Source organism: Epilithonimonas hispanica, from assembly GCF_003385395.1.
GTDB lineage: Bacteria > Bacteroidota > Bacteroidia > Flavobacteriales > Weeksellaceae > Epilithonimonas > Epilithonimonas hispanica.
Window position 1 is genome coordinate 1 of the sequence record NZ_QNUG01000017.1, and the last position, 57,671, is coordinate 57,671.

General features: G+C 35.1%; 51 protein-coding genes (1 of these 51 running past the window's edge). 19 read left to right on the top strand and 32 right to left on the bottom strand.

Annotated features, from left to right (window positions below):
- Positions 1-155: 155 nt before the first annotated feature.
- The 18 genes from DRF58_RS09465 to DRF58_RS09550 form a co-directional block, all read right to left on the bottom strand.
- Positions 156-2,009 (bottom strand): CocE/NonD family hydrolase, encoded by a 1,854-nt coding sequence (locus tag DRF58_RS09465; protein ID WP_116034945.1) that lies wholly within the window; start codon positions 2,007-2,009, stop codon positions 156-158.
- A 246-nt stretch (positions 2,010-2,255) separates the two neighbouring features.
- Complete coding sequence (locus DRF58_RS09470; RefSeq protein WP_116034947.1) at positions 2,256-3,638, bottom strand: NADH-quinone oxidoreductase subunit N; 1,383 nt, start codon at positions 3,636-3,638, stop codon at positions 2,256-2,258.
- A 94-nt stretch (positions 3,639-3,732) separates the two neighbouring features.
- Positions 3,733-5,226, bottom strand: a complete 1,494-nt coding sequence (locus DRF58_RS09475; protein WP_116034949.1) for a complex I subunit 4 family protein — start codon at positions 5,224-5,226, stop codon at positions 3,733-3,735.
- A gap of 2 nt (positions 5,227-5,228) precedes the next feature.
- Entirely contained in the window at positions 5,229-7,142 is a 1,914-nt protein-coding gene (gene nuoL / locus DRF58_RS09480) for an NADH-quinone oxidoreductase subunit L (RefSeq protein ID WP_116034950.1), read from the bottom strand.
- An 8-nt stretch (positions 7,143-7,150) separates the two neighbouring features.
- Positions 7,151-7,483, bottom strand: a complete 333-nt coding sequence (nuoK, locus tag DRF58_RS09485; RefSeq protein ID WP_116034952.1) for an NADH-quinone oxidoreductase subunit NuoK — start codon at positions 7,481-7,483, stop codon at positions 7,151-7,153.
- A 4-nt stretch (positions 7,484-7,487) separates the two neighbouring features.
- Positions 7,488-7,985: an NADH-quinone oxidoreductase subunit J family protein gene (locus DRF58_RS09490; protein ID WP_116034954.1), complete on the bottom strand. Its 498-nt coding sequence runs from the start codon at positions 7,983-7,985 to the stop codon at positions 7,488-7,490.
- Complete coding sequence (locus tag DRF58_RS09495) at positions 7,985-8,542, bottom strand: NuoI/complex I 23 kDa subunit family protein (RefSeq protein ID WP_116034956.1); 558 nt, start codon at positions 8,540-8,542, stop codon at positions 7,985-7,987. Before DRF58_RS09495 ends, DRF58_RS09490 begins: the two co-directional genes overlap by 1 nt.
- A 77-nt stretch (positions 8,543-8,619) precedes the next feature.
- Positions 8,620-9,684 carry an NADH-quinone oxidoreductase subunit NuoH gene (gene nuoH, locus DRF58_RS09500; RefSeq protein WP_116034958.1) on the bottom strand — a complete coding sequence of 355 codons (1,065 nt, stop codon included), beginning with the start codon at positions 9,682-9,684 and terminating at the stop codon, positions 8,620-8,622.
- A gap of 57 nt (positions 9,685-9,741) precedes the next feature.
- Positions 9,742-10,761, bottom strand: coding sequence for a 2Fe-2S iron-sulfur cluster-binding protein (locus tag DRF58_RS09505; protein ID WP_116034959.1), 1,020 nt, complete (start codon positions 10,759-10,761; stop codon positions 9,742-9,744).
- Between the two features lie 101 nt (positions 10,762-10,862).
- A complete protein-coding gene (locus DRF58_RS09510; RefSeq protein WP_116034961.1) occupies positions 10,863-11,711 on the bottom strand; it encodes a hypothetical protein in 849 nt (282 codons plus the stop codon).
- A gap of 44 nt (positions 11,712-11,755) precedes the next feature.
- On the bottom strand, positions 11,756-13,111 hold the full coding sequence (gene nuoF / locus DRF58_RS09515; protein ID WP_116034963.1) for an NADH-quinone oxidoreductase subunit NuoF: 1,356 nt from the start codon (positions 13,109-13,111) through the stop codon (positions 11,756-11,758).
- Between the two features lie 10 nt (positions 13,112-13,121).
- On the bottom strand, positions 13,122-13,631 hold the full coding sequence (locus DRF58_RS09520; protein WP_116034965.1) for an NADH-quinone oxidoreductase subunit NuoE family protein: 510 nt from the start codon (positions 13,629-13,631) through the stop codon (positions 13,122-13,124).
- A 138-nt stretch (positions 13,632-13,769) separates the two neighbouring features.
- Positions 13,770-14,993 (bottom strand): NADH-quinone oxidoreductase subunit D, encoded by a 1,224-nt coding sequence (locus tag DRF58_RS09525; protein WP_116035056.1) that lies wholly within the window; start codon positions 14,991-14,993, stop codon positions 13,770-13,772.
- Between the two features lie 58 nt (positions 14,994-15,051).
- Positions 15,052-15,546, bottom strand: a complete 495-nt coding sequence (locus DRF58_RS09530) for an NADH-quinone oxidoreductase subunit C (RefSeq protein ID WP_116034966.1) — start codon at positions 15,544-15,546, stop codon at positions 15,052-15,054.
- Between the two features lie 6 nt (positions 15,547-15,552).
- Positions 15,553-16,113: an NADH-quinone oxidoreductase subunit B gene (locus tag DRF58_RS09535; RefSeq protein ID WP_116035057.1), complete on the bottom strand. Its 561-nt coding sequence runs from the start codon at positions 16,111-16,113 to the stop codon at positions 15,553-15,555.
- A gap of 71 nt (positions 16,114-16,184) precedes the next feature.
- Positions 16,185-16,556, bottom strand: coding sequence for an NADH-quinone oxidoreductase subunit A (locus DRF58_RS09540; protein WP_116034968.1), 372 nt, complete (start codon positions 16,554-16,556; stop codon positions 16,185-16,187).
- Positions 16,557-16,676: 120 nt separating this feature from the next.
- Positions 16,677-16,862 (bottom strand): hypothetical protein, encoded by a 186-nt coding sequence (locus DRF58_RS09545; protein ID WP_116034970.1) that lies wholly within the window; start codon positions 16,860-16,862, stop codon positions 16,677-16,679.
- Positions 16,863-16,929: 67 nt separating this feature from the next.
- Positions 16,930-18,054, bottom strand: a complete 1,125-nt coding sequence (locus DRF58_RS09550; RefSeq protein ID WP_116034972.1) for a GNAT family N-acetyltransferase — start codon at positions 18,052-18,054, stop codon at positions 16,930-16,932.
- 111 nt (positions 18,055-18,165) lie between these two features.
- Here DRF58_RS09550 and DRF58_RS09555 point away from each other — a divergent pair, with 111 nt between their 5' ends.
- Positions 18,166-18,876 (top strand): zinc metallopeptidase, encoded by a 711-nt coding sequence (locus DRF58_RS09555; RefSeq protein WP_116034974.1) that lies wholly within the window; start codon positions 18,166-18,168, stop codon positions 18,874-18,876.
- Positions 18,877-18,879: 3 nt separating this feature from the next.
- Here DRF58_RS09555 and DRF58_RS09560 read toward each other — a convergent pair whose 3' ends face one another.
- On the bottom strand, positions 18,880-19,476 hold the full coding sequence (locus DRF58_RS09560; RefSeq protein WP_116034976.1) for an IMPACT family protein: 597 nt from the start codon (positions 19,474-19,476) through the stop codon (positions 18,880-18,882).
- Positions 19,477-19,678: 202 nt separating this feature from the next.
- Here DRF58_RS09560 and DRF58_RS09565 point away from each other — a divergent pair, with 202 nt between their 5' ends.
- Positions 19,679-20,758, top strand: a complete 1,080-nt coding sequence (locus tag DRF58_RS09565; protein ID WP_116034978.1) for a 3-oxoacyl-ACP synthase III family protein — start codon at positions 19,679-19,681, stop codon at positions 20,756-20,758.
- An 81-nt stretch (positions 20,759-20,839) separates the two neighbouring features.
- Positions 20,840-22,045, top strand: a complete 1,206-nt coding sequence (locus tag DRF58_RS09570; protein WP_116034979.1) for a metallophosphoesterase — start codon at positions 20,840-20,842, stop codon at positions 22,043-22,045.
- A 175-nt stretch (positions 22,046-22,220) separates the two neighbouring features.
- Here the strand turns inward: DRF58_RS09570 and DRF58_RS09575 are convergent, their stop codons facing one another.
- Both DRF58_RS09575 and DRF58_RS09580 read right to left on the bottom strand, forming a co-directional pair.
- Entirely contained in the window at positions 22,221-22,928 is a 708-nt protein-coding gene (locus tag DRF58_RS09575) for a polysaccharide deacetylase family protein (RefSeq protein ID WP_123902387.1), read from the bottom strand.
- A gap of 128 nt (positions 22,929-23,056) precedes the next feature.
- Positions 23,057-24,013: an NAD-dependent epimerase/dehydratase family protein gene (locus DRF58_RS09580; RefSeq protein WP_116034983.1), complete on the bottom strand. Its 957-nt coding sequence runs from the start codon at positions 24,011-24,013 to the stop codon at positions 23,057-23,059.
- A gap of 94 nt (positions 24,014-24,107) precedes the next feature.
- Here DRF58_RS09580 and DRF58_RS09585 point away from each other — a divergent pair, with 94 nt between their 5' ends.
- The gene (locus DRF58_RS09585; protein ID WP_116034985.1) at positions 24,108-24,938 is read left to right on the top strand and encodes a sulfurtransferase; all 831 of its coding nucleotides are present in this window, start codon (positions 24,108-24,110) and stop codon (positions 24,936-24,938) included.
- Between the two features lie 56 nt (positions 24,939-24,994).
- Here DRF58_RS09585 and DRF58_RS09590 read toward each other — a convergent pair whose 3' ends face one another.
- On the bottom strand, positions 24,995-28,237 hold the full coding sequence (locus tag DRF58_RS09590; RefSeq protein WP_379883783.1) for a hypothetical protein: 3,243 nt from the start codon (positions 28,235-28,237) through the stop codon (positions 24,995-24,997).
- Between the two features lie 155 nt (positions 28,238-28,392).
- Between DRF58_RS09590 and DRF58_RS09595 the strand changes: the two genes are divergently transcribed.
- Both DRF58_RS09595 and DRF58_RS09600 read left to right on the top strand, forming a co-directional pair.
- Complete coding sequence (locus DRF58_RS09595) at positions 28,393-29,151, top strand: T9SS type A sorting domain-containing protein (protein WP_116034986.1); 759 nt, start codon at positions 28,393-28,395, stop codon at positions 29,149-29,151.
- 302 nt (positions 29,152-29,453) lie between these two features.
- Positions 29,454-30,218: a T9SS type A sorting domain-containing protein gene (locus DRF58_RS09600; RefSeq protein WP_116034988.1), complete on the top strand. Its 765-nt coding sequence runs from the start codon at positions 29,454-29,456 to the stop codon at positions 30,216-30,218.
- A gap of 55 nt (positions 30,219-30,273) precedes the next feature.
- On the opposite strand, the gene DRF58_RS09605 is transcribed toward DRF58_RS09600, so the two are convergent.
- The 3 genes from DRF58_RS09605 to DRF58_RS09615 form a co-directional block, all read right to left on the bottom strand.
- Positions 30,274-33,090 carry a TonB-dependent receptor gene (locus DRF58_RS09605; protein ID WP_185144543.1) on the bottom strand — a complete coding sequence of 939 codons (2,817 nt, stop codon included), beginning with the start codon at positions 33,088-33,090 and terminating at the stop codon, positions 30,274-30,276.
- A 65-nt stretch (positions 33,091-33,155) separates the two neighbouring features.
- Positions 33,156-34,514, bottom strand: coding sequence for an orotidine-5'-phosphate decarboxylase (gene pyrF / locus DRF58_RS09610; RefSeq protein ID WP_116034990.1), 1,359 nt, complete (start codon positions 34,512-34,514; stop codon positions 33,156-33,158).
- 177 nt (positions 34,515-34,691) lie between these two features.
- A complete protein-coding gene (locus DRF58_RS09615) occupies positions 34,692-35,243 on the bottom strand; it encodes a DNA-3-methyladenine glycosylase I (RefSeq protein ID WP_116034991.1) in 552 nt (183 codons plus the stop codon).
- Between the two features lie 99 nt (positions 35,244-35,342).
- Here DRF58_RS09615 and DRF58_RS09620 point away from each other — a divergent pair, with 99 nt between their 5' ends.
- Both DRF58_RS09620 and DRF58_RS09625 read left to right on the top strand, forming a co-directional pair.
- The gene (locus tag DRF58_RS09620; protein ID WP_116034993.1) at positions 35,343-36,878 is read left to right on the top strand and encodes a serine hydrolase; all 1,536 of its coding nucleotides are present in this window, start codon (positions 35,343-35,345) and stop codon (positions 36,876-36,878) included.
- Between the two features lie 11 nt (positions 36,879-36,889).
- Positions 36,890-37,264, top strand: coding sequence for a hypothetical protein (locus DRF58_RS09625; RefSeq protein ID WP_116034995.1), 375 nt, complete (start codon positions 36,890-36,892; stop codon positions 37,262-37,264).
- Between the two features lie 190 nt (positions 37,265-37,454).
- Here the strand turns inward: DRF58_RS09625 and DRF58_RS09630 are convergent, their stop codons facing one another.
- Together DRF58_RS09630 and DRF58_RS09635 are read right to left on the bottom strand one after the other, a co-directional pair.
- Positions 37,455-38,726 (bottom strand): aminotransferase class I/II-fold pyridoxal phosphate-dependent enzyme, encoded by a 1,272-nt coding sequence (locus tag DRF58_RS09630; RefSeq protein ID WP_116034997.1) that lies wholly within the window; start codon positions 38,724-38,726, stop codon positions 37,455-37,457.
- Positions 38,727-38,805: 79 nt separating this feature from the next.
- Positions 38,806-39,843, bottom strand: coding sequence for a PLP-dependent cysteine synthase family protein (locus DRF58_RS09635; RefSeq protein WP_116034998.1), 1,038 nt, complete (start codon positions 39,841-39,843; stop codon positions 38,806-38,808).
- 208 nt (positions 39,844-40,051) lie between these two features.
- Between DRF58_RS09635 and DRF58_RS09640 the strand changes: the two genes are divergently transcribed.
- From DRF58_RS09640 to DRF58_RS09660, 5 genes are all read left to right on the top strand, one after another.
- Positions 40,052-43,537 (top strand): glycosyltransferase family 117 protein, encoded by a 3,486-nt coding sequence (locus DRF58_RS09640; RefSeq protein WP_116035000.1) that lies wholly within the window; start codon positions 40,052-40,054, stop codon positions 43,535-43,537.
- A 141-nt stretch (positions 43,538-43,678) separates the two neighbouring features.
- On the top strand, positions 43,679-44,212 hold the full coding sequence (locus DRF58_RS09645; RefSeq protein WP_116035002.1) for a DUF1697 domain-containing protein: 534 nt from the start codon (positions 43,679-43,681) through the stop codon (positions 44,210-44,212).
- 122 nt (positions 44,213-44,334) lie between these two features.
- Positions 44,335-45,144: a 3-deoxy-8-phosphooctulonate synthase gene (gene kdsA, locus DRF58_RS09650; RefSeq protein WP_116035004.1), complete on the top strand. Its 810-nt coding sequence runs from the start codon at positions 44,335-44,337 to the stop codon at positions 45,142-45,144.
- Between the two features lie 379 nt (positions 45,145-45,523).
- Positions 45,524-47,731 carry a TonB-dependent receptor plug domain-containing protein gene (locus tag DRF58_RS09655; protein WP_379883786.1) on the top strand — a complete coding sequence of 736 codons (2,208 nt, stop codon included), beginning with the start codon at positions 45,524-45,526 and terminating at the stop codon, positions 47,729-47,731.
- A gap of 25 nt (positions 47,732-47,756) precedes the next feature.
- On the top strand, positions 47,757-48,014 hold the full coding sequence (locus DRF58_RS09660; RefSeq protein WP_116035005.1) for a hypothetical protein: 258 nt from the start codon (positions 47,757-47,759) through the stop codon (positions 48,012-48,014).
- Positions 48,015-48,064: 50 nt separating this feature from the next.
- Here DRF58_RS09660 and DRF58_RS09665 read toward each other — a convergent pair whose 3' ends face one another.
- The 3 genes from DRF58_RS09665 to DRF58_RS09675 all read right to left on the bottom strand — a co-directional run bounded on the left by DRF58_RS09665 (position 48,065) and on the right by DRF58_RS09675 (position 50,400).
- On the bottom strand, positions 48,065-48,781 hold the full coding sequence (locus DRF58_RS09665) for a C40 family peptidase (RefSeq protein ID WP_116035007.1): 717 nt from the start codon (positions 48,779-48,781) through the stop codon (positions 48,065-48,067).
- 30 nt (positions 48,782-48,811) lie between these two features.
- Positions 48,812-49,459 (bottom strand): O-methyltransferase, encoded by a 648-nt coding sequence (locus DRF58_RS09670; protein ID WP_116035009.1) that lies wholly within the window; start codon positions 49,457-49,459, stop codon positions 48,812-48,814.
- 104 nt (positions 49,460-49,563) lie between these two features.
- Positions 49,564-50,400 (bottom strand): OmpA/MotB family protein, encoded by an 837-nt coding sequence (locus DRF58_RS09675; RefSeq protein ID WP_116035010.1) that lies wholly within the window; start codon positions 50,398-50,400, stop codon positions 49,564-49,566.
- Positions 50,401-50,539: 139 nt separating this feature from the next.
- Here DRF58_RS09675 and tilS point away from each other — a divergent pair, with 139 nt between their 5' ends.
- From tilS to DRF58_RS09705, 6 genes are all read left to right on the top strand, one after another.
- Positions 50,540-51,835, top strand: coding sequence for a tRNA lysidine(34) synthetase TilS (tilS, locus tag DRF58_RS09680; RefSeq protein ID WP_116035012.1), 1,296 nt, complete (start codon positions 50,540-50,542; stop codon positions 51,833-51,835).
- A gap of 56 nt (positions 51,836-51,891) precedes the next feature.
- Positions 51,892-52,296 (top strand): GxxExxY protein, encoded by a 405-nt coding sequence (locus DRF58_RS09685; RefSeq protein ID WP_116035013.1) that lies wholly within the window; start codon positions 51,892-51,894, stop codon positions 52,294-52,296.
- Between the two features lie 105 nt (positions 52,297-52,401).
- Positions 52,402-54,480 carry a thioredoxin family protein gene (locus tag DRF58_RS09690; RefSeq protein WP_116035015.1) on the top strand — a complete coding sequence of 693 codons (2,079 nt, stop codon included), beginning with the start codon at positions 52,402-52,404 and terminating at the stop codon, positions 54,478-54,480.
- A 110-nt stretch (positions 54,481-54,590) separates the two neighbouring features.
- Positions 54,591-55,091: a hypothetical protein gene (locus DRF58_RS09695; RefSeq protein ID WP_116035017.1), complete on the top strand. Its 501-nt coding sequence runs from the start codon at positions 54,591-54,593 to the stop codon at positions 55,089-55,091.
- Positions 55,092-55,160: 69 nt separating this feature from the next.
- Positions 55,161-55,943: an alpha/beta fold hydrolase gene (locus DRF58_RS09700; protein WP_116035064.1), complete on the top strand. Its 783-nt coding sequence runs from the start codon at positions 55,161-55,163 to the stop codon at positions 55,941-55,943.
- The gene (locus tag DRF58_RS09705; protein ID WP_116035019.1) at positions 55,943-56,305 is read left to right on the top strand and encodes a DUF1304 domain-containing protein; all 363 of its coding nucleotides are present in this window, start codon (positions 55,943-55,945) and stop codon (positions 56,303-56,305) included. Before DRF58_RS09700 ends, DRF58_RS09705 begins: the two co-directional genes overlap by 1 nt.
- Positions 56,306-56,545: 240 nt before the next feature.
- On the opposite strand, the gene DRF58_RS09710 is transcribed toward DRF58_RS09705, so the two are convergent.
- Entirely contained in the window at positions 56,546-57,550 is a 1,005-nt protein-coding gene (locus tag DRF58_RS09710) for a DHH family phosphoesterase (RefSeq protein ID WP_116035020.1), read from the bottom strand.
- Between the two features lie 97 nt (positions 57,551-57,647).
- Positions 57,648-57,671 carry the 3' portion of a T9SS type A sorting domain-containing protein gene (locus DRF58_RS19125; protein WP_116035065.1) on the bottom strand. It continues 78 nt past the right edge of the window, so 24 of the gene's 102 nt are visible here — the last part of the coding sequence; its start codon lies beyond the right edge, outside the window — the gene reads right to left on this strand; its stop codon occupies positions 57,648-57,650.

Here is a 57,671-nt window from a genome sequence, read left to right on the forward strand (position 1 = left end):
CAATGCATTACTAGCTGCAACCGCTTGGAACATGAAGAAAATGATGGAACTACTGAAACAGAAAATTATTTTCTTATTTTATAAGATACAAATTATGCTGTTTTCTAATCCTGTTTTTAAAAATAAATTAAATAGTGGGTTTTGTTAAGGAACGACTATTTAAGAACTTCAACTTCGATTGAACTACTGTTGAAAACTTTGATATTCGCTTTTGTATAATCTTCTTTTGTTGCTTTGTATTGGTTTTCAAGAAACTTTTGAGGATTGATTGTCATCAAAGGAAACCAAGTACTCTGTACCTGAATCTGGATTTTATGTCCTTTTTTAAACGTGTGCAAAACATCTTGTAATTTGACATCCACGTTGGTTTCCTGATTAGGAATAAGAGCTTCTGGTTTTTCAAAACTATTACGGAATCTTGCCGGCATTATTTCGCTTCTTACCATTTGATGATAATTGGCGTAAACTACACCTGGTTTATCTTTATTGGCTTTTTCATCAGCAGGATAAACATCAATTAATTTGACAACAAAATCCGCATCGGTAGAGGTGGAAGCTATTTTCAATTTTGCCAAGATTTCTCCAGCTAATGTCAAATCATTGTCCAATACCTCTGTTGTAAATGTAAGGACATCAGGTCTATAACTAGCAAAACGCTGGTCTTCGCTCATATAATTTCTCGGCGTGAAACCATTCATATCCTTATAATTCTCGCTGCTTAGAACCGGTTTGTTTGGGTCAGAAGTATATTCTGAAAAAGCAACTTGATTTAGAATATTCTTAGCTAATGTTCCAGAATTGTCAAGATAAAAAGTTACTTTTTGACTTTGCTTTGGAGGCCAAGTTTCAAACTGTTCCCATTGTTTTTTGCCAGTGTCAAACATATAAGCTTCAGGAAGTTTTGCTGCAGTTTTAGAATCTTCTTTCAAATAATGATGGAAGAAAGGCTGCTCAATATTTTTCTGATAATAAGTCGCAATACTGTCTCCGAAATAGATATCATTATGAAAATGTTTGCCATCTTCTCTGTTCCAACCACCGTGTGAAAAAGGTCCCATTACAATCGTGTTTTTAGCTTTTGGGCTTGTCTTTTCAATCGTTTTATAAATTTCTAAAGGACCGCGTAAGTCTTCTGCATCAAACCAACCACCGACAGTCATTACAGCGTGATTGATGTTTTTAAGATGAGGAATCAAATCTCTTTTTTTCCAGAAATCATCGTAGCTGGGATGTTCAACCACTTCCTGCATAAAGAAATTGTCTTTATAATATTTGTCCACGCCATCTTTCAATGTTCCCATATTTTTATAGAAAAGATATCCGTCATCAGAAGTTGGTTTTATCATTTTGTCTGCGAACCAAGATTCTTTTTCTGGCTTAGTTTTTTGAACGCCAAAAACAGGGAAGGTTTTGAAATAACCCATTAAAAAAGCGCCGTTGTGATGAAAATCGTCAAACCAAAAATCAGAAATTGGCGCTTGTGGAGAAGAGGCAACTAAAGCAGGGTGATTTGCTAAAGTTCCTACAGCTGTATAAAATCCGGGATAAGATGTTCCGTATTGTCCCACTTTTCCATTGTTGTTCTGAACATTTTTTACCAACCAATCAACCGTGTCATAAGTATCTGTGCTTTCGTCGACATCTTTTTTAGTTTTGTGGTCCACTTGCGGCGTCATATTCGTGAAAGTGCCTTCGCTCATATATCTGCCACGAACATCTTGGAAAACGAAGATGTATTTTTCATCTTCAATGAATTTGTTGGGGCTCAGTTTCTTTCTGAAATTAGTTTCTCCGTATGGTGCGATGCTGTAACAAGTTCTGTTCATAATGAACGGATACTTATTACTTTTTGAAATTTCTTTTGGGGTATAAATGATGGTGAACAATTTAGTTCCGTCTCGCATCGGGATGTAAACTTCCTTTTTTGTGTAGTTTTCTTCAACAGAATTGGTTTGTGCAAAACCTAAACTAACTGTTACAAAACAGAAAAACATTAATAATCTCTTCATTGATAAATAATTTTGAATAAAATTAAGTTTTTTGATAGAATTAACAGTGAAAAATTAAACAAAAGTTTATTATTATAGTGAATGTTTGTTTTGTGCTGGAATCTGCGCCCCGACCTGAGTGGAGCTCTTTTTCTTTTTGAATAAAAAGAAAAAAGCGGGAACGGAGGGCGGATTAAGGCGCCCAAATTATTAATAAAAAAACCTGACTCAAATGGAATCAGGTTTATATTTTATTTTGTTGAATTTTTACAATCCGAATAGTTTAGCAAACAAATCTGGAACAATTCCCATTGCAACTAACGCTACAATAATCACTACAGAAACAATCTTGTAAGTAATAGTAGAAGTTTCTGCTGCTGTGAATGTGTGTTCTTTGTAGAAGAACATTGCTATAATCAATCTTAGATAATAAGCGATACTCAATGCTGAACCTAGAACAGCAATCAGAACCAAGAATTCATAATGTCCGCCAATTGCTTGGTTGAAGATTCCTAACTTTCCAATGAAACCTGCTGTCAAAGGAATCCCTGCCATTGAAAGCATAGAGATTGTAGAAACTACTGCTAATATTGGTTCTTTTTTTCCAAGCCCGTTGAAGGCAGGAATAGAAGTTTCTTTTTTAATTTTCTCAACCCAAATCAAGCTGATGAAAACCCCAACTGTTGCTAATGAATAGGCGAATAAATAATAACCTAAAATATAAGCAGAGAAGTTATTGATTCCGAAAAATATCAATGAAATATAACCTGCGTGAGAAACAGAAGAGTAGGCCAACATTCTTTTTGCATTGGTTTGTACCAATCCCATTACGTTTGCCAAAAGCAAAGTTAGGATGATGAAAACGCCTAAAATATTAATCCAATCTCCGGCAATTCCACCGAAAGCAATCGTCATTAATTTGAACAAAGCAAAGAAACCTGAAATCTTAACAACCGAAGCCATAAATGCTGTAATCAAAGAAGGTGCTCCTTGATAAACATCCGGACTCCACATATGGAAAGGTGCTAATGATACTTTGAAAGCTAATGCAGACAACATCAAGATAGCTCCCATAATCAGCATTAAGTTCTTAGGATTGTTGTAAGCAAAATCGTGAATCGCATAAAGATCAAAACTTCCTGCGCTTCCATAAACCAAAGCTACTCCAAACAAAAGAAATCCTGTTGCGAATGCTCCCATCAAGAAGTATTTCATAGAAGCTTCTGTGGAACGAAGGTCGGTTTTATTAGCTCCGGCCATGACATACAAAGGAATTGACAAGATTTCTATCCCGATGAATAATGTTACCAAGTTTTGGAACCCGAACAATACGATTCCGCCACAAAGAGCAAACAACATCAATGCATATAATTCTGACTGATGACTTCTGTGATTGCTGAATGCAAATCCTCCCAAAAAGAATAATAGAGTAGTGACAACAATCGATACTTTTGTGAACAAAGCTGCATTGTAGCTGTAGTCATACATTGATTTGTACTGAGCGAAAAACTCACATTCCGGAAGAAAACTGATTCCCAGACCAACGATTAATCCTAAGATTCCGATATATCTCGCATATTTTCCTTTCTCAAAAACTCCTGAGAATAATACCAGAATTGCTGTAAGGAATAAAACTATTAAAACACTCATAATATATGTTTGAGATTTGAGATTAGAAATTTGATATTCTCAATTTTCATAGTCTCTTTCTAATTTCTAAATTTTTAATCTATTAATTCTTCAATTAATTAAGCATTGATGCATAAATGAATCTCACAGAGCTTGTCACCATTTCGATAACCGGTTGTGGATAAACACCCAGAACAATTACAAAAACTGCTAAACTTGCTAAAACTGTAAACTCAACACTGCTGATATCTTTTGCTGTTGCCAAAATTGCATCGTCTCCTTTTCCAAACATTGCTTTTCCGTAGAATCTCAACATATAAGCGGCACAAAGAATCAATGTCAAACCAGCTAAAACAGCCATTAATACATTGTAAGTGAAAACTGATTTCAATAAGATAAATTCTCCGATGAATCCGTTGGTTAATGGAACTCCTGTTGCTCCCAACAAGATAATCATAAACAAGATTGCAAATTTAGGAGCGACTTTTGCCAAACCTCCCATTTGACGAATATCTCTTGTCTTAAATCTTTTGTAAAGAATATCTGCACAATAAAACAATCCAACAACGTTGATACCGTGAGCAAAACTTTGAATCATTGCACCTTGAGCACCTTCGAAATCTAATCCAACTCTCATAGTAACAACTGCAGAAGCAAAAATACCGGCTACAATTAATCCAACGTGAGATAGAGAAGAGTAAGCAATCAATCGTTTAGTATCTGTAGAAATCAAAGCGATTAAAGCACCGTAAATAATTCCGATTACAGAAAGGATAATCACGATTTCTCCGGAAATTCCTCCGATTGCTAATGGCGTGATAGGAAGCAAATATCTCATTACTCCATAAACAGCCATCTTCAGCATAATTCCTGATAACAACATTGACCCTTGAGTCGGAGAATAAGTATAAGTATCAGGCTGCCAAGTATGGAAAGGAAATACTGGTAATTTAACTGCGAAAGCAAAGAAAATAAACCAGAAGATTACTGTTTGTTCATTAATATTAAGGTCTGCATTGTAAAGATCTGTCAGTGCAAATGATGCAGCGTGATTGTAAACGTAGATTAAACCAATCAACATAAACAACGACCCTACGAATGTATAAACAAAGAATTTTGTCGTGAATTTGATTCGCTTATCTTCTTGTCCCCAGATTCCGGCGATTAACCAGATTGGAATCAATGTTACTTCCCAGAAGATGTAGAACAACAATCCGTCCAACGAAGTAAAAACACCTAACAATCCGAATTGCATCAATAATATCAATGCGTAGAAAGAATTAGGATAACCTTTGCTCTCATTGTAAGAAGAAAGGATAATCAATAGAACTAAGATGTTGGTTAATAGAACCATTAGCATACTCATTCCGTCAATTCCGAAATTGATACTACTCTTGATGTAGTTCGACCACGGATAAGTGATTTCGTATTGCAATGGCGCATCTACAGTCGGGTGGAAATCGAAATTTCCTAAGATATAGAATGCGATGAACATCTCTGCAAGAGCAAAAGCCAATGCGATATATTTACTAGAAGGATTCTTCCAGAAAAATAGTAAACCCGAACCTACGAGAGGTAAAAGTAATAATGTTAATAGTAAACAGGACATTATTATTTCAATAAAAAGTTAACAATCAGTACAATTCCTATGGCTAATGACATTATCAACACATAGTTTTCCACGTTTCCGTTCTGAAGACGTTTTGCCGCTCGTCCAGAGTCTTGCGCTCCCAATCCGATGAAATTCACAATCGGGTCAAGAACAGCTTTATCAAACATTGCAGCTGCCTTTCCAGCCTCTTCAATTGGTCTTACGATGCAAGCATTATAAATCTCATCAATGAATAATTTCTTAGCAGACAATTTTTCCCAACCGGAATATTGTTCTTCCGGAAGTGCTTTTTTCTGTTTCTTAACGTAAGTATTCTTAACGAAAAACCAAACTGTGAAGAACATCAATATTGTTGCGCCTAGAAGAATCATTTCTGTATTGAAATCAACTCCGGAAAGCGTATTTTCCATTTGCTTGAAACTCTCTTCCGTTAAAACAGGTTTCAACCATTCCATTAATTTAGCATAATGACCGTGTCCGATGAAGTGAGGAAGATTGATAAAACCTCCAACCACTGAAAGTACAGCCAAAACAATTAATGGTAAAGTCATATTCACTGGACTTTCGTGCAAGTGATGTTTTTGTTCTTCTGTACCTCTGAACTGTCCGTGGAAAGTCAAATAATACAATCTGAACATATAAGTTGCAGTAATAGCTGCTAACACGAATAACATTACCCAGTAAATAGGATTTTTAGCATAAGCTGCAACCAAAATTTCATCCTTAGAAATCATCCCTGAAAGTAAAGGGAAACCGGAGATTGCTAATGTTCCAATCAAGAAAGTGATATGAGTAATAGGAATATACTTTTTAAGTCCCCCCATAAAACGCATATCCTGCTCGTTGCTCATTGCGTGGATGACAGAACCAGCTCCTAAGAATAGCAAAGCTTTGAAAAAAGCGTGCGTCATTACGTGGAACATTGCCGTTGTATAAGCACCTAATCCTAAAGCGATGAACATAAATCCAAGCTGAGAAACAGTAGAATATGCCAATACTTTTTTAATATCATTTTGACGAAGTGCGTAGAAACCTGCTAAAGCTGCAGTTAAGAATCCGATTAATAAAATTCCGTCTTGAACAGTTGGTGCTAATGTAAATAAGAAGTTACTTCTCACTACTAAATAGATACCAGCCGTTACCATCGTTGCAGCGTGAATCAATGCAGAAACCGGTGTTGGTCCAGCCATCGCATCAGGTAACCAAGTATATAATGGAACCTGAGCAGATTTACCGGTTGCTCCGATGAATAAACTCGCTGTGATGAATATAATTGTTGTTCCGTCTAATTCAAAACTTGAAGCATTTTGAGCGACAGAAAGATAATCGATAGCATTAACATTGGCTGCGATTGCGAAAATTCCAATCAACAATCCAAGGTCACCAATACGGTTCATAATGAAAGCCTTTCTCGCAGCTTTTCCATATTCCTCGTTAGTGTACCAGAAACCAATCAATAGATAAGAACAAAGTCCTACACCTTCCCAACCGATGAAAAGAATCAGATAATTGCTTCCTAAAACCAGAAGCAACATCGAGAAGATGAAAAGATTCAGGTAAGTGAAGAACTTATAAAAACCTTTGTCGTGGCTCATATAACCGATAGAGTAAAGGTGAATCAATGACCCAATTCCGGTAATAATCATTACCATCATCAATGACAATTGGTCAACTTGGAAACCAAAATTAACCTGAATCCCGTTCACTCTAAACCATTCGAAAGCTTTAATAACAACAGGGGCACTTTCTTTATCAAATCCTAAAAATAAACTTGTTGTGATAACAAACGAAGCGAAAACTACCAATGTTGCCAGGCTTCCAACAACTATCTTCGGAAGATTTTTTCCAAAAAGTCCATTGATAAGAAATCCAACTAAAGGTAAAAGTACAATCGCGTAAACTAAATTTTCCATTCCTTTTATTATCCTCTTAATTTATTAAAAATACTTACGTCTACAGATTTGGTATTTCTGTACATCATTGCGATGATTGCCAATCCTACAGCTACTTCCGCTGCCGCAACCACCATTATAAAGAAAACCAAAAGTTGACCGTTACCATCACCTTTGTAAGCAGAAAAAGCTGCTAATAAAAGATTTACGGAATTAAGCATCAATTCTACACATCCTAATATAACGATGGCATTTTTACGGATTAAAACTCCCAAAACACCAAGGCAGAACAAAACTGTACTCAGAATAATAAAATATTCCAAAGGTATCTGCTGTATAAATGTATTTACATCTCCTCCCATAATCTTATAAATCTTTTTTACCGATTAGAACTGCTCCTACAATACCTGCTAAAATCAGGATAGAAGCCAATTCGAATGGCAATACATATTCGTTAAATAATAATCTTCCCAGATTTTTGGTCAAACCAACCGAATGGTCAATATTGTCTACAACAGTTGTTTTTCCAGAAAGACCTCTGTAAGCACCCAACATTCCTACGAACAAGATACAAACTGAGATTATTCCAATGAATTTCGGAAGGTTGGCCTTCTTACTTTCATCTTCTTTATTAAGGTTTAACATCATTAGTATATAAAGGAACAATACCATAATGGCTCCCGTATAGACAATAATCTGAACGATTCCTAAAAACTGGGCATTAAGAAGAATGTACATTCCCGCAATCGAGAACATTGTCACGATAAGTGACAGAATCGCATATAAAGGATTTCTCGCAAATACAAAGTAAACAGCACTTGATATTGCAAAAAATGCGACTAAGAAAAATAAAAACTGATCCATTATTTTACTGCATTTTTTTGTTTCTCAGATTGTCTCTCTGTGATATCAATCCTTGCATTAATTTTTTCAACCAATTTTTCTTTACCATAGATAAAAGAATTTCTATTCTGCTCTACATCTACCAATCTGTCTGTAAGATAGATAGCGGATTTTGGACAAGCTTCCTCACACATTCCGCAGAAGATACATCTTAGCATATTGATCTCATAGATCTCAGCATATTTTTCTTCTCTGTAAAGGTGTTTTTCCTCTTTGGTTCTTTCGGCAGCTTTCATTGTGATAGCTTCCGCAGGGCAGGCAACCGCACACAGTCCGCAAGCAGTACATCTTTCTCTTCCTTCCTCGTCTCTTTTCAAAACGTGCTGGCCTCTCCAGATTTCGGCTCTTGGTTTCTGAACCTCTGGATAAGAATAAACTGCAGGCGCACCTTTCATCACGGTTCTTACAGCGTGCTTAAAAGTAATTCCCATTCCTTTGAAGATCGCTGGCAGGTAGATCTTTTCCGCAATGGTCATTTCTTTATTCGAAACAACTTTTGATCTGTTAGTAAGTTTCATTATTTAATTTTTTTATTTGAGATTTGAAGTTTGAGACAATTTCAAATTTCAAAATTTAAATTCCAAATTAATTTGTTTTAATTTCCAAATGCTAAAATTACAGCACCCGTTACAATTAGATTTACCAAAGCTAATGGAATCAAAGTTTTCCATCCAAGGTGCATCAATTGATCATATCTGAATCTCGGAAGTGTCCATCTGATCCACATAAAGATCAAAATTCCGAGGATTGTTTTTGTTAAGAACGCAACAATACTTAATATTCCAGCTGCATTTTCTCCCCAGTTATGAGTCACCCAATCAATTCCTGGGTAGTTGTAACCTCCGAAGAAAAGAACAACCATAAATGCATTAGAAATAAACATATTCACATATTCGCCGAACATATACAATCCTAATTTCATTGATGAATATTCGGTAGAATAACCAGTTACCAATTCGGATTCACATTCAGGCAAATCGAAAGGGTGACGGTTAGTTTCTGCCAAAGCAGCAACAAAAAATATTAAGAATGCTAAAGGCTGGTAAAGAATATTCCAATTAATACCAGAAATTGCAGGAATGAATCCCCAGATTTTTCCAGTGGATTGAGCTTCAGAAATAGCTTTAAGGTCAAGACTTCCTGTCATCATAATGATTGAAAGAAGCGCTAATCCCATCGCTAATTCGTAAGAAATCATCTGAGAAGAAGCTCTGATTGCTCCTAACAATGAATATTTGTTATTGGAAGCCCAGCCTCCAATCATAATTCCGTAAACTCCGATGGAAGCCATACCGATGATGAAAAGAACGCCGACATCAATATTAGCCACTTGAAGATCGTAAGAAACACCTCCGAAATTCAATGTTTTACCCCAAGGAATTACTGCTCCAGTAATTAATGAGATGAACATTACCAATGACGGGCCTAAGATGAAAAGGAATTTTTCGGCATTAGCAGGTGTAAAATCCTCCTTGAAGAAAAATTTACCACCATCTGCCAAAGGTTGCAATAATCCGAATGGTCCAGCTCTGTTTGGTCCAATCCTATCTTGCATAATAGACGCCACTTTTCTTTCTGCCCAAGTAGAGTAGGCAGCGATAGTAAGTGCCAGAAGGAACAGCGCCAATACTAATATGATTTTAAAAGTCAGTAATTCCATATTATTTTTTAAAGTTCAAAATTTAAAATTCTATAAAGCTAAGCTTACAATTTTAAATTAACTATCTAATTTTTCAATTTCTTTTTCGTCTGCAACACCAATTTCTTTGGCTTCAGGATTATCTAAAACATTGTAGCTATCTGTTTTTTTCTCGTAATGGTTAAGAGAGATTACAGAATGTCTGTCGATGTGTCTTGGTCCTTCGATGTTCCAAAGAGAAGTATCTTTTTTGTGGAAACGGCATTCGTCGCAAATCCAATCTTCTACTTCTCCGTATTGGTCTTTTCTTGCCGTTACTCTCACCACTTCATCACCTTTCATCCAAAGGACTGCTTTTCCGCTGCATTTTGTACAAGTACAAGTCGCATTGTACGGTTTAGTAAACCAAACTCTGCTTGCAAATCTCGCGGTTCTATCAGTCAAAGCTCCCACCGGACAAACATCAATAACGTTTCCGATGAAATCATTGTCCAAAGCTTTGTTCAACATTGTTGAAATCTCTGCGTGATCTCCTCTGTAAAGAATTCCGTGTTCTCTTTTTTCAGTCAACTGATTGGCAGCCAATACACATCTTGCGCAAAGGATGCAACGGTTCATATTCAATTTGATGTTTGGACCAATGTCGTCTGCATCATAAGTATTTCTTTCGAATTCAGTTCTGGTTTCAAGATTTCCGTGCTCGTAACCCAAATCCTGAAGATGACATTCTCCAGCCTGATCACAAACAGGACAATCCAACGGGTGATTTACCAAAAGGAATTCTGTAACCGCTTTTCTACCTTCCTGTGCTTTTTCAGAAGTCAAGTTTTTCACTTCCATTCCGTCCATAACACCAGTTCTGCAACTTGCGACTAACTTCGGCATTGGTCTAGGATCCGCTTCGGAGCCTTTGGAAACTTCTACCAAACACGTTCTGCATCGTCCTCCGCTGGTTTCCAGTTTGCTATAGTAGCACATTGCAGGTGGAACAGATTTCCCTCCGATTTGTCTTGCAGCTTCCAAGATAGAAGTACCAGGCAAAACTTCGGTAGTTTGTCCGTCTATGGTTACTTTAAATTTTTTGACTTCTTCGCTCATATTTCAAGATTTTAGATTTTAGATTTTAGATTTTAGATGAAAATCCTTGTTCCAAATCTTATGTCAATTCTATTTATTTTCTAAGATATATTTAAAATATCTTAATTTTTTATTTTTCTATTAAATACATATCCGATTCCAAAATTAACTTGGTAGAATACGAAGTCCTGACTCGCTTTATCAGGTTTATTATTAAGGGTTGTTTTGATATCCGGCATATTAATATAACCGAATTTTCCTTCTACTCTTGCCATCCAATGATTCCAGAAAACAGCATTGATGTTAGTTCTTGCATCCAATCCAAATCCTGCAACGTGAAACCTGTCACTTCTTTCGTTTCCAAAAAGTTTAACATTACTTTTCGGGAAAAGAACGCCTGCTCCTGCTCCGTAAGCCCAAAATAGATTAAAATCTTTTTTGGATAATACGTTTTTGTATTTCTCAAGACCTACATTTACATAATTTAAACCATCGGTGTGCTCGAAAGTTAAAAACTCTGCATTGGTTAAATCAATTTTTCCATTTTGAATCATATTAGCATAAGTTGGATCCGAAATATGACCATTAATATCAACAGTCTGATCTTGATCCATCACATATTTCATATGATCTTGCGCTATTACAATTGCCAAATTATCTTTGATAAAATAACCAAATCTAAAATTAAATTGTGGTTTGGAAACCTCTCCCGGATTAATGTAATCCCAACTTAATTCTGACGGTCTGTCGTGCGCTACTACATTATTTAAAGTAAAATCATATCCATTTCCTTTAAACCTAATATCAGACTTACTGAATCCTGCTCTGTTCCAACCCCAAAAAACAAACATTGTTCCTTTGGAAAACTTAGATTGGTTATATCCGGAATTATCAACTGTGTCTTGATTTTGTCCAAACAACATTGTTGTTCCTACAAAAAATACAAAAACTAATTCAAAGAACTTCTTCATTATTTCTAGTGAATTTGAAAAAACAGATTCTATTAAATCTTTATTTAACTGTTACTAACAGCCGGAATAGGATCTGCATAATTTGCTATTCCGTAATTTTGAGTCTGGCTCAACTCAGGATTGTTAACGTGCCATTCGAACTCGTCTCTGAAATGTCTGATGGCTGCTGCAACCGGCCAAGCTGCTGCGTCTCCAAGAGGACAAATAGTATTTCCTTCGATTTTTCTTTGGATGTCCCAAAGCAAATCGATGTCTTCCATTTTGCCTTCTCCTTTTTCTATTTTTTTCAAGATTTTGTACATCCACCCAGTTCCTTCACGGCAAGGTGTACATTGTCCGCAACTCTCGTGGTTGTAGAATCTTGCTAAAGTCATAGTATGATTAACTACACATTGGTCTTCATCCAACACAATAAATCCTCCTGAACCCATCATTGTTCCGGTAGCAAAACCACCGTCAGCAAGAGATTCATAATTCATATATCTTGGTTCACCATTGATTGTTTTCAATAAAAGATTTGCCGGAACAATTGGAACAGAACTTCCTCCAGGAATACAAGCTTTCAGTTTTTTACCATTTGGTATTCCACCACAATATTCATCAGAATAAATGAATTCCTCAACCGTAATTGTCATATCGATTTCGTAAACACCAGGTTTATTGATGTTACCACAAGCAGAAATCAATTTAGTTCCTGTTGACCTTCCTACACCTATTTTAGCATATTCAGCACCACCAATTTCGATGATTGGAACAACTGCTGCAATAGACTCCACATTATTAACAACCGTTGGTCTTTCCCAAAGTCCTTTTACAGCTGGGAAAGGTGGTTTAAGTCTTGGATTTCCTCTTCTTCCTTCAAGAGATTCAAGCAATGCAGTTTCTTCACCACAGATGTAAGCTCCACCACCTCTTTGAACATAAATTTCCAAATCATAACCAGTTCCTAAAATATTTTTTCCAAGAAATCCTGCGGCTTTTGCTTCCTCGATGGCTTCTTCCAAAATATCCGGAATCCAAGAATATTCTCCTCTTATATATATATAGGATGTATTAGAACCTAAAGTATAAGACGAAATCAACATTCCTTCAATCAAAAGATGAGGAAGAAACTCCATTAGATATCTGTCTTTGAAAGTCCCTGGTTCAGATTCATCAGCATTAACAACCAAGTGTCTTGGAACACCTTCTGGCTTTGCAAGGAAACTCCACTTCATTCCTGTCGGGAAACCAGCGCCACCACGACCACGAAGTCCGGAAGTCTTAACCTCTTCCAAGATTTCTTCAGGTTTCATTTTAAGAGCTTTTTCCGCTGCTTCGTAACCACCGTGTTTACGATAAGTTTCGAAATAACGAATTCCCTCTATATGTGCATTTTTAAGTAAAAGTTTTTTACCCATTTCTTTAATATTAATCTAAAGCGATGGCTCCTTGTCTGCAAAGGTCAAGAATCTCGTCAACTTTTTCTATTGTTAAATTTTCGTGAAAGAATTTTCCCAACTGCATCATTGGTGCATATCCACACGCTCCAAGACATTCAGCTGGTTTCAAAGTGAATAATCCGTCTTCAGAAGTTCCTCCGTCTTTGATATTCAGTTTCTTTCGGATATGGTCTAGAATATTATCACTTCCTTTCAGCATACAAGGACCGGTTCTGCAAACTTCCAAAACATATTTCCCAACCGGCTTCATATTGAACATTGTATAGAAAGTTGCTACTTCATATACTTCAATAGGAGTGATACTCAATAATTCTGCAACATAATCCATTACCGGAACAGCCAGCCAACCATCAAATTCTTTTTGTGCCAAATGCAAAACAGGAATAAGAGCAGACTTTTGTCTTCCTTCCGGATATCTTGCGATAATTTTATGAACCTGTGCTAAGCTTTCAGGTTTAAAAGCAATTGTTTCGCTCATATTTAAAGATTTTAGATTTTAGATTTTAGATTTTAGATGAAAATCGTAGTTCTAAAAATCTTATCAATTTTGATATTAATTTATATTTAAAGATTTTAGATTAATTTAAAATTTATAATCCAAAATCTATAATTTCATTTATGCGTCTAATTCTCCCGCAATAATATTCATACTACACATTGTTACGATTGCATCAGAAATTACAGAACCCTGAATCATTTCCGGATACGCTTGATAATAGATGAAACAAGGTCTTCTGAAGTGCAGTCTGTAAGGAGTTCTTCCACCATCACTTACAAGATAGAATCCTAATTCTCCATTTCCACCCTCAACAGCGTGGTAAACTTCGCCTTTAGGAACATCTGTTTCTCCCATTACAATTTTGAAATGGTAAATCAAAGCTTCCATTTTTTGATAAACGTCTGCTTTTTCAGGAAGATAAAATTCTGGAACATCTGCGTGGAAAGGACCTTCCGGCAGATTGTCGTAAGCTTGATTAATGATTTTCAAAGATTCCCAGATCTCCTGCTGACGAACCATAAAACGGTCGTAAGTATCTCCAGCAGTTCCCACAGGAATAATAAAATCAAAATCTTCATAAGAAGAATAAGGCTGTGCAACTCTTACATCATAATCAACGCCGGCTGCACGCAAGTTTGGACCAGTGAACCCGTAGCTCAAAGCTCTTTCTGCTGAGATTGCACCTGCGCCAATCGTTCTGTCCATAAAGATTCTGTTTCTTTCTAATAATTGACCGAATTCTGCAAATCTTGCAGGGAAAGTTTTCAAGAAGTCTTTCAACAACTCGTGGAACTTCGGTGTGAAATCTCTTTCGAATCCTCCGATTCTTCCCATGTTGGTCGTCATTCTTGCTCCACAGATTTGTTCATACATATCATAGATACGCTCTCTTTCGATGAACATATAAGTAAGACCTGTAATCGCTCCTGAGTCCATTCCGGTTACACCATTACAAATCAAGTGGTCACCAATTCTTGCCAATTCCATCAAAATAACACGCATATAATCTACACGTTTTGGAACTTTGACACCAATCAGTTTTTCTACTGTCATATGCCAACCCAAATTATTGATTGGAGCAGAACAATAGTTCATACGGTCTGTAAGAGTAGTAATTTGAGCAAAATTTCTTCTTTCAGAAATCTTTTCAAATGCTCTATGGATATAACCAACAGTCTGCTCTGCGTGAAGGATTCTTTCGCCATCCATTGTAAGAACGTTCTGGAAAATCCCGTGAGTCGCTGGGTGAGTAGGACCAAGGTTCAACGTGTACAATTGTCCGTCGATTTGTTCCTTACTGTCGTATTGGTTAAGTATATTAGATAATGAGTTATCTTTCATATTATAATTGATATTTGATGAGATAATTGATTTCTCGATTATCATCAATCATTTATATTTATCTTCCGAACATACTATCGTTCTTGTCAGTTCTTGTTCCGTCTTCCAAACGATATTCCTTCAGCATTGGATGATATCCAAGGTCTTCCATATTAAGGATAGGTCTCAAGTCAGGATGTCCTTTGAATTTAATTCCATAGAAATCATAAGTCTCTCTTTCCATCCAGTTGGCGCCAGCATATAATTCTACAAGAGAATCAACCTCGATGTTTTCTCTTGTCATAAAGATTTTAAGACGCAATCTGAAATTAGCCATCAAATTATGCAAATGATAAACAACGCCAATTTCTTTTTCAGGAGTTTCAGGATAATGAATTCCACAGATATCAGTAAGGAAATTAAATTCCAAAGTAGAATCTTTAAGATAATGAATCACTTTCTTGATATCATCTTTTTTGATTTCAATCGTCAACATTCCATAAGGTTCTGAACTTGAAATTACAGATTCAGGAAATTCTCTTGTGATAGCTTCTAATACAAATTCGTTCGTCATTTTCTCTTAGTTGCTAATATTGTAAGAATCTAACAAATGCTGATATTCTGGCATATCTCTTCTTCTGATGCTTTCGCTTTCTACCAAAGCTTGAACTTGCATTACACCTTCTATGATTTGCTCAGGTCTTGGCGGACAGCCTGGAACGTAAACATCAACAGGAATGATTTTGTCAATCCCCTGTAAAACAGAATAAGTATCAAAAATACCGCCGCTGGAAGCACAAGCGCCAACAGCAACTACCCATTTTGGCTCGGCCATTTGGGTATAAACTTCTTTCAAAACTGGTCCTAATTTCTTAGAAATAGTTCCGCAAACCATCAACATATCTGCCTGTCTTGGGGAGAAAGAGTTTCTTTCCATTCCAAATCTTGAAGCATCATAAGTTGGATTCAATGTCGCCATAAATTCGATACCACAACAAGACGTTGCAAACGGTAAAGGCCAAAGTGAGAACTTTCTTGCCATCCCGATGACGCTGCTCAGTTTAGTTGCGAAAAATCCTTCTCCTTCAAATCCTTCAGGAGCTGGCGCATCTGTTATTATTACTGGTTTTTTATCTGACATTTCTTTTAATTTAAAATTTGAAATTTGAGGTTTGAAATTCAAACGCTCCGACCCTCAAACTCTCGAAGTTATTATTTATCCCAATCTAGTGCGCCACGTTTCCAAACATAGAAAAATGCTACAAAGAAAATAGCTAAGAATGTAAGAACCGCTAAAAAGCCTTCCATTCCAAATTCTCTGAAGTTAACAGCATAAGGATAAAAAAATACGATTTCTATATCGAATAGAACAAACAAGACCGCAGTCAAAAAGTATTTGATTGAAAAAGGTGTTCTTGCGTTTCCTTCAACAGCTACACCGCATTCCCAGCTTTGGTTTTTAACAGAGTTTCCTTTCTTTTGTTTTGGACCCAAATAATGCGCACCAAGCAAAGAAACGGCTACGAATCCAAGGCCAACTGCCGCTTGAATAAGTATAGGAATATAATTTTCTGGTAAATTCATAAAGTCTAAATTTAACTATGCAAAAATACTAAATAAAGATTTAATATAGTAAATTATCGCCCTTATGAAGAGCAGACAAAAGTCTCTTTTTGAAAATTTAGAATTGTTATAAATAAGAATCTATTTCTCTTTCTTTCCGATTTTCTTGAGAACGAGATAAGCAATATATGCAATGTATAGGAATAATACGCTGGTAAACAATATGTTGATGACTGCGTCTGTTCGCTCATCTTTGATGGGTTTGTAAAAATTGTAGGCTACAAACAAAATAATTAGAACTGCATAGATGTATAGTTGCTTTTTCAATCTGCTTTGTTTTTTTAGATTAAATCCTGTATTGTGAAATTAATTTTGTCAAACAATCGTTTAATAATTAAAACTCCAAAGAGTAGGTTCTTCTGCTTTTATGATGAACCGGATGATAATCCTGCCAAAGGAGTTGTACATTCTTATTCTCTTCTAACTCCGGATTGGTTTCTGTAAATTTGATTCCCATTTTTCTAAAGCGGTCAAAGATTTCCTTGAAAATAATAGACGTAATCCCGCGTCTTTGATAATCTGGATGGATTCCTATCAAATAAAAATTAGCTCTATCGTTTTTCTTTCCTGCTTGTAAAAAGTGCCACCAACCAAAAGGGAACATCTTGCCTTTGGATTTTTGTAGCGCTCTGGAGTAGGAGGGCATGGTGATGGCAAAAGCAACCAGTTCGTTCTTTTCGTCTGCAATGCAAATGATGTAGTTTTTATCAATAAACGGAAAGTACTTTTCTTTATAAGTTTTGATTTGCTCTTCGGAAATAGGAGTGTATGTTGATAGGTGTTTGTAGGTCTCATCCAAAAGTTTGAACATAGGATTCACCAAAGGCAAAATCTCTTGTTTTGATTTGAAATTAAGGACTTTTAATTTGTATTTCTCAGCTATCAAACTGCTAAATTTCACTACTTTTTCAGGCAGAACTTCAGGAAAATTAATCTCAAATTCTACCCATTCTTTTTCTTTTACTAAACCTAATTTTTCAAGATGTTTTGGATAATAATCGAAGTTATAAATTCCAATCATCGTCGCCAATTTATCAAATCCAAAAATCAGCATTCCTGCTTTGTCAAGATTGGTGAATCCCATTGGACCTTCGATTTTATTGATTTGATTTTCCTTGGCGTATTTAATAGCTTCATTAATCAAAGCTTTAGAAACTTCCTCATCATCAATAAAATCAATCCACCCGAATCTTACTTTTTTAATTCCTAATTCTTGAGTTTCCTTATTATTAATCATCACAGCAATTCTGCCAACGATTTTGTTGTTTTTATAAGCTAGAAATTGTTTTGCAACAGAATATAACAAAGCCGGATTTTCATCTTTGTTCCAAATGTTTTTTTCTTCATTAATCAATGGCGGGACAAAATTCGGGTTGTTTTTGTATAATTCCATTGGGAATTTGATGAAGTTTGTCAGGTTGTTTTCTGTAACAACTTGCTTTATAATGACATTTTCCATATTCTTGCTAATCAATAGGGCAAATATAGTTTTTAAGCCGAAAAAAGCAATGCTTTGGCATAATTTTTCTATAAAATTGCATAATTTATTTTAATGTAAATTTTCAAAATAATGACAGGTTATTACTTAATTATTGGAGTTTCAATGCTTATAAGCTGGATAGTTTCTTCCAGATTGAAATCCAAGTTCGAATATTACTCAAAAGTCCACCTCAGAAACGGAATGTCCGGGAAAGAAGTGGCAGAAAAAATGTTGAGAGACAATGGTATTATGGATGTGCAAGTGGTTTCGGTTCCGGGACAATTGACAGACCATTATAATCCTGAAAATAAAACCGTTAATCTTTCCGAAGCTGTTTATATGCAGAGGAATGCAGCAGCAGCGGCGGTTGCAGCTCACGAATGCGGACACGCAGTTCAGCACGCTGTCGGTTATTCTATGTTGCAATTGAGATCAAAAATGGTTCCGATTGTGAATATCAGTTCCAATCTTTTACAATTTGTTTTGTTCGCAGGTATTGCCATAATGGCAGCGACAAGAAGTATCGACAACCCGAACGGAAACACTACAGTTTTAGCTATTGGCGTTATTCTTTTTGCTATAACTACTTTGTTCGCATTTGTAACTCTTCCTGTAGAATATGATGCTAGTAATCGCGCATTACAATGGCTGAAATCTACCGGAACTGTAACTTCGGAAGAATATGAAGGGGCGGAAGATTCGCTTAAATGGGCGGCGAGAACGTACGTTGTTGCAGCGTTGGGTTCATTAGCGCAGCTTATTTATTTTGCATCAATGCTTATGGGAAATAGAAGGGATTAAAAGTTATGAAAAGTTAAATTCCAAAAGCATCTCAGACAATTCGTTTGAGATGTTTTCTTTTTTAGCGATTTTGATACTGGCTTTGATGATACAAATTTCCTGCGCATCAAAATCTAGAATTTTTGCATCATATTTATTTAGAAGTGTGAAAATTTGATTTTGATGAGAAAACTTGAATCTGATTTCAATTTCGGATTCTAATTCTTTAGTAATGATTTCTGCTTCTTCCAAAGTGAATTTTGCAGATTCTTTATAGGTTTTTACCAATCCACTAACACCTAGTTTTGTTCCTCCGTAATATCGGATGACTACGACCAAAACATTGGTTATCTGGTGGGCAAGAAGCTGATTGTAGATTGGTAAACCAGCACTTCCAGAAGGTTCTCCGTCATCATGGGCTCTGTAATTTTCTCCATTGATTCCAAGTCTGTAAGCATAACAATGATGTGTTGCTTTGGGGTGGATCTCATAGAGATGATTTAATCTTTCCTTGATTTCAGCTTCAGAATTGACTGGATAGGCGAAACCAATGAATTTGCTTCCTTTCTCTTTGAGTAGGGTGTCTTCAATCGGTTTTTCTATGGTTTGGAATTCAAACATTCGTCAAAAGTAAAGATTTTCGAGAGAATTTTAAATTAAATAAATTTATTAATAACTCGAAAAAATGATGTTTTGTTACTGTATTTGTGTTTTTTATGATGATTTTGAGTTGACTGATATTACTTTCTTAAAAAATGCTTAAAAAAATAAAATTTGATGAATTAAATTTTATGTAATTTTGCAATCAAATTTTTAAAATTCAATGCCTAATACATTAATCATTGGCTCTGGAAGTTATGTTCCGGAAAACATAATAGACGGTTCTCATTTCAAAGATGCAATATTCTATGATGATAATAATCAACTGATTGAAAAACCAACTGAGGAGATTATCAGCAAATTTGTTGAGATTACAGAGATAGAAAGAAGGAGATATGCTAATCCGGAAGATTTTAACTCAGATTTGGCTCACAGAGCTTCTTTAGAGGCTATAGAAGATGCGGGTATTGATAAAGAAGAGATTGATTACATCATTTTCGCAACCAATTTTGGTGAAGTTGATGTCAACGGAATTCCGAATTTTATGCCGTCCCTTTCTGCAAGATTAAAAGGAAAATTAGGAATCAAAAGAAGAGATTGTATCAATTATGATATGATTTTCGGATGTCCGGGCTGGGTTGAGTCTTTGATTTTAGCTGATACAATGATAAAAGCCGGAAAAGCAAAAACAGTTTTGGTTGTTGGTGGAGAGACTCTAAGCAGGGTTACAGATCCTTACGATAGAAACAAAATGATTTTTGCGGATGGCGCCGGAGCAGTTGTTGTAACAGCGACTGAAGATACTACAGTTGGAGTTTTAGCGGATAACACACTTTGCGATAACGGCGAGGAATTATGTTATTTGGAAAATGGTCCTTCACTCAATCTTGAGCACGACCAAACTCAATTATTCATCAGAATGAGAGGTCGTAAAATCTACGAATATGCTCTTAAAAACGTTCCTGATGCAATAAAAGCAACAATTGATAAAGCTGGCCTTGATATCTCTGATATTGGGAAAATCCTGATTCATCAGGCGAATGCGAAGATGGATTACGCAATGATTGGAAGATTATTCAAGCTATACGGACAAAAAGATTACGACCACGCGATTTCTCCGATGACGATTCAGGAGTTTGGGAATTCTTCGGTTGCAACAGTTCCTACTTTATTTGATTTAATCAGAAAAGGAAAAATGAAAGGTCAGCAATTTACGCCGGGTTCTCATATTATTTTCACGTCAGTTGGAGCAGGGATGAATATCAATTGTGTGGTTTATAAGTTTCCGGAAGGGAAAATATAAATCATTTAAAGTAAAAATAAATTTTAAACGTCACTATACTAAAAGGAATAAATTTTTATTCCTTTTGTTTTTTATCACAATATGCAAAAGACAATTTTATTTCTTCTGGGAGTTTTTCTACTGCTGGAAGCTTACGTTTATCAAGCTTTTAAAACGGTTTATACCAATCAGAATGGTAGATTTATCTATTGGATCCCGACGATTCTGATTTATGTGTTTTTGTTTTATTCGATTCTTACTTTTGATAAGGCTTCTCACAAATATCTCAAACTTCAAATCGTGTTTTCTGTGATTTTGATTTTTGTGTTGCCAAAGCTTTTGATTGCTGTTTTTCTTTTGATTGAGGATTTACTCAGACTTCTGAATTTCGGTTACAATTATGTGGCGACAGAAAATCATAATTATCCTTCGAGAAGGAAGTTTATAAGCTTGGTTGGGCTTGGTTCAGGCGCTATTTTAGCAGGAATTGTTTTGGATGGAATTATCTTCGGAAAATACCGTCATAGAGCGAGAGTTGTGAGACTTAAGCTGAAAAATCTTCCTGATAGTTTCAAGGGTTATAAAATCGTTCAGATTTCTGATGTTCATAGCGGAAGTTTCCAAAATCCTAAACATTTGCAACACGCTATTGATTTGATTAATGAACAAAATGCAGATTTGGTTTTGTTTACCGGAGATATGGTGAATAATTATGCGGATGAGTTTGTTCCATTCATTGATTTGTTTTCTCAGATTAAAGGAAAAGACGGGAAATTGGCGGTTTTGGGAAACCACGATTATGGCGAATATGGCGTTTGGAAAAATATCGATGAGCAAAAAAATAATATTCCGAAACTTATAGAAAACGAGCGAAAAGCCGGCTTCGAAATGCTCAGGAATGAACACAGAATCATTGAAAGAAATGGTGAAAAATTATACATTCTTGGTGTCGAAAACTGGGGAATTCCACCGTTTCCACAATTTGGTGATTTGGATAAAGCAACGCAAAATGTACCAACAGAAGCTTGTAAAATCCTGATGTCTCACGATCCGTCGCATTTTGATGCTGTCGTAAAGAATCATCCGAAAGACATACAATTAACACTTTCCGGACATACCCATGGAATGCAGTTCGGAATCGACTTGGAAAACTTCAAATGGTCGCCTGTGAAATACAAATATCCAAAATGGGCAGACCTTTATCAAAGTGGAGATAAATATCTCTATGTCAACCGCGGATTTGGAGTCATTGGTTATCCGGGTAGAGTAGGAGTGTTGCCGGAAATCACAGTTTTTGAATTGTGTTAATTATCTTTTTAATAATAAAAAAGCCTGTTGTCGGATAAATGATAACAGGCTTTTCTGGATGATTTCCGTGAGATCGCTGTATGGGTTCCATTACCTAACCTTATTCTATAAGAATTATTAATAATTGAAAAATAAATCTTTTTATTTGATGAATTTTTAATCTAAGTTTTCTTAATTAAAACAAATAATCCTTCATTCTCGAAACGGCAATTTCGTTTTCATTAATGAATTGAAATAGCTTTTCAAGTCGATCTTCGAATTTTCTACCGATGTTGATTTTTTTATAAAAAGGAATCTCAATTGGCAGGTCTTCGGATTCGTATAATTGCCAAATGTTGGCATAGATCATAACATACTCATTGTTCTTCAAACTTTCCAAAAGCATATTTTCGTAATACTTCATCGGGGTCACTTGGAGGACATAATCATTGAACGGAAGTTGAGAGTAAGGCGACTGACTTTCCGGTACAATTGTCAAATCATTTTCGATATGAATTTCGGTTTTAGCAGTCAACTTTCGCCATAGAAAATTGATTCTCGATTCCTCGATATTGGAGATGTAGTTGAAGTCTAATTTCTTGATTTCTGAATAAGAAATTTGGTGGTACTTTTGCCTCAAACCTCTGATTGGTTTTTGTAAAAAATCTTCCAAATTTTGCTTCACTTTTTCTATGATTTTCAGGTCAGAATTGCTGTTGTAAAATGCGATTTCATGACCCGCAAATGAAATGCTTTTTATGGATTTTTTTAATCCTTCAGCAAGAATAATATCAATGAAAAATGTCGCTTGGAATTCATGAAGCTCCAACAAGAGTAGGGTAGAATTAACCTTTTCTTCGATAGAAGTTATCAATTCAGATTCTGAAATATTTTTAGTTTTCAAAGTCTGATTTTCCGATAATGATATGTTGAAAGTTAATAAAACCACTTAAATTATAATTGAGATAAATTTTTTAATGAATTAAAAATCAAATGTTAAAATTAATTTAATTAAAACTGATAGTTTAGACTTTACTCTTTGTTGAGTTTTTTCTTAAGATTATTTATCATATCTATTGACATAGATGATATATCAAACTTATAATCCAATCCCCAATCTTGCTTCGCAGCAGAATCATCGATACTTGCCGGCCAAGAATCCGCAATCGCCTGACGAAAATCCGACTCATATTTTATCTCAAAATCTGGAATAGTTTTTTGAATCTCTGCAGCCAATTCTTTTGGTGTAAAACTCATTCCTCCAAGGTTGTAAGAGTAACGGATTTTCACCTCTTCTTTTGGAGCTGTCATTAGCTTAATTGTTGCCGCAATTGCGTCATCCATATAGAGCATTGGCATCGCTGTATTTTCGCTGATGAAACTTGTGTATTTTCCATTTTCTACTGCCTCATAAAATATCTCAACAGCATAATCTGTAGTTCCTCCACCGGCCGGAGCTTTCCAAGAAATCAGACCGGGATAACGGATACTTCTGATGTCAACGCCATACTTTTCGAAGTAATATTCGCACCACTTTTCGCCTGCCATTTTTGAGATTCCGTAAACGGTTGTTGGATTAAGAACAACTTCTTGTCCTACATTTTCTTTCGGGATTCCTTTTCCAAAAACTGCGATTGAACTTGGCCAGAAAATCTTCTTCAAAAGTCCTTCTTTTGCTAATTCGCAAAGGTGGATTAATGGATCAAGGTTGAGTTTCCAAGCAAAAAGAGGTTGTTTTTCTGATGTTCCTGATAAAAGTGAAGCTAAATGATATACTGTTGTAATATTATGTTCTTTGATGACTTCTGTAACAGCTTGAAAGTTAGTCACATCAAGTCTTTCGTAATAGCCAGCTTCGGTGATGCCTTCTTTCCACTTGTCCAATCCGGAAGCGATAACGTTTTCTTTACCATATATTTCTGATAATCTAACGGTTAACTCTGTTCCGATTTGGCCAAGTGCGCCTGTGATTAGGATTTTTTCTGTCATAGTTTCATTTTTACTTTTATTGATTGGCAAATCTAATTAAATTTGGGATTGGGAATCAAAAAGAATTCCAATAATTTTTTAATAATATGATAAAATGAAAAAACAATTGCCAATTATCGAGGTTAATGAACTTTTGGAGCTATCAGAAAATCCCAATCTAAAAATCTTTGATGTGAGAACTGGACCAGATTCAAAATCAGAATTCGATAAGAAACATCTCAAAAATGCAGTTTATGTCGACTTGAATTCCGATTTGGCGGAAATCGATAATCCGAAAAATGGAGGTCGTCATCCACTTCCGAAGTTTGAAAATTTTATCAAGACTTTAGGGAAATTAGGAATTGATAAAGATTCTCATGTTGTAATCTATGATGATAAAAATGGAGCCAATGCAGGAGCGAGATTCTGGTGGATGTTGAAAGCAGTTGGTCACAAGAATGTTCAGGTTTTGAATGGCGGGTTACAATTTGCCGAAAATCAAAATTATCCTATAGCTTCTGGTGAAAATTATTATCCAAAAACTGAATATATTTCTGATTACAAAGATTGGCAATTGCCACAGATTTGGATTGATGATGTGAAAAATGCCACTCAAGATTCAGATGCTGTGATTGTTGATGTTAGAGAATCTCAGCGTTATCAAGGAATTACTGAACCGATTGATTTAGTGGCAGGACATATTCCGAATGCCAAGAATTTTCCTTTCTCAGATAATCTGGATGAAAATGGTTTGTTTAAATCTCCTGAAACACTTAGAAATCTATATTCTGAATTGTTTAAGCAATATGACAAAAGCAAAATCACCTTTCATTGCGGAAGTGGCGTAACGGCTTGTCATTCTCTTTTGGCTTTAGATTATGCAGGTCTTGAAATCCCGAATCTTTATGTTGGAAGCTGGAGTGAGTGGAGTAGAAACGAAATTTAATTGTCAATTGCTAATGATTAATTGTTACCATTTATAATTAACAATTAATCATTATTCTAGAAGCTTGCGCGGATTTGCATACTTCCGATGTGGATGGTTCTGTCGCCGGAATTTCGACCTTCGTAATTTACATTGAGTTGAATGAAAGAATTGATGGCTTGTTGGATGTATAAAGTCCAGACTTGGTTTTTTCCGGCTTTCAGACCTTCTAGCATTTGATTTCCGACGATGCTGTAGCTATTGCCTGTAAAGTCATTATTAATGAATGAAAAATTAGCTCTAATAGAAGTTTTGGCTTTTTCCCATTGGAGTGTTCCTGAGATTTCGTAGGTTTTCAAAAGTTCTTCACCGTCGGTTCTTTTCTTTTGGCGAAGTGCTCCGAATAATTCGGTTTGCAAAGTTTCGGTTAATTTATAAGTGGCTTTTGGTTTGGTTTCCCAATTTTGAAGAAGATAATTTCGGGTATTGTAAACTTGTGAATTGTTGGTTACATTCTGCAACGTATTTTCCCAATCTGCACGGAAAGCCTTAGTAAAAGAATAGCCAATATTCATAAAATGAGATTTCTGAGAATGTACTTCGTTACTGAAATTAGCATTAACCAGATTATCATTGTCTGTGTATCGGTAACTACCATTCCAGCCAGATTTATCATTAGAATTAAATAATGCTGAAGCCAAAATATTCTGAGTTCTCAGCAATTGGTCAGCTTGCTTTTCGAAAGGATTCCAAATCAGAACCTTGCTACCTTTCATATAAGAATTCTGAGAAAGTAAAGATAAATTGAAGTTCCAGCGTTTCAGGAAAGCATTTTCTGAGCTGATAATGACTGAAGGATTTACAAATAAAGCTACTTGTAATTTGTTTTTGTTAGAAGCCAAATAGTTCACGCTATTCGTATAAACTCTAATGTACTGCGCCAAATCTGCATACTCTGCTACTTCGAATTCGTCTAATTGCTGAACGCCATCATTATTATAATCTGTCCATTTGTAAACGCCTTGTCCATCGGTTACTTTGATGTATTGGAATTCTCGTTGCGCTTCCTGACCATTTCCAAGCTCGTAGAAAAATTGAAGTCGCATTCCGTTTTTGAATAATTGCTGGTTATACAAGATGTTTCCAACTACAAAATCCTGATTCTGGTCATTGGTTAGATTTTGATTCTCGTAATAGAATTTTCTATAATGAACCAAAGTTGATAACTGCGTTTTCTCGGTTTTAATGATTTGACTTTCTGCTTGGATCCCCAAAATGTTGTTCATCTTTTGCAAACGATTATCTTGAACGGAGTCATTGCTTCGAAGATAAATTTTTGTTAATAGTTTAGTTCTAGCGGTGTTTGCAATTTTTTTCTGAATGAAAATTTCTTTCCAGCTAAAACTCGTGACATCTAGCAGTTGTGTCGCATTGTATTTTTTCTCGTTATGCTCCATAGAACCGCCCAACATCCAGCTTCCTTTTTTGCCTGCTAATTCAGTAGAAACCGCACCTCTGATGAAAGTCGTAGTAAGGTCAGTTGATTTGGTGTCAAGATAAGAAACAGCTGCAAGATTGTTGAACTTTCCGATTTTCCATACAGCATCGATGTCATTTTTGATGCCTTTGTAGGTGTTTGTTTCTTCAAGATAATTCAATTTATAGTTGATTTTTGAAGTCTTGTTAAAATCATTAAGGAAAGAAAATATAAATCTGTTCTGAGTAATCTGACTGAACTCATTAGTCAAGTTAAAATCTCTCCAGAAATCAACATTATTAATTCTATCCAGAATGTGGAAGTTTTTTTGAATCACTTGATATTCCACCATTGGTGTTCCAGTCCAAGTATTCTTTTTGAAGGTTTTATTAGCATAAATTCTTGCTGCGTAACCAATATTCTGCTCATTATCTTTTGATGAGAAAGCGTTGAGGTCATAATTACTCAACGAGAGATCTGTTCCAATCATACCTTCATTCAGAGCATATTCTACATTGGCAGAGTAAACCTGAGACTTTTCTGGCGCAGGTAATTTTCTTACCGAGAGATAATCTCCTAATCCCGTTCCTACATATTGGAAAACACGGCCGTTGTTTGTAGATTGTTGCAATTGATAATCACCTTTTCCGCTTCCGAAATACGTAAAGGAAACCTGATAGAGCGTCTGTGTTTGATCTGTAGAGAATTCATAATAATAAGAATCGCCAGAGAATACTCTTTTGTACAAGATTTTATTCACGTCATATTCTGTTTCCACGCCGGACTGAGAGTACATCAAAGTAGGATCATTACCTGCATTTACCAATTGTTGCTGGTCTTCTTCGCTAAGATTGAGTGATAGTGGAGCATTCTTATTGTCATTCTCCATAAACCAACTGAATCCCGCTTTCAGTCTTTCTCGCTGATGTTTGATATTTCCTGTGATGAGAAATCTGGTGTAATTTCGATTAGTGTAATTGTATGAAACATTAATGAAGTTCTGCTTATAGATGGGGCGGAAACTCGTGAATGTGATTTCGCCTGTATTATAATTAATGGTATAATCCTGATTTTCGCCACGCTTCATCAATACGCCATCAATGTAAACCTGTTCCGAACCTGAAATAATAGTAATGAATAGTTCTCCGTTTTTTCCGGTTAATCGATATGGACCTTGGTTGCCTTCAATACCTTGGAAACGCATCCTAAAGAATTCGCTTCGGGCGACACCACCAGAAACATCTACCGAAGTCTTGTTACCATTCTTTTCCCAATTGGTAAGAAATTGTAAACCCATACTTCGTCTTTGATAACGTCCGAAATAAGTGGTTTCATCATTCAAATCCAGATGACCGGCGCGGATGATGCTATGGTTTTTGATGTTAAGCTGAAGATAGATTTTGTCAAATTCCTGCAAAGTCTGTGTGTATCCATCTGCCTGCACCGGAAGATTATGATCCGAAATGGAAGCTAAGATAGAAACATCAGGACTCAGTTTTCCGGAGATCTGCATATCCATAGAACTCTGCACAGATGATCCTTGATTATTTCCAAAAGTAATTCCTCGGATGATAGAGCCTTTGGAGTTGAGTTCTCCCAAGATTCTTTTCTTGTCGTTTTTTACAAGAACTTCTTCGTCATAAATCACGCGATTCTGTTTTTTGATGAAGTCGAGTGTGTCTTTGGTGAAAAAATCCTGATTGATTTTGGAAACTAAGACGCTGTCTTTTTTAAGTGAATCTTGCGGGATGTTTGGGTTTTTCCAACTGAATATCTGTGCATTAACGCTTGTTGATGCCAGGAAGTAAGAGAAAAATAGTAAAAAGTAGATATTCTTTTTCACCCGATTGATGTACGCTCCAAAGTTAACGATAATAGGCTATCACACGAATTAACAATTATTTAAAACGTGAAACCACTGTTAAAAAGTATAATACAACATAAAGTTTTATATTTGGAATAGCAAACAAAACAATAACAATTTTAAATTTTTAAATTATGAAAAAAATCTATTCTTTATTAGCGGCAGTAGCTTTAACTGCAACGATTAATGCGCAAGGATCTGAGGATTTCTCTGCTCAGACATCATTAACAGGAACCTATGCAGATGGTACTTTTGCAGGGCAAACGTCTGGTGTTACTGTTGCATACACTCATTCTCGTGACGAAGGTGATTACGCAATTACGGGTAAAGGGCTTATGTTAAGAAGGGCTGATGAACCTAGTTCTGTAGAATTTACAATTCCTAATGGTGTTGGTTCTTTTACATTCAAGTATAGAAAAGCTTTCACTGGTGGAACTAATACAAGAGTTTTAGCAGTTTTTATCGATGGTGTTCAGACAACAGTTACTCCAACTTTTGGTGCTGCTGGAGAAGACACAACGGTATTAACTTCTACAACAGAAGTTAATAAATCTGGTTCTGTAAAAATCAAAATTTCTTATCCTACAGGAACTGCTAATGGGAACAAACAAACAACTATAGATGATGTATCTTGGACGGCGTATGGAACTATGGCGGTTGTAGATGCTACAAAAGGAAAAGCTAACTTAGTGAAAAATACCATCGTTTCAAACGAATTGATCTTTGATACTACTACAAAAGTGTCGGTTTATAATATGACTGGTCAAATAGTGAAAACTGCTGAGGTTACTGAAAACTCTAGATTAGATGTTTCTGCTTTGCCGAAAGGAACTTATATAGTAACAGGTCTTTTAAACGGACAAGCGATTTCTCAAAAGATCATTAAAAAATAGAAGAACTTATCAAAGTTAAGCCTCATAACGCATCTGTAAAACGATGCGTTATTTTTTATTATTTAAAGTAGGCTTAACATATGGTCTTATTAATATATTTACTTTTGTGGCAAGAAAAAAAGGGAGATTTTGAGATACAAGAATGTTAATTTTTTGAGATAATAATTTTCTATCATTGATGTAATCTAATCTTAACAATGCGTAAATGTTAAAAAACAAACAAAATTTTGCGGAATACATTTTTTTATTAACTTAGCATCCCTTTAAATATATAACTAAAACAATTTTTAAACTTTCATATTATGAAAAAAATCTTTACAATTTTAAGTATTGCTGCAGTATCTTTGGTATCAGCTCAAAATTTAACAGCTAACTCTGGGTTTGAATCAGGATTAGCACCTTGGGCAGCTGGAACTGGTTCTGGCTACACTGCACCGACAATTGCTACTACAGGAGCTCATACAGGAAATAACAGTGCAACATATACTGCTACAGCTACTACAGGTTTCTACCAAAATGTTCCAGTAACAGGAGGTAAGACTTATGTAATCTCTTTCTGGTATAAGTCTTCAGGTGATGATGCAGATTCTAGACTTTGGAGTGTTTATAAATCTCAGGCAGGTACAGCTGTGTACACTACAGATGATGCTTCAACAGATGCATTCAGAACTAATAATGGATATCTTCCATCAGCATCAGTTTGGACTCAGTATACAGTAGAAATGCCTGCAGGGGCAGATGCGGCTACTTTAGATGTAGCATTCAGAGTGTATAATGGAGGTACTGCTTCTTTTGATGATATCTTAGCTTACGAAAAAGGAACTATGGCTGTTAATGATTTATCTAAATCAAAGTTCAGTTTAGTTAAAAACACTGTAGTTGGAGAGTCTATCGCTTTCGCTAAGACTGCTGATATCCAAATTATCAACGCTGCTGGTCAAGTGGTAAAAGCTGCTAAAGTAACAGAAGGTTCTACTCTTAATGTATCTTCTCTTGCAAAAGGTGTTTACATTATTACTGGTTCTGTAAACGGAGAAAAAGTAGCTCAAAAAGTTATCAAAAAATAATTTGAGCATTAGCTTTTAAATAAAAAACCACCGAGAATATTGGTGGTTTTTTGTTTTAATAAACTCCTCGTCTCAGATTATTAATCAATGCTCCAAGATTAAGAACCAAAGTATATCGGATTCTGTAACCATAGTTTTTGAATCCGGGTTCGAATCCTAAAGTAGAAGCGACTGGGAAATAAACTTCAAGAAAATCAGGAACTACTTTAACTTTTATTCCAGAATCCCAAATGAATTTCGCTGCGTGATTTTTGTTTTTATAGACGCCACCATCTGCATAAACATTAAACCATTTCCAAAGATGTGAATCTACATTCAAGCTGGTGATGAATTGATTAACTGATGTGTTGAACATTGATTTGAAACCGCCTTCTGCCAAAATAAATTGCTGAGAAAGAATCCCCGATGTTGCACTTTGCCCCAATAATCCATAGGAAAAAGAATAATTGGAAACCCGTGATAATCCGTAATTGAATAAGGCATTTTTGGTTTCATTCTTAATAAAATAACCTGCAAACCAACGGAAACTGATTTTCTTATCCTTAGAAAATTCCCAACGATAGAAAGCTTCTGCAGAAATCTTCTGAAAATCTTCCATCCATTGCAAATTAGTCGAGATATATTTCTCGTGAATCAATCGGTTGTCTGAGTAAGAATAGCCTAAGTTCCAAAGATTATATTTAGAATAAAGATTATTTTCAATCATCAGCGGAGTCAATTCTCGGTCATAATAGTTGTAAGAAAAATATAAACTTCTTCCAATCGTACTTCTCGGATTTTTATTAAAATTAATGGAAGTTCCGGCTCCAAATCTCTTATAAGCTAGATTGGTATTATAATGAAAATAAGACCCCGAAACGGCGAAATTCCAACTTCTGAAAAAACTATTTGGAGGTAAAATTGAATAGCCTATAGCTCCCGAACCTGTCAGTTTTCCAGTTCCTGTACTATAATAAGGCGTGAAAGAATAATCAAATTTCTGGTCAAAAATCCCTTGATTCTTAAAATTAAGTCCCAACAAAACTTTGTCATAAGCATTGAAAGTCAATTTCGGTGTAAGGAAAATCTCATTATATTCTGGATTTTGAACATCTTTTACCAACTTGAATCTTATCTTTTTTGTGTTGGAAAATAAGCCTTTTGTGTAAAGGTAATTGTCTCGGAAATTAGCTTCCGGAAAAGCATAATTATCATTCAAAACAATTTTATTGACATTCTCTTTTGGAATGGTAAGTGTGTCTTTTATTTGAGAATTTCCTTCCTTCCAGTAGGTTTTCTTTTCGTCATTTTTAGCTTCAGATTCAATTTTTAGAGGAATATTAGTGGCGTTTTTGTCCTTAATATGAACAAGATAATCTTGATTTTGTTCTTTAAAATTCTTCAAATTAAAATTAATTCTGTGCTTTTCACTCATCATTTGATTTAGAAAAATCGATTTTCCACTCGTGAATTTCTTCAAATTATCAAGAAAATCTTTCCCCGTTGTTTTGGTTCCATAAGTTGATGATAAATAGGATTTAAGGAAAAAATCAAAAGAATCCGTTCCTTGATATTCCGAGATATAATTCAAAAGATTACCCATTTCAAATTGACTGATGGCTGTCGTATTGAAATTACTCAGTTGATGAAAAGGCGTGTCAATTTTCTGGTCAAGATTCTGAGTCGAGATATAATGATAGGCCAATCCATAACGTTCGGAAAGTTTCAGTTTTGAAGCGTGAAATAGTTTCAAAGGTTTAATTCCAAATATTTTGGCGTTGTCTGGAAGATTCCCCAAAAGTTGATGATTCGGATAGAAATTTTTTAGATATTGAATTTCGAGATAAGACTTCAAACCATTTTTCAGCCAATGTTCCTGCGTTTTATTGCTAATGAAATAATCATCCATTATCTTCTTCGAAACGGCACTGAAATAATCCAAATCTGTCTTCTCATAATCCGTGAACAATTGATATTTGAATTTCCAGAATTTGATATCATCAATCCCGATAAACTCTTCCTTATTTAAGAATTTTTGAGTGATAAATAATTGGTTGGGAAGGTTTCCGATTCTTGCTTTTATGAATTTCAGATGATTACTCAAGACAGAATTTAAGATTTGTCTTTGATATTCAGAAACCTGATAACCTAACTGGATATTGATTTTTTGTCCGTTAACATCTACTGAAAATTTAGGATAAATTTCATTTGATAATTGAAATTCTGGGTCGTTGATAGATTGTCCTTCAAATGCTAAATCCGATTTCTGATTAAGATTAGAATAGATTTTCCAATTCTGTGACACTTGAAAATCAACTTTCCAGAAAGAACCTGCGTTGGCTGTTTCTTCGATATCTCTGTAAAAAGAATTGCTCTGATTTTCTGTTTCGTAAGTCTCGGGAACCAGGAAAAAATATTTTAAAACAATCTTGTCAGCATCGACGCCGTAACCTGTAAAGCGGGCGTCAGGAAGCAAAATCTGATATTTTAAATTAAGTCTGATGCTTTTCCCGGATTCCAAAGGTTCAGAAAGCGGAATGAAAATATTTTCCTGAGTTTTATTAAGGATTTCCGAAGATGAGTTTCCGTAAGAATACTGGAGACTTTCCAATTTTCCCAATTGGCTGTCTTTTGCAAAATAAAGGTCTTTTTTGCGGTCTTCAACTTTACGTTTTAGTAGAGGTGTTCTTCTTTTTTGATAAGCCGCAACCCAATTCAAAAGTTTAATTTGATTGATGGATTTCTGATGTGGATTATGATAAATTAAAGTCTGTTCAACAGAAATTAATTTTTTGTCGTCATTCAATTTGACGTTCAGCATAATGCTGTCTTGCTGAGCCTTTGCCCAGAAATTCGTCAACAATAAAACCAAACACAAAAAAAATCGCTTCATCAAAAATAATCAGTAATTAAAACTACTAATTTTTTCTGATGAAGCGGGATTTTAGATTGTTAAATTTATAAAGAAGCTTGATAAGCTTTCCAGCCTTCTGTTTTATAACGCAAAGCTTCTTGTTCCGGTTCGTCTGATTTGTAAATGCCACGTCCAACGATGATAAAATCTGTTCCGTAATTCTTAATCACGTGTTCCGGAGAATTGTATTGTTGGCCTTTGTCATCGCCTGCAACCGAAAGATTTACGCCAGGCGTGAAAAGGAGTAGATTGTCTGAAATTTCGTTCTGAGCAACACAACCAATGATATTCGGATGATTTTCTATCACTTTCATTGCTTCTTCACGATAATGAGAATCCGTCAAAGTACCTTGAGAAGACATTCCCAAAATCGCCACCACACCAACATTCATAAAGCAATCCAAACTTTTGCTTCCACCAATTACGTGAGATGTAACAAGGTCTGCCCAATTTGAAATTTTATAAGTTCCGTAAGAAAATTGCAATTCCTGAGTGTTTCCAATATCCGCAAATTTTCGGTCTTCCATCAAAAGGAAGTTATGTTTCATTGCCAAATCTTTGAGCGGAAGAATCGTTTCATCTGCATCGAAATCATTCAGAATATCAATGTGAGTTTTCAATGCTACGATGTGAGGTCCAACAAAATCAGCGAAATTCAATAATTCTTTTGTGGTGATAAAATCTGCCGAAGCAATAAGGTTTGATTTTTTTGCAATAGCAATTTCAAGGATTTTCTTAGCGAAAGAATGTTCGGCAACTTCCAGTTTTTGCTCGTAAGATAAACGTTTCTTTTCTTCGAAAACCACTTGGTTTCCGTTCACAAAATCTTGGATTCTTGCTACTTCTTCGTCATCGATATAATTCACTTCTCTCAGTATTTCCACAACTTCAGAAATGTTGAAAAGCGAATGAACTTTGTAGCCTTTTTCTTCCAATTTTTCTTTTCCGCCTTGCTCTCTATCAAGAACAACAACAATGTCCGAAACTTTGATGCCTTCATTTTCTACTTCATCAATTGTTTCAACCAAAGATTTTCCGGATGTGATGACATCTTCCACCAAAAGACAGTTTTGTCCTTTTTCGTAGATGCCTTCAATTAGTTTTTTTGTTCCGTAAGATTTTGCTTCTTTTCTTTTGATAATCAAAGGAATGTAACTTTCAAGAGACATTGCAGTTGCCATCGGAAGTGCCGCATAAGGAACTCCGCAGATGATATCAAAATTATCCAAAGGAAGCATTTCCAAAAGATAATTGGCCAGTTTTTTCAGGATTTTTGGGTCAGAAGCGAGCGGTCGCAAATCAACGTAAAACGGACTTTCTATCCCGCTTTTCAGTATGAAACGCCCAAACTTGATTATCCCGAGTTTGTAGCACTCGAGGAAGAATTCTTTTTTACTTTCCATTTACTTTCTTTAGATTTCTACAAATTTAAGGCTATTTTTTTAACCACAAAAGACACAAAAGCTATTGTTATTCTTAAGCTTTTTAAAAATTTAAATAAGGAAAATGTTTTGAAAGTAAACTTTTTTGGACTTTTTGAATATTTTTCACGTTAGATTTCCTTTTGTGACTTTTGTGGTTTAATCCTGTTTCCACTTCGGATTCGTAGCAAAAATTTTTTCATTGATTTTACAGCTGTCAGAATGCGCACCTTTCAGAAAACCAATGCTCATCAAAAACTCACCCACAATTTCTCCACCTGTGAATCTGAATGTTTTCTTGAATAGTTTCACCCATTCTTCCTTCGTTTTCGGATGATGATGCTCCAGCCAATTTTCGAAGGAACCAAATTCTTTTTTCAGTTCCAAAATAGTTTTCGCATTTTCAATCGCCGCGTTTACTTTGAGTTTATTTCGAATAATCCCAGCGTCGGACAAGAGTCGTTCTCTGTCTATTTCAGTATAACCAGCTATTTTTTCGATATTGAAATTACTGTAAGCTTTTCGGAAAGACTCTTCCTTTTTCAGAATCGTTTCCCAGCTCAATCCAGCTTGATTGATTTCCATAATCAGCCTTCCAAACAATTCATCGTCATTATGAATAGGGAAACCGTAATGATTATCGTGGTAATTTTTGTGCAATGCTTTTCTTTCTTCAGGCTGCATTGTTTCTATAGCTTGGCAATATGACATTTTATTTTGGGATTAAATTTGAAATGTAAAGATAATTAACCCTTAATCATTAACAATTAGAAATTACAATTTCCTATCTTCGTACAAAGCTTTTTCAAAATGAACAAAACATTATCTTTTTCTTTTTTCCTATTCTCATTTGTTTTTTTCAATGCTCAGATTGAAGAAAAAAAACTCGATGAACTGATTCAAAATTCGCTTAAAACTTTTGATGTTCCCGGGATGTCTGTTGGTGTTGTAAAAGACGGAAAACTAATCTATGCTAAAGGTTTTGGTGTTCGTTCCCTTAAAAATAATCAGCCGATGGACGATAATACCTTGGTTGGAATTGCTTCTAATAGTAAAGGTTTCACTTGTACGGCTTTAGCGATTTTAGCAGATGAAGGTAAAATAAATTGGGATGATAAAGTCAGCAAATATATTCCTGAATTTCAAATGGCCGACCCTTACGTTTCTCAAAATGTGACGATAAAAGATTTAATCACACACAGAGCTGGATTAGGATTAGGACAAGGCGATTTGATGTTTTTTCCGGAAGGTGGTAATTTAACCGTGAATGATATTGTTCATAATGTTAGATTCCTTAAACCAGAAAATCCTTTCCGTACGACTTTGGATTATAATAATATTATGTTTATCGTGGCGGGGGAAGTGATTCATAGAGTTTCCGGTTTGCAATGGGCAGATTTTATCGAGCAGAGAATTATGAAACCTGTCGGGATGACGGCAAGTTTCGGTTCTTATAACAGAGCAAAAAATTCTCAAAATATCATCGATGCCCATGCTCCTGTGGACGGAAAAGTGATTGCAGTTCCTCACGATTGGAACGAAACAGCCAACGCAGCGGGCGGAATTATGAGCAACATCCAAGATATGACGACTTGGGCAAACTTTCTTCTGAATGGCTTTGTAACCAAAGACGGAAAACGTTTGGTTTCTGAGAAAAATGCTCACGAACTTTGGAGTCTTCAGATTCCTGATAAAGTTGGGATGACTTCGCCTTATGATACCCATTTTTATGGCTATGGATTAGGCTGGTTTTTGAGTGATGTGAAAGGTCATTTGCAAGTTCAGCATTCTGGAGGTTTGATTGGAACTGTGACGCATTTTACATTGATTCCGGATTTGAAATTAGGAATTGTAGTTTTGACGAATCAGCAATCTGGTGCAGCTTTTTCTACCATTACAAATTCTGTGAAAGATGCTTATCTCGGCGTTGAAAATCGTGATTGGCTGAAACTCTATGGCGACAGAAATAAGAAAAATGAGGAAACTTTCGCAAAACAAAAGAAGGAAGTTTATGATAAGGCTTCAAAATTCAAATCTTATTTGAAAGAAGACCAATTCATCGGTTGGTACAAAGATGATTGGTTCGGGATTGTTGAGGTTTCTAAACAAGGCAAAGGTTACAGAATTATCTCTAAATCTTCTCCAAGACTGAAAGGTGATTTGATTCCATATTCTGCAAATTCTTTTGTGGCGAAGTGGGATGATAGAAGTTATGATGCTGATGCGTTTTTTACTTTGAGTTTTGATGAAAACGGGAAAGCAGTTTCTGCGAAAATGAAACCCATCTCTGATGTGACGGATTTTAGTTTTGATTTTGAGGATTTGGATTTGAAGAAGATTAATTAAAAACTTATCTGATGGCTTCCTTAAAAGATGCAACTGAGTTCTTATTTGGTGTTAAAATAGATAAGAAAACGGAATGGATTATTAATATTTTTTTGTTAATATTTTTGAGTGCTGTTTTTTTGATTATGTCTAAATATTCTAAAAAACAAGGTGAGTTAATGGCTGAGAAAAGGAAGCAATCTCAATTTTCAGGAATAGTAGATAGTTTATATTCTGACAAGGCAAATCACGCTGTAGTAAGTGTTTTTTTTAAGGATGGAATTAAAAAAACAGGTTTTCCAGAGTCATATTATTATGCAATTAAGAAAAATGATTCATTATACAAATTGAAAAATAACGATACAATTTATCTAAAACGTGGCAACATAATCAAAAAACTAAATTGAGTAGCGAATACTTGTATTTAAAAAAAAGACTCTAAATAATGCTTTTAGAACAACATAAAACAGAAATCTCCAAAAAAGGATTTTCAATCAATCCAATTACCAAAAGAATTGGAATGGTCTGAGAGATTGAATTAAAAAACGCCTAAACTAAATTTGTTTAGGCGTTTTATAGTTATAAGAATAAGCTCAATTAAATCTCTTTAAATTGTAAATTCTGTTCCTCGACTTGTTTGTCTGCTAAGTTTTTGTAATAACCAGTTTCTAATTTTTTGTAAATAGAATCAAAAGCTTCCAATGTCTCGTTGATTTCAGCATCTGTGTGAGAAGCTGTAGGAATTAATCTTAAAAGAATCATTCCTTTTGGGATAACTGGATAGGAAACTACGGATGTAAAAATCAAGTAATTTTCTCTCAAATCTTTCGCCAACATCATCGCTTCCATCGGACCTCCTTGGATGAAAACTGGTGTTACACAAGTATTGGTATCTCCAAGATTATAACCGATTTTCTTAAGTCCGCCTTGTAATTTATTAACGTTTTCCCAAAGTTTAGCTTTGATTTCTGGTCTTGATCTCAATAGTTCCAATCTTTTCAAACCTCCAATTACCATTGGCATTGTCAAAGATTTAGCAAAAATTTGAGACCTTAGATTGAATTTCAAATAACGGATAATTTCTTTGTTTCCAGCAAGGAAAGCTCCGAAACCAGCCATAGATTTTGCAAATGTTGAGAAATAAACATCAATCTGGTCTTGACATCCTTGTTCTTCGCCGGCACCAGCTCCAGTAGCTCCCAAAGTTCCGAATCCGTGAGCGTCATCTACCAAAATTCTGAAACCGTATTTTTCTTTCAAAGCGCAGATTTCTTTCAATTTACCTTGTTGTCCTCTCATTCCGAAAACACCTTCGGTAATTACCAAGATTCCGCCTCCAGTTTCCTCAGTTACTTTTTTAGCTCTTTCTAAATTTTTTTCAAGACTTGCAATATCGTTGTGTCTGTATGTAAAACGTTTACCAGCATGTAGTCTAACGCCGTCAACGATACAAGCGTGAGAATCTACGTCATAAACAATCACGTCATTTCTGGAAACCAACGCATCGATACAAGACACCATTCCTTGGTAACCGAAATTCAAGAGATAAGCAGATTCTTTTTGAACGAATTCTGCTAATTCTCTTTCTAATTGAAGATGTTGCTCAGTTTCTCCGGACATTGCTCTTGCTCCCATTGGATAAAACATTCCGTATTCTGCTGCGGCTTTTGCATCGGCAGCAATAACTTCTGGGTGATTACAAAGTCCTAAATAATCATTAGCACTCCAAAAAATCACTTCTTTCCCTTGGAACTTCATTCTCGGGCCAATTGGTCCTTCTAGTCTTGGGAAAATATAATAGCCTTCTGCGTAATCTGCAAATTGTCCTAGTGGACCTGGATTCTGTTTTATTCTTTCAAAAATGTCCATTTTTTGTAACTGATATTTTTTGATTTTATTAAAAAAACCTTTTGTATTTACAAAAGGTTATAAATATTGTGATTCAATTTTATTTGATGATTTCTGTTTTGAAAACTTCATCATAATTGTGGAAACAATTATTGATAAAGCCTTGTTCTTCCATCCATTTGTCGCTGTAAACTTTGGTAATATAACGAGAACCGTGGTCTGGGAAAATCAAAACAATCAAGTCATCTTTTTTGAACTCGTGAGAATTAGCATACTGAATCAAAGCCTGAGTTACCGCACCAGTCGTGTAACCTCCCATAATCGCTTCTTTCAAAGCAATTTCGCGGGTTCTATAAGCTGACATCTCGTCATTAACTCTTACATATTCATCAATTTTATCAAATAAAAGTGCGCCTGGAATTAAGTTTTTTCCAAGACCTTCAATCTGATAAGGATGAATTTCTGTTTTATTAATTGTTCCTGTCTCGTGATAAGTTTTCAGGATAGAGCCGTCTGCATCTACACCAATTACTTTGATGTCAGGATTTTGTTCTTTAAGATATTTTGCAGTTCCGGAAAGTGTTCCTCCGGTTCCTGTACAAGCGAAAAGGTGAGTAATTTTGCCTTCTGTTTGCTCCCAAAGCTCAGGACCAGTTGTTTGGTAATGGGCGTCAATATTCAACTCGTTGAAATATTGATTAATATAAACCGAATTAGGAGTTTCCCTCGCAATTCTTTTAGCAACTTCATAGTAAGATCTTGGGTCATCTGCAGGAACAGAAGCTGGGCAAACGTAAACCGTTGCACCTAATGCTTTTAGATAAGCAATTTTCTCAGCTTTCGTTTTGTCGCTAACTGCAAGAATACATTTGTATCCTTTTACAATACAAACCATTGCAATAGAAAAACCTGTGTTTCCTGAAGTGGTTTCTACAATTACAGAACCTTCTTTTATAAGTCCTTTCTGCTCCGCATTTTCTATGATGTGAAGCGCAATTCTGTCCTTTGTAGAATGCCCCGGATTATAAGACTCTAGCTTAGCGTAAACTGTCGCAGGAATGTCCTTGGTAACTTGATTTAGCTTGACCAACGGAGTATTGGCAATTAAACCAAGAATATTATCGTGTACATTCATCATTTTTTATATCATTTTTTCTCTCAAAAACTGTCTGCAAAAATAAAAAAAAAATTGCAATGTTTTTGGTTTTGAGACATTAATATGACATAAGTCTGACAGAATGTAAATTATTAGGTTAATTTTCACTCATTTATAAAGTTTAATTTTTGTTAAAAACACCGATAACTAAATCAAAAATGTTAATTTCGCCGATATTTCTTTTTACAATATGAAGAACTGGACTTTTAAACAATGGAACACCATTCTCGGATGGGTTGTTTTTGCAATTGCATTCATTACTTATTTATCAACCATAGAACCTAATTTCAGTTTTTGGGATTGTGGAGAATACATCTCTTCAGCCGTGAAATTGGAAGTGACTCACGCTCCCGGAGCAGCACTTTTTCAGTTGGTTGGTGCGGTTGTAGCGTTGTTTGCATTCGGTGATGGACAACATTACTCTTTGGTGATTAATGCAATGTCTGCTTTGTTCAGTGCTTTTACGATTTTGTTTTTGTTCTGGACAATTACTCATCTTGTAAGAAGATTGTTGAATAAAGAATTCGAAAACATTACGGTTACAGAAGAGATTGCAACTTTGTTTGCTGGAGCGGTTGGAGCGTTGTGTTTTACTTTTTCAGATTCATTTTGGTTTTCTGCGGTTGAAGGCGAAGTTTATGCTATGGCAAGTATGTTCATTGCGTTAATTGTCTGGCTCATCACAAAATGGGAAAACGAATATCTTGAAAAAGACAATGAGCGTTGGATTATCCTATTGTTCTTTATTGTTGGGCTTTCTGTAGGTGTGCATATGATGTGTATGTTGGCATTGCCTGCGGTTTGCTTGATTTATTACACGAGAAATTACAAATTCACTTGGAAATCGTTTTTGATTGCTAACGCAGTGACTTTATTAATCTTAATCATTGTTTTCAAAATTATTTTCCCAGTCATTATGACTTTGTTTGGGAAGTCTGAAGTATTCTTTGTGAATGGTTTAGGTTTGCCTTTCCACTCTGGGACTGTGTTTGCATTCGTTATTCTGTCTGTTCTTTGTTATTTGTTCATTACTTATACGAGAAAAACGGGGAAATCACTTTATCAGACGATTGCTTTGTCAGTTGTTTATATGATGATTGGATTCTCTTGCTGGTTGGTTATCCCAATACGAGCAATTGCAAATCCGCCAATGAACCTTAATGACCCAGACAATGCTTTGGGAATGTTGGATTACTATAACCGTGAGCAATACGGTGATTGGCCAACTCTTTATGGTCAAAATTATACAGCGTATCTGGACCCGAACGGAATTCAGAAAAACGAAGACGGAAGTTATAAGACTCAGAAAACTGGAGATACTTACGAAAAAGATCCTGTAACAGGAAGATATCGTTTGGTAGGAGAAAAATTCAATTATGTTTTCAGTCCAGAGCACGTTAGTTTGTTTCCAAGAATGTTTAGTGAGGACAAATCTGTTATGCCAAATTACATCTCGATGTATGGTGCGCCAGATTTTACTTTCAATTATGGAAATGAGCAAATCTCCGAAAGTCCAGAAGCTAAACAATTCTTCGACGAGCTTCGTCAGAAATATGAGAACGGAACCATCAAAATGGATGATTATCTGAAGGCTAAACAATTTGGTTTGATTAATGTTCAACGTCCATCTTTGGCTCAGAATCTTGATTATTTTATCACGTTCCAAAATTATTTCTACTTTGTGAGATACTTGCTTTGGAACTATTCTGGAAGACAAAATGATGTGGAAGGACACATGGAAAATACCAATGGAAACTTCATTACAGGTATTCCTTTCATTGATAATAATATGTGGGGAGATCAAGCTGAGATGCCTGCGAAATTCAAAAATGAAAGTACTGTTAAATTCTTTATGTTACCATTGATATTAGGATTAATTGGGTTCTTTTTTCAGTTAAACAGGGACTTTGGAAGATTCTATTCCATATTATCATTATTCATTTTAACAAGTGTAATGATTGTGTTCTATACCGGAATGAAACCGTTTGAACCTCGTGAAAGAGATTACGCAATGGTTGGTTCCTTCTACGCTTTTGCGATTTGGATAGGATTGGGTGTTGCAGCAATCTATTGGTTGCTTCAGAAAAAAGTAAAAACCAAAGGTGCACAGATTCTGGTTGGTGTTGTATTATTGGGAGTCCCTTTGATGATGGGCTTTCAAAATTATAATGTTCATGACAGAAGTAATAGATACGCGGCTTACGATTATGCTTATTCTAGTTTAAAATCACTTCCGAAAAACGATATTATGTTCGTTTACGGAGATAATGATACCTATCCGGTTTGGGCAATTCAGGAAACTGAAGAGTTCCGTAGAGATGTGAAGGTGGTCAACTTTACGTTACTTTCCACACCTTGGAATATTGATCAGGTTAAAAGAAGAACGTATAATTCTATGCCAGTTCCATCAACATTGACACACGAGGATTATAGAGAAGGTTCCAATGATCAAGTTTATATGATGTCCAAAGATGATTGGAATAATATCTTTGCTAATCTAAAAGATCAAGGTGCGCCAGATACAGAGTTTGCTGCTTTTAGAAAATATTTAACTCAGGATTCAATCACTTTAAAAGAAGCTGTAAATTTCTTGAAAATGAAATCGCCTGAGAAAGACGAAATCGTTAAAATGATTTTTGGAGAAGAACGTTATGAGAAATTCAACTTCTTACCGGTTTCCAAATTTGTTCTTCCTGTTAATGTTAATAATGCTGTGAAAGCAGGAATCATCACGCCAGCAGAAGCTCAAAAAGCAGAGAAGCAAATCGTGATTAATTATAAAGGATCCAGCATGTTCAAGAACAATATTTTGATGATGGATATCTTGGCGAACTTCGATTGGAAACGCCCAATCAACTTCTCAAGCGGCGGAATCTATGATCCAAGCAATCTATTCTTCCTATCCAATTATCTGAAATTTGATGGATTCAGTTACAGATTGGTCCCTGTGAAAACAGAAGAATCTGTGAGTGGTGAGCTTGGAATGGTAAATGCGGATGAGCTCTATAACGTTGTGAAAAATTACAAATGGGGTAATTTCAAAGACCTTAAAACTCATTTTGATGAGACTTGTACGCAGAATATAGCGGGCTATAGATCGTCTGCAAGTAGAGCGGCAGAAGCTTTGGTTCTGAAAGGTGAAAAGCAAAAAGCGATTGAAGTTCTTGATTTAGCAAGCAGAGAAATTCCGGTTTCAAAATATAATGATCCAAGATCTTTGAGCTCTATTGTTTATGCTTACATCGTTGCAGGACAAGAGCAAAAAGGTTTGAAACTGGCAGAAGATCTTAAGAAAGGCATCTTCGAAGAATATGATTATTACACCAGATTGTCACCACAATTTCAGGTTTATGCTGCAAGACAGATGAAAACTAAACCAATGGAATATTCTCTAGTTGTTGGTGCCGTTTCCGATGCTTATAATAAAATTGGACAGAAAGAAAAAGGCTACCAATATCTTGTCAACTCTCTGAATGTAATTGATAAAAGATTCAATACATTTATTAAGGATTTGCAAGAGATGGGTAAAGAAAAAGCTTACAAAAAAGCTGATGATGTACAGAAAGTAACATCGTTCTACTCTTATCTTTTCGATATTATGAAGGACTATGACACGACTTACGAAGGTGAAAAGATGGATGAGATTACAAAGAAATTGATGAAAGTAACTCAATAAAAACTTTTCTTCAAAAATGATATCAACCCTTTCGGAGTTTCAAACTTTGAAAGGGTTTTTGTTTTAATTAATATCATCTGGTCTAAGTTTATAATGTAATTTTGTTAACATCTAACATCTAACATCTAACATCTAACATCTATGAAAAATTTCTGTGCTTTCCTCCGCGGTGTCAATGTCAAAGGAACTAATATGAAAATGGCTGATGTTTGCAAAGTCTTTACCGATGCTGGGATGAAAAACGTTGCTTCGGTTTTGGCGAGTGGAAATGTTTTATTTCAATCTGATAAAAACTCAACAGAACTGAAGACAATATTAGAAAAAGCAATGTCACAACATTTCGATTACGAAGCTTTTTTGTTTATCAAAGATGAGAATGAGATTAAAGATATTTTCGATAATAATCCATTTTCTCCTATCGAAAATTTTCATAATTACATCTTCATCGGAAGTGAAAAAGTAGAAGAAATTTTATTAGAAGAATTCGAAAAAGCTACCAAAGAAGAAGGTGAACAAGGGAAAATGATTAATGGGATATTCTATTGGCAAGTTCCAAAAGGCCAAACCCTCAACTCATCTTTCGGTAAGGTTTTGGGCAAGAAAAGTCTGAAAGATAAAATGACGAGCAGGAATGCTAATACGTTTGAGAAAATCATCAATAAATTTGAGAAATAGATAATCTCAACTCTTTCGATAGTTTGAATGTGAAAAGATTTTCCTGCATTAATTCCGTATATTTGTATCCTGATTTTAGAACATTTAAAATCTAAAATTCATAATTATAAAATCAAAAATAAATGATACAATATCTTGATAACATTCATCACAAAGATTCCAAGAATTTTTTCCTGATTGCTGGACCTTGCGCTATCGAAGATGAAACAATGGCTTTGCAAATCGCAGAACATATCGTGAAGCTTTCCGATAAATACAATATTCCTTATATCTTCAAAGGAAGTTTCAAAAAAGCGAACAGAAGCCGAGTAGATTCTTTCACAGGAATTGGTGACGAGAAAGCTTTGAAAATCCTTAGAAAAGTAGGAGAGACTTTCAATGTTCCTACAACAACGGATATCCACGAGATTCCTCACGCAGCTATGGCGGCAGAATATGTGGATGTTTTGCAAATCCCAGCCTTCTTGGTAAGACAAACCGATTTGTTGATTGCTGCAGCTGAAACTGGAAAAGCAGTGACACTTAAAAAAGGACAATTCCTTTCTCCGGAAGCTATGAAGTTTGCTGTTCAGAAAGTGAAAGATTCAGGCAATGATAAAACAGCGATTATCGAAAGAGGTAATACTTTTGGCTACAGCGATTTGGTAGTAGATTTCCGTGGGATTCCGACGATGAGAGAATATTCTCCGGTGATTTTGGATGTTACACACTCACTTCAACAACCGAATCAGAACTCTGGTGTTACAGGCGGAAGACCAGAATTGATTGAAACGATTGCAAAAGCAGGAATTGCAGTAGGCGCAGATGGATTATTCATCGAGACACATCCAGACCCTTCAGTAGCAAAATCTGATGGTGCAAATATGTTGAAATTGGATCTTTTGGATGGCTTACTTGGAAAGCTGACGAGAATCAGAGAAGCTATATTATAAGAATTGAAAGTCCGGTTTTGCCGGACTTTTTTATTAAATTCAGTTTTTCGTATAAGATTTACAAATATTCTTTCGTTCTTTGTATTAATTGCTATTTTTGTTCATTCAAGATTGCATTAAAAATAAATTCAGATAAAAAACTACAACATTGAAAAATTATATTCTCTTAATTCTTTTCTTTTTGCCAGTTTTGGCATTTTCTCAAATTAATCTAAGAGTACTGAACGAAGAAGACGGGAAACCAGTTTCTGAGGCTCAGGTAACTTATAATAATCAAACCTATCAGACCGATAAAAATGGATTTGTGCGTGTTCCACTTTCGGATTTTGAACAAACTTTAGAGGTTCAAAAAGAAAACTTCAAAGGTTTTTCTAAAACTATCAAAACATCTCCCAAATCTCAAACAATCAATGTTCTCTTTTTACCCGCAGTTAATGCTACAGAGATTCAGGAAGTTGTTTTTCAGAAAAAAGCAAAATTCAAAACCAATGATATTACTTCGGTAGAGATTTCTGCAAAAGAAGCAAGAGAAGTGGCTTCCTTGGCAGGTGGAGTAGAAGGTTTGCTAAAAACTTTACCTTCTGTAAACTCCAATGCAGAGTTGAGTTCACAATATATGGTAAGAGGTGGAAGCTATGATGAGAATTTAATTTATATTAATGATATCGAACTGTATCGTCCTTTCCTCATCAGAAACTCTTTGCAGGAAGGAATGAGTATCGTGAATCCGGATATGGTTTCTACAATCAACTTTTCGGCTGGTGGATTCGAACCAAGATATGGTGATAAAATGTCATCCGCATTGAACATCTATTACAGACAGCCCGAGAAATTCGAAGTTTCCGGAGAAGCGAGTTTAATTGGCGGAAGATTGACTACTGGTTTTGCATCAAAGGATAAAAAATTCACAGGGTTGATTTCTGGACGTTACAGAAATACCAATCTTGTTCTTAATACTTTGAATGAAGATACAGATTTCAATCCAAGATATTTTGATTTGCAATCTTATCTTAATTATCAGTTCAATGATAAGTGGTCTTTGTCTTTCTTAGGTTATTTTGCGAAGAATGATTATGAGATGATTCCGAAAGAAAAAGAAGTGGATTTTGGAAGTGTTTTGAGACCTTTGAAACTGACGGTTTTCTACAATGGACAAGAAGATGACCAGTACAAAAATATGATGGGAACCGTGAGTGTCAACTTCAAACCAAGTAAAAAGTTGCATTTTTCCCTAGATAATTTTGCTTATCAGAACAGAGAAAGAGAATATTATTCTTTGGCTTCGGGATATATTCTAGAAGCTTTTGATGAGGAGGGAAATCCTGTTGCTGGTTATGATGCTGGTGGGCAGATAGATCACGCTAGAAATGACTTGTTAGTAAGAGTTGCAGGTTCACAATTCAGAACCAAATTCTCTCCAGATGTTAATACAGATATCGAAGTAGGAGTGAAGTACGAAAGAGAAACCATCAAAGATTTTACCAATGAGTGGCAGTTTGTAGATTCAATTGGTTACAGCAATCCAAGAGATTTTGTAATTCCCGGAAATCTAGATACCTCTGCACTTAATCTTAAATATTACATTGCTGGACAAAACGATATTAATACAACCAGAGTTTCTGCTTATGCGCAATTCTCCAAAAAATTCTATTGGGGAAGAAACAGAATCTTCATCAATGGAGGTGCAAGAATCCAGAATTGGAGTTTTAACAAAGAGACTTTGTTTAGTCCAAGAGCGCAATTTGCCATCAAGCCAGATTGGGATATGGATATGTTGTTCCGATTGGCTGGAGGTGTTTATTATCAAGCACCGTTTTATAAAGAAATTAAGGATTTGACAGGAGCTTTCAATACTGATATCAAGGCTCAAAAATCTTATCAGATTATCTTGGCAAACGATTATGAGTTTAAGATTAAAGAAAGGAATTTCAAATTAACCACCGAAGCTTACTACAAAAAGATGGAAAATCTGATTCCATATTATATGGATAATGTGAGAGTGAGATATTCTGGTAAAAATAATGCCGAAGGTTATGCTTACGGATTAGACGCGAGATTATACGGGCAATTTGTTCCGGGGATAGATTCTTATATCTCTGCGAGTTATGCGAGAGTTTATGAGAATATAGATGGGAAAGGTTACATCCCAAGACCTACAGATCAGCGTTTCCGATTCTCTATGTTCTATCAGGATTATATGCCAAAGTTCCCAAGTATGAGAGTTAATTTGACTTTGACTTATGCTAGTGGATTGCCTTCTGGAACACCAGTTTTGTTTGATTCAAACGGATTGCCGGATTATTTAGCGGCTTATAGATATCAGAAAACTTTGCCAGCTTACAAAAGAGTTGATATTGGTTTGACTAAGGTTTTCATCGATCAGAAAGATAATAAGGCAAGCGGAAATTTCTGGGGCAAATTCAAAGAACTGACTTTGGGTGTTCAGATTTTCAATGCATTTAATATCAATAATACGATTGCGAATCAGTGGATCAGCGATGTGAATTCGACTCCTCAATTGTATTATCCGGTTCCCGTAAGATTGACGGGAAGATTCTTCAATGTGAAATTGGAATTCAAACTTTAATTAAAAAAATTAATAACCAAAAACGATGAAATCAAAAGGTATAAAACCAGCATCAGAACTCACGGATGAAGAATTATTGAAAAATGTGAAATTGACTAAATCGGTTTTGCTGTCTTTCTCAGTGATTTTTGTTTTGCTTTTGGCGACTTGTTTATATATTACAGTTACAAAAGGATTCGGAGTATTTTCGGTTTTGCCATTGACATTTTTTCCAATTTTGATAACTAATATTATCACTCATAGAAAAATGGCTGATGAGGCTAAGAAGAGAAATTTAATTTAAAATATATTGATTTAATATAGAAAAAGCTTCCAATTTGGAAGCTTTTTTATTTAGAAATAAGATCTGATAAATCTTAATTTATGCGTATGTTTATTTTGATCTTTATTGAAGATTCCTGATGAATCCAGACTGTCAATTCTCACTTTTCCGTGCGCGTGAATAATCTTTTGATCTGCTAGGATAATCCCAACGTGATGTATTCTTCCTTCTTTATTTTCGAAGAAGGCAAGGTCGCCAGGTTTAGCTTCTTCAATAAAAGTTAAAGCATCTCCAATTTCTGCTTGCTGATAGGCGTCTCTCGGAATTTTGATACCGTGAATTTTATAGATGATTTGTGTAAAACCACTGCAATCAATTCCGAAAAAGCTTTTTCCACCCCATAAATAAGGAACATTTAGGAATTCTTTGGCGCAATTCACAATGCTTTCACTCAGATTAGCGCCGCGAGTTGGAGAAATGGGATCAAAAGAAACTTCTGAGCCAATAGAAACCAAAGTTCTGCCATTTTCCAACATTGCAGATTGGAAAGGTTCTTTCACAAGATTGACTTTTCTTGATGACAAAAATTCGTCTGAAACAGAAGAAATTTGCTTCGTGTCTATCCAAGCTTCGTAGTTATCGTAATGAGTTTTTATTTTGGTCCAATTATCTTTAACCTCTAGAATATCCGCAGATTCTCCGTAAAGAAGTTGCGATACGATTTCGCTTTTGTCAGAACTTTCGGCTCTCATTGGAGCAATGGAAACATTACAAATGCCTTTTGTCATTTCAATCAATTATGAATTTAAAAATACGAATTATTTCTTTCTTATCAGGTGTAATCCGTCTCGCAAAGGTAAGATTAGATTTTCGAAATCCGGATCTTCTGCAATTATTTTATTCACGAGTTTGATTTGTTCAGTTTGCTTGTCTTTCGGATTATTTTCAAGAACTTTTCCGTACCAAAGAACATTATCAATAAGAATAATGCTTCCTGATCGTAGATTAGGTTTTATGAGTTTCAAATATTCCAAATAGCTTTCCTTATCTGCATCAATGAAAATCAAATCCCAGATTTTATCCAATTTTTTGATTTCTTCTTTCGCGTCCCCTAAAATGAATTCGATTTGGTCTTTATAATCACTTTCTGCAAAATATTTTTTAGGAATGTAAGCTAAGTCTTCATTCTTGTCGATTGTAAAGATTTTACCGTCTTTTGGTAATCCTTCCGCCATACTCAAAGCGGCGTAACCTGTAAAAGTTCCAATTTCCAAAACATTTTTTGGATAGATGATATGTGATAGAATACTCAGTAATCGACCTTGCAGATAACCAGAGATCATATGCGGTTGTGTGGTCTTTTGGTAAGTTTCTTTTCTTAATTTTTTTAAAATGGCAGGCTCTTCGGACGCTGTTTCTTCCAGATAGCGATCCATTTCTTTGTCCATTTCTTCGAAGTAACTCATTGTTCAAAGGATTAAAGTTCAAATTTAATAAACAAAAAAACCTTGCCAAAATCTGACAAGGTTTTTATTTTTTAGATTTAGTTTACATCAGACTTCTGACCAAATTATTTTTTAACTGGAGCAATGTCCATTAGTTTCATAAACTCATCCAATTTTGGCATAATGATGATCTCCGTTCTACGGTTTTCAGATCTACCAGAAACTGAAGCATTAGTAGTCTTAGGATTGTACTCAGATCTACCACCAGCCGTGATTCTATTAGGATTCACACCAAACTGAGTTTGTAGAACTTTAGCAACTGCAGTTGCTCTAAGAGCAGAAAGATCCCAGTTGTCTTTTGGTGCATTAGCACTGTTCAATGGTGTGTTATCGGTATTACCTTCAATCAACACACTGTAAGTGTCATAATCGTTGATTACTTTAGCTACTTTAGCTAAAACATCTGCTGCAGCTGGCTGGATATCATATTTTCCAACTTGGTAAAGCATCTTGTCTGATAATGAAATCAATACCACACCTTTCAATACTTTCACATCCACGTCTTGGTCTGCAACGTTGTCAAGAGAACGTTTTAGTTTGTTAGATAAAGCAAGATTCAAACTGTCGTTTTTGCTTTTTCCGGAAATCAATTGCTTGATGTAAGAATTAGAAGCATTGATTTCTCCAACCAATTTATCAATGTTTGCAGAACCTTTTCCTGCGTTAGATAAACAAGCGTCCAAACTAGATTTAAGAGCGTTGTTTTGGCCAACTAGCAAGTCATTCTGACCTTTTAGAGAAGAGTTTTCTCCTTTTAAGTCTTGGATTTGACGCATTCTTTCACCTGCATCTTCGATACATTGTTTGTAATTCAGATTAAGCGCATCGAATTTTTTTTGGCTGACACAAGATGCAAGAGAAAGTCCCATTGCAGTAATTGTCAAAATTTTAAATAATCTCATAGTAAATATTTATTTGTTTTTAATTGATAATTTGGAATCGCACAGGCGACTTCATAATTATTAGTTTTTTTATGGTTTCAAAAGTAAGAATTAATAACTGTATCTTTGCTGATATAACTTAGTATTTCGTTATAAAATTGTGTTAAGTATATTAAAATTTCAAAACGTTCTAGAGCAATTGCTGAGCCAATCACAACAAAAAACATACCTTTTGGCTGTAAGTGGAGGTGTTGACTCGATGGTTTTGGCTGATTTATTTCAGGTTTCAGGATTTAATTTTCATATTGCGCACATCAACTATCATCTTCGTAATGAGGATTCTAACTTAGACCAGAAGTTGGTTTCTGACTTTTGCAAAAAACATAAAATTCCTTTCCATTTGTATGAAGTTTCGAAAAATGATAATCAACCGGAAAATTCTATTCAGAATTGGGCCAGAGAATTGAGATATCGATTTTTTAGAGAAATTCAGGAAAAAGAAAATCTAGAATTTTTGGTTACAGCTCATCATCTAAACGATCAATTGGAAACTTTTTTAATTAATCTTTCCAAAGCTTCAGGAATCCGAGGTTTGAGTGGAATTCCTGCCAATGAAAACGGTATTATTCGCCCGCTTCTTGATTTTTCTAAGGACGAAATTTATGATTTTGCGAAAGAGAATCAGATTGAATTTCGTGAAGATAAGTCCAATCAGAAAACAGATTATTTGAGGAATAAAATCCGACACAATATTGTTCCGGAATTGGAAAAAATCAGTTCAGATTTTCTGACTAATTTTTCAAAGAGCATCCATTATATTAATCAAGCTAAGGATTTTATTAATGAATCTGTTGACAATAAAATTAAAATTCTAAAGATAAATTCTTCGGAAAGTCAAGTTATTATTGATAAAGAAAATTTCTCAAAAGAATCTGAGTTGATTCGATATGAGATTTTGAAAAGATTTGGTTTTAGTGATGAGAACGAAATGCAAAAAGTTCTGACGGCTCAAACTGGAAGCTCATTTTTTAATTCTGAATTTCAATTAATCATTAATCGAAATGAAATGATTTTTGAGAAGAAAAAAGAAAAAAGAGGAAAGAATAAAGACGAAATATTTTTACAGATTAATGAAAATCATATCATTATTCCTGAAAATATTAAAAAAGAAATCCAAGAATTTGGCAATTGTTTTTGGGAAATCGATAAACAAAAAGTTCAATTACCTCTGAAATTGAGAAGAAAACAAGAAGGTGATGTGTTTTTTCCTATTGGAATGATTGGTAAAAAGAAAATTTCGAAGTTTTTTAAGGATGAAAAATTGTCTATTTTAGCGAAGCAAAAAATCTGGCTTCTTTGTGATGCTGATGAACAAATCTTAGGTGTTTTACCTTTTCGTCAAGACGGAAGATTTGCAACTGAAAATTCATCAGATTATTTGGAAGTTGGAGTTTAACCACATAGGCACGTAGTTTAATTTCTTTCTATGTTGAAAAAAAGATTAAATAGTTTATGACACAAAAACAAATAACAGAATTGACCTATAAAATTTTGGGAGCTTGTATCGAAGTTCATAAAACTTTAGGTCCTGGTTTGTTGGAGATTGTTTATCATAAAGCATTAAAAGAAGAATTTCGAATTCAAAATATAAATTTTAAATCTGAATTTGTTATTCCTGTAAAATATAAAGATATTGATTTGAATTGTGGTCTCCAATGTGATTTTATTATTGAAGATTCGATTGTTATCGAAATTAAATCAGTTAAAGAATTTCACGATATTCATAAAGCTCAGGTTCTTAATTATATGAATCTTTTGAAAGTTCCAAAAGGAATTTTGGTAAATTTCAATGTAACCAATATTTTTAAAGAAGGACAACAGACTTTTGTGAATAAATATTACGAACAATTAAATTAAACTGAACCACATAGACACATAGTATTCCAAGGTATCTATTTTACCTTTAATTATAATATTGTAAAAAGAAAATCTATTGTGCTTATGTGGTTAAAACTAAATAAAATGAAAGATTTAAAACTAGTGTTGTCAACACTTTTTCTATTTATAATAACCATTTTCAATGCGCAGATAAAAAATCCGGTTAAGTTCAAATTCGACGTGGTTTCTCTTGGAAAAGACGAATATGAAGCTGTTTTAACTGGAACTATTGAAGATAAATGGCACATTTATTCCCAAGATTTGCCACCAGATTCTGGAATTCCAACTGAATTTAAAATCACTTCAAAACAAGGCATTCAATTAATCGGGAAAGTTAAAGAAATTGGGAAAAAGCACGATGAGTTTTCGGAAGCTTTCGGAGCGCAGATTGTTTATTATTCTAATAAAGTGGTTTTCAAGCAGAAATTCAAACCGAAAGATGCTTCCAAACCTGCGACAATTACAGCTGAAATAATGTATCAGACGTGTAATGACCGTGTTTGTCTGGCACCAAATACTTTAGAATTTGAAAAACAAATTGAAGGAAGTAAAACAGCGGTTGCACAAGAAGAAAAAGTTGAGAAAACAAAAGATACGATTTACGAAGTTGCTCCTATGGGCAAAGTTGGAACGGTTCTAAAACCGACAAACATTGAAGCGCAAGCTCCAACAGTTGCAAAACAAGAAGGTTTGAAAATTAATTCTTTGGACTTCAAAAATCCTTTAACGAATTGTGGAGCCGAGCAACAAAAGCCTCAAAACGATAATTGGTTGGTTCTTGGATTAGGATTTTTAGGTGGACTAATTGCATTGCTCACACCGTGCGTTTTCCCAATGATTCCGTTGACGGTTTCATTCTTCACAAAAGGCAACAAAGACAAAGCAAAAGGTAAAAGAGATGCGTTTATTTACGGATTTTTCATTCTCCTGATTTTCGTTTTATTGAGTATTCCGTTTCATATTATTGATGGAATTTCGGGGAATATTTTCAATCAGATTTCGACGAATATTTGGCTTAACTTATTTTTCTTTGCTATATTTTTATTCTTTGCTCTAAGTTTTTTCGGTTACTACGAAATAACTTTGCCAAGCTGGATTGCCAATAAATCTTCTAAAGCTGAGGAAGCGGGTGGAATCATTGGGATTTTCTTTATGGCATTGACTTTAGTGATTGTTTCTTTCTCCTGTACAGGTCCAATTTTAGGAAGTTTATTAGGCGGCGTTGTTGCTGGAGCGACTAATGTTCCGACATTACTGACGTTTGCTCTAGCTGGTTTCGGATTGGCTTGGGCATTGGTTTTCGGATTATTGGCGTTGTTTCCTCAAGCGTTACAAAGTTTACCAAAATCAGGGGGTTGGATGAACACCGTGAAAGTTGTTCTTGGATTTATTGAATTGGCTTTAGCCTTGAAATTCTTGTCAAAAGCAGATTTGGTTTCCAAAACATTCTTGTTGAAAAGAGAGCTTTTTATTGCACTTTGGATTATTATCGCAATTGGATTAGTTGTTTATTTATTCGGTAAAATCAGATTTCCACACGATGATAAAAAACCGAAAATTTCTTTAACGAGAAGAATTCTTGGTGTGTTTGGGATTGTATTTATTGGATATTTGATTCAAGGATTGATTCCTTCAGAAAAACCTAAATTACAAATGTTAAGCGGGATTTTGCCTCCGTTAAATGTTAGTTATTTCCACAAAGAAGAAGACGGAATTCTGGGTTTGAAACCTTATCATAATTACTTTGAAGCAATTGAAGTGGCGAAGAAAGAAAATAAGCCAGTTTTGATAGATTTCACAGGTTACGGTTGTGAAAATTGCCGAAAAATGGAGGAGTTTGTATGGAGCCAGGATGATGTTTTGCCAATTCTTCAAAATGACTTAATCATTGCTTCGGTTTATGTGGATGACAAAGAAGAATTGCCTGAAAATGAACAAATAAAAATCGATATGGGAGAAGGTCAAATGAAGAAAGTGAAAACAATAGGAGACAAATGGAGCTTGTTCCAACAAGTTAATTTCAATAACAATTCTCAGCCACATTATGTTTTGGTTACGCCAGACCAAAAAGTGATTAATTCGCCTGTTTCTGGATATATGCCAAAAGAAGATTTCAAAAAGTTCCTGAAATGTGGTATTGATTATTTTAAGAATAACAATTGATTTTAAAACATATTTTGTCAAAGTTAAAATCTTTGATAAAGTTTTCAACTATTTTAAGAGTTTCTTTCCAGAAGCTCTTTTTTTATTTATTTTAGAGGAAAATTAAACCAATGAAAAATCTTTTGCCGATTGCTATTTTGCTTTCCGTCTTCTCTTGTAAAAAATCTGAAAAAACTAATTCTCCAAAAGTTGACAGCGCAAAAATCATTGATTCCATCAATGTCGCAAGAACCAAAATCAACGATAGTATTTTGGCGAGTCGAGCTTTTAAAGATTTGTCGGGAACACACAGCCTAACTCACGATATGATTGCTGGAAATGGTAAAATTAGCTTTGCAAAAACTGGCGAAGACCAATATAAAATCTCTGGCGAAAACAAAGCAGGAAGTAATTTTGTGAAAATCGAAGGAACTGCAAAAGTGACTTCTTCAAAAAATCTTAAATTTAACGGAAAGATTTCGCAAAGTATTTCCGATTATAATGATGGAAAATTAGACGTACGAAACGGAACAAGAAATTTCTCAACAAAAGATGGCGGAAAAACTTTCAAACTGCACGAATCTGTAAACCAAGCAGGTTTTGCAGACGACATTATTATCAAAATTCAATAGCGAATTTGTCTGTCTGAGGCGAAGTTTATCCTGAGCTTGGCGAAGGAAAGACCATTAAAAAATAAAAATATGCTCAATTACGAAATACAAGGCAACGGTTCAGAAAATTTAGTTTTACTTCACGGATTTATGGAAAATCTCTCAATTTGGGATGATATGATTCCGTTTCTGTCAGAGAAGTTCAAGCTGATAAAAATTGATTTGCCAGGTTTTGGAAAATCTGATGTTGTTGCAGAAATTCAAACTTCTGAAATAATGGCTGAAGAAGTCAAAAAAGTTACGGATGAATTGGGCTTGACAGAATTTCATTTGCTGGGACATTCGATGGGCGGTTATATTTCTTTGGCGTTTGCGGAAAAATATCCTGAGCTTTTGAAATCATTTACTTTGTTTTTCTCCACTTATTTTGCTGATGACGAAGCAAAGAAAGAAACCAGAAGAAAAGGACTGAGAATCATCAAAGAAAATCTCAGAGCATTTGTCAACGCAGGCGTTCCCAATCTTTTCAACCCAAACGAACATGATATTCTTGAATCTAAAATTAAACTCGCAAAGGAAACCGCTTACACATCTTCCGTTGAAGGTGTTTTAGCATCGCAAAAAGGAATGATAGAACGTATTGATAGAAAATCGGTTTTAGAAAACTTTGAAGGAAAAATACTTGTTTTATCAGGCAAACACGATTCTGCTGTCAACTCTGAGAAAACAATCAAAAATCTTCCGGAAAGAACCAATGTCAAATCTTATGTCCTAGATTGCGGACACAATGGACATTGGGAAAAACCCGAGATTTGTGCCTCGATTATTAATACAGAATTACTACATCATTTACCAAAAAAACTTATTTTCTAATGGAAATCATCTCAAAAATCCTCATCGCGATTGTCGCATTGGAGCATCTCTACATCCTTTACATGGAGATGTTTGCATGGGAAACACTTGGCAAAAAAACGTTTAAAACAATTCCGTCAGAACTTTTCAAACCCACCAAAAGTTTGGCTGCTAATCAAGGACTTTACAATGGATTTTTATCAGCTGGATTGATTTGGAGTTTTTTTATTTGTGACGAAAATTGGTCAAAAAATGTTGCTGTCTTTTTTCTTGGATGCGTAATTGTCGCAGGGATTTACGGTGCATTATCAGCTCCAAAGAAAATATTTTTTGTTCAAGCGTTACCTGCAATTATTGCGCTGATTTTCGTTTTGTTAAGATAAATTTTTAGGAGCTTAATCCCGCTATCCGCTATATCTTTTTTGTCATTGCGAACGAGGTGAAGCAATCTGTTGAATTTTTTGGCAATCGCAATAACAAAAAAGGATGCCGCTACTATCGGGGCTATGGGTTCTGTCAATAATTCGACGATTTTACATTAAAAAAAATGTCATTCAATAAAAATCTAAAAAATGCTCAGATTCTCACAGAATGACAAATATGTTGTTGAAAGATTGTTTAGATTAAAAATCCTCAGCTTCCACTTTTTCTTTGAAATCAGAAATAGTTTCCTCTATCGATTTGAAATACTTTCCTCCAGAAGCATTGATGTGTCCGCCGCCGTTGAAGTGTTTTCTTGCAAATTGATTCGTATCCACAGAATCCTTAGAACGGAAAGAAATCTTGATGAAATCCTCATAAAGGTCTTCCATAAAGAAAACAGCCATTTTAGTTCCAAGAACACTTAATCCATAATTTACGAAACCTTCCGTATCGCCTTTGTCAAAGCCATATTCTTTTAGTTCAGAACGTTTTAGCCAAAGAATGGCAACTTTTCCTTCTTTCGTCAACTCAATTCGGCTAAGAACGAGAGAAAGTAAATGAAGTCGAGAGATTGTATTTGTATCCCAAGTGTTTGACGTGATTATTGCTGGATCAGCGCCTTTTTCAATTAGTTCTGCAACAATTCTATGAGTCGTAGCACTCGTAGAACGGAATCGGAAGCCACCTGTATCTGTCATTATTCCTGTATAAAGACATTGTGCAATATCAATATTCACAAGGTTTTCATCGTTGTTTGCTTGGATGAAGTGATAAACCATTTGGCAAGTCGCAGGAACTGTGGTGTCAGAATAGATGTAATCAAATTGTTCCGGCATCTGGTGATGGTCAATCAAAACTTTTTTCGCTTTTGACTTGGTAACCCAATCGCCAAGAATCCCGATTCTGGTTGGTGAATTAAAATCTAAACAGAAGATAACATCAGCATTATAAATAGCTTCGCCAGCCACTTTTCTTTTATATTCTCCGATAACGATTTGTTTCGCTTCGGGCATCCATTTCAGGAATTTTGGAAAATCGTTTGGTGTTATGACAATTGCATTTATTCCTTTTGTTTTCAAATAATGTTTCAAACCAAGAGAAGAACCAATGGCGTCTCCGTCGGGATTATGATGCGTTACAATAACGATGTTGCTTTCCGGAACAAGAAGATGATTGATTTCTGAGATTTCTTTGTCTGTAAACATAAATGATTATTTGAATAAATGTGAAGCATCAAAGGTAAGATTTTAAATAAAAAAATCGACTCAAATTTGAACCGATTTTTTTGTTATGAATTAAAGCTTATTTTTTAATAATCTTCTGAAC

Excerpts from the sequence above, each read along its gene's own strand:
- DRF58_RS09550 (WP_116034972.1), bottom strand. The coding sequence starts at position 18,054 with ATGGAAAATGTCATTATAAAGCAAGTTGTTACAGAAAACAACCTGACA.
- DRF58_RS09470 (WP_116034947.1), bottom strand. The coding sequence starts at position 3,638 with ATGAGTGTTTTAATAGTTTTATTCCTTACAGCAATTCTGGTATTATTC.
- DRF58_RS09615 (WP_116034991.1), bottom strand. The coding sequence starts at position 35,243 with ATGTCATATTGCCAAGCTATAGAAACAATGCAGCCTGAAGAAAGAAAA.
- DRF58_RS09640 (WP_116035000.1), top strand. The coding sequence starts at position 40,052 with ATGAAGAACTGGACTTTTAAACAATGGAACACCATTCTCGGATGGGTT.
- DRF58_RS09540 (WP_116034968.1), bottom strand. The coding sequence starts at position 16,556 with ATGAATTTACCAGAAAATTATATTCCTATACTTATTCAAGCGGCAGTT.
- DRF58_RS09630 (WP_116034997.1), bottom strand. The coding sequence starts at position 38,726 with ATGGACATTTTTGAAAGAATAAAACAGAATCCAGGTCCACTAGGACAA.
- DRF58_RS09520 (WP_116034965.1), bottom strand. The coding sequence starts at position 13,631 with ATGAGCGAAACAATTGCTTTTAAACCTGAAAGCTTAGCACAGGTTCAT.
- DRF58_RS09475 (WP_116034949.1), bottom strand. The coding sequence starts at position 5,226 with ATGTCCTGTTTACTATTAACATTATTACTTTTACCTCTCGTAGGTTCG.
- DRF58_RS09580 (WP_116034983.1), bottom strand. The coding sequence starts at position 24,013 with ATGACAGAAAAAATCCTAATCACAGGCGCACTTGGCCAAATCGGAACA.
- DRF58_RS09495 (WP_116034956.1), bottom strand. The coding sequence starts at position 8,542 with ATGAAACTTACTAACAGATCAAAAGTTGTTTCGAATAAAGAAATGACC.
- DRF58_RS09695 (WP_116035017.1), top strand. The coding sequence starts at position 54,591 with ATGAAAAATCTTTTGCCGATTGCTATTTTGCTTTCCGTCTTCTCTTGT.
- DRF58_RS09535 (WP_116035057.1), bottom strand. The coding sequence starts at position 16,113 with ATGTCAGATAAAAAACCAGTAATAATAACAGATGCGCCAGCTCCTGAA.
- DRF58_RS09465 (WP_116034945.1), bottom strand. The coding sequence starts at position 2,009 with ATGAAGAGATTATTAATGTTTTTCTGTTTTGTAACAGTTAGTTTAGGT.
- DRF58_RS09505 (WP_116034959.1), bottom strand. The coding sequence starts at position 10,761 with ATGAGCGAAGAAGTCAAAAAATTTAAAGTAACCATAGACGGACAAACT.
- DRF58_RS09555 (WP_116034974.1), top strand. The coding sequence starts at position 18,166 with ATGACAGGTTATTACTTAATTATTGGAGTTTCAATGCTTATAAGCTGG.
- DRF58_RS09510 (WP_116034961.1), bottom strand. The coding sequence starts at position 11,711 with ATGAAGAAGTTCTTTGAATTAGTTTTTGTATTTTTTGTAGGAACAACA.
- DRF58_RS09620 (WP_116034993.1), top strand. The coding sequence starts at position 35,343 with ATGAACAAAACATTATCTTTTTCTTTTTTCCTATTCTCATTTGTTTTT.
- DRF58_RS09685 (WP_116035013.1), top strand. The coding sequence starts at position 51,892 with ATGACACAAAAACAAATAACAGAATTGACCTATAAAATTTTGGGAGCT.
- DRF58_RS09565 (WP_116034978.1), top strand. The coding sequence starts at position 19,679 with ATGCCTAATACATTAATCATTGGCTCTGGAAGTTATGTTCCGGAAAAC.
- DRF58_RS09605 (WP_185144543.1), bottom strand. The coding sequence starts at position 33,090 with ATGAAGCGATTTTTTTTGTGTTTGGTTTTATTGTTGACGAATTTCTGG.
- DRF58_RS09645 (WP_116035002.1), top strand. The coding sequence starts at position 43,679 with ATGAAAAATTTCTGTGCTTTCCTCCGCGGTGTCAATGTCAAAGGAACT.
- nuoH (WP_116034958.1), bottom strand. The coding sequence starts at position 9,684 with ATGGAATTACTGACTTTTAAAATCATATTAGTATTGGCGCTGTTCCTT.
- DRF58_RS09690 (WP_116035015.1), top strand. The coding sequence starts at position 52,402 with ATGAAAGATTTAAAACTAGTGTTGTCAACACTTTTTCTATTTATAATA.
- pyrF (WP_116034990.1), bottom strand. The coding sequence starts at position 34,514 with ATGGAAAGTAAAAAAGAATTCTTCCTCGAGTGCTACAAACTCGGGATA.
- DRF58_RS09560 (WP_116034976.1), bottom strand. The coding sequence starts at position 19,476 with ATGTTTGAATTCCAAACCATAGAAAAACCGATTGAAGACACCCTACTC.
- DRF58_RS09710 (WP_116035020.1), bottom strand. The coding sequence starts at position 57,550 with ATGTTTACAGACAAAGAAATCTCAGAAATCAATCATCTTCTTGTTCCG.
- DRF58_RS09705 (WP_116035019.1), top strand. The coding sequence starts at position 55,943 with ATGGAAATCATCTCAAAAATCCTCATCGCGATTGTCGCATTGGAGCAT.
- DRF58_RS09490 (WP_116034954.1), bottom strand. The coding sequence starts at position 7,985 with ATGGATCAGTTTTTATTTTTCTTAGTCGCATTTTTTGCAATATCAAGT.
- DRF58_RS09530 (WP_116034966.1), bottom strand. The coding sequence starts at position 15,546 with ATGACGAACGAATTTGTATTAGAAGCTATCACAAGAGAATTTCCTGAA.
- DRF58_RS09625 (WP_116034995.1), top strand. The coding sequence starts at position 36,890 with ATGGCTTCCTTAAAAGATGCAACTGAGTTCTTATTTGGTGTTAAAATA.
- nuoL (WP_116034950.1), bottom strand. The coding sequence starts at position 7,142 with ATGGAAAATTTAGTTTACGCGATTGTACTTTTACCTTTAGTTGGATTT.
- DRF58_RS09660 (WP_116035005.1), top strand. The coding sequence starts at position 47,757 with ATGAAATCAAAAGGTATAAAACCAGCATCAGAACTCACGGATGAAGAA.
- DRF58_RS09700 (WP_116035064.1), top strand. The coding sequence starts at position 55,161 with ATGCTCAATTACGAAATACAAGGCAACGGTTCAGAAAATTTAGTTTTA.
- DRF58_RS09525 (WP_116035056.1), bottom strand. The coding sequence starts at position 14,993 with ATGAAAGATAACTCATTATCTAATATACTTAACCAATACGACAGTAAG.
- DRF58_RS09635 (WP_116034998.1), bottom strand. The coding sequence starts at position 39,843 with ATGATGAATGTACACGATAATATTCTTGGTTTAATTGCCAATACTCCG.
- kdsA (WP_116035004.1), top strand. The coding sequence starts at position 44,335 with ATGATACAATATCTTGATAACATTCATCACAAAGATTCCAAGAATTTT.
- DRF58_RS09600 (WP_116034988.1), top strand. The coding sequence starts at position 29,454 with ATGAAAAAAATCTTTACAATTTTAAGTATTGCTGCAGTATCTTTGGTA.
- DRF58_RS09595 (WP_116034986.1), top strand. The coding sequence starts at position 28,393 with ATGAAAAAAATCTATTCTTTATTAGCGGCAGTAGCTTTAACTGCAACG.
- DRF58_RS09570 (WP_116034979.1), top strand. The coding sequence starts at position 20,840 with ATGCAAAAGACAATTTTATTTCTTCTGGGAGTTTTTCTACTGCTGGAA.
- nuoF (WP_116034963.1), bottom strand. The coding sequence starts at position 13,111 with ATGGGTAAAAAACTTTTACTTAAAAATGCACATATAGAGGGAATTCGT.
- DRF58_RS09670 (WP_116035009.1), bottom strand. The coding sequence starts at position 49,459 with ATGAGTTACTTCGAAGAAATGGACAAAGAAATGGATCGCTATCTGGAA.
- DRF58_RS09665 (WP_116035007.1), bottom strand. The coding sequence starts at position 48,781 with ATGACAAAAGGCATTTGTAATGTTTCCATTGCTCCAATGAGAGCCGAA.
- nuoK (WP_116034952.1), bottom strand. The coding sequence starts at position 7,483 with ATGGGAGGAGATGTAAATACATTTATACAGCAGATACCTTTGGAATAT.
- DRF58_RS09675 (WP_116035010.1), bottom strand. The coding sequence starts at position 50,400 with ATGAGATTATTTAAAATTTTGACAATTACTGCAATGGGACTTTCTCTT.
- DRF58_RS09585 (WP_116034985.1), top strand. The coding sequence starts at position 24,108 with ATGAAAAAACAATTGCCAATTATCGAGGTTAATGAACTTTTGGAGCTA.